The organism is Aeromonas sp. s6 (genome assembly GCF_040907815.1).
GTDB lineage: Bacteria > Pseudomonadota > Gammaproteobacteria > Enterobacterales > Aeromonadaceae > Aeromonas > Aeromonas caviae.
This window is the reverse complement of the sequence record NZ_JBFOCN010000083.1, coordinates 56572-106767: the sequence shown is the minus strand read 5'-3', so window position 1 is coordinate 106767 and position 50196 is coordinate 56572. Positions and strand designations below refer to the sequence as shown.

Annotated in this window: 42 protein-coding genes and 2 pseudogenes (1 of these 44 only partly in view); 16 read left to right on the top strand and 28 right to left on the bottom strand. The window is 64.0% G+C overall.

Features of this window, described 5'->3' with window-relative positions:
* Both AB5Y50_RS12980 and AB5Y50_RS12975 read left to right on the top strand, forming a co-directional pair.
* On the top strand, positions 1–494 hold a 494-nt coding region (locus AB5Y50_RS12980; protein ID WP_368162502.1), incomplete at its 5' end, for an IS4 family transposase.
* A gap of 225 nt (positions 495–719) precedes the next feature.
* Entirely contained in the window at positions 720–1100 is a 381-nt protein-coding gene (locus AB5Y50_RS12975; RefSeq protein WP_223930617.1) for a hypothetical protein, read from the top strand.
* Between the two features lie 159 nt (positions 1101–1259).
* Here the strand turns inward: AB5Y50_RS12975 and AB5Y50_RS12970 are convergent, their stop codons facing one another.
* Positions 1260–3284 carry a BCCT family transporter gene (locus AB5Y50_RS12970; protein WP_223930618.1) on the bottom strand — a complete coding sequence of 675 codons (2025 nt, stop codon included), beginning with the start codon at positions 3282–3284 and terminating at the stop codon, positions 1260–1262.
* 298 nt (positions 3285–3582) lie between these two features.
* On the opposite strand from AB5Y50_RS12970, the gene AB5Y50_RS12965 reads away from it, so the two are divergent.
* The 8 genes from AB5Y50_RS12965 (at position 3583) to AB5Y50_RS12930 (ending at position 10126) form a co-directional block, all read left to right on the top strand.
* Positions 3583–3846 (top strand): DUF2282 domain-containing protein, encoded by a 264-nt coding sequence (locus tag AB5Y50_RS12965; RefSeq protein ID WP_010673595.1) that lies wholly within the window; start codon positions 3583–3585, stop codon positions 3844–3846.
* Positions 3847–3905: 59 nt separating this feature from the next.
* Positions 3906–4748, top strand: a complete 843-nt coding sequence (locus tag AB5Y50_RS12960) for a DUF692 domain-containing protein (protein WP_223930619.1) — start codon at positions 3906–3908, stop codon at positions 4746–4748.
* Entirely contained in the window at positions 4741–5493 is a 753-nt protein-coding gene (locus AB5Y50_RS12955; protein WP_223930620.1) for a DNA-binding domain-containing protein, read from the top strand. The genes AB5Y50_RS12960 and AB5Y50_RS12955 overlap by 8 nt, the downstream gene beginning before the upstream one ends.
* Positions 5490–5945 (top strand): DoxX family protein, encoded by a 456-nt coding sequence (locus AB5Y50_RS12950; protein WP_041213281.1) that lies wholly within the window; start codon positions 5490–5492, stop codon positions 5943–5945. Before AB5Y50_RS12955 ends, AB5Y50_RS12950 begins: the two co-directional genes overlap by 4 nt.
* 60 nt (positions 5946–6005) lie before the next feature.
* A complete protein-coding gene (locus tag AB5Y50_RS12945; RefSeq protein ID WP_182957656.1) occupies positions 6006–6470 on the top strand; it encodes a GNAT family N-acetyltransferase in 465 nt (154 codons plus the stop codon).
* A gap of 200 nt (positions 6471–6670) precedes the next feature.
* Positions 6671–7966 carry a PAS domain-containing methyl-accepting chemotaxis protein gene (locus AB5Y50_RS12940; protein WP_202042205.1) on the top strand — a complete coding sequence of 432 codons (1296 nt, stop codon included), beginning with the start codon at positions 6671–6673 and terminating at the stop codon, positions 7964–7966.
* A gap of 144 nt (positions 7967–8110) precedes the next feature.
* Positions 8111–8668: a DUF3332 domain-containing protein gene (locus AB5Y50_RS12935; RefSeq protein ID WP_182936033.1), complete on the top strand. Its 558-nt coding sequence runs from the start codon at positions 8111–8113 to the stop codon at positions 8666–8668.
* 84 nt (positions 8669–8752) lie between these two features.
* Complete coding sequence (locus AB5Y50_RS12930; protein ID WP_201890202.1) at positions 8753–10126, top strand: HD-GYP domain-containing protein; 1374 nt, start codon at positions 8753–8755, stop codon at positions 10124–10126.
* Positions 10127–10195: 69 nt separating this feature from the next.
* On the opposite strand, the gene AB5Y50_RS12925 is transcribed toward AB5Y50_RS12930, so the two are convergent.
* From AB5Y50_RS12925 to mobA, 3 genes and pseudogenes are all read right to left on the bottom strand, one after another.
* Positions 10196–11272: an FUSC family protein gene (locus tag AB5Y50_RS12925; RefSeq protein ID WP_368162948.1), complete on the bottom strand. Its 1077-nt coding sequence runs from the start codon at positions 11270–11272 to the stop codon at positions 10196–10198.
* Between the two features lie 345 nt (positions 11273–11617).
* Positions 11618–12103 (bottom strand): annotated as a pseudogene (gene mobB / locus AB5Y50_RS12920) (molybdopterin-guanine dinucleotide biosynthesis protein B); the annotation flags it as partial.
* Positions 12100–12714, bottom strand: coding sequence for a molybdenum cofactor guanylyltransferase MobA (mobA, locus tag AB5Y50_RS12915; RefSeq protein WP_368162946.1), 615 nt, complete (start codon positions 12712–12714; stop codon positions 12100–12102). The gene mobA and the pseudogene mobB, both read right to left, overlap by 4 nt.
* A 220-nt stretch (positions 12715–12934) precedes the next feature.
* On the opposite strand from mobA, the gene AB5Y50_RS12910 reads away from it, so the two are divergent.
* Entirely contained in the window at positions 12935–14644 is a 1710-nt protein-coding gene (locus tag AB5Y50_RS12910) for an NAD-dependent malic enzyme (protein ID WP_216986802.1), read from the top strand.
* A 117-nt stretch (positions 14645–14761) separates the two neighbouring features.
* Here AB5Y50_RS12910 and AB5Y50_RS12905 read toward each other — a convergent pair whose 3' ends face one another.
* A complete protein-coding gene (locus tag AB5Y50_RS12905) occupies positions 14762–15955 on the bottom strand; it encodes a Hint domain-containing homing endonuclease (RefSeq protein ID WP_368162945.1) in 1194 nt (397 codons plus the stop codon).
* Between the two features lie 317 nt (positions 15956–16272).
* Between AB5Y50_RS12905 and AB5Y50_RS12900 the strand changes: the two genes are divergently transcribed.
* Together AB5Y50_RS12900 and AB5Y50_RS12895 are read left to right on the top strand one after the other, a co-directional pair.
* Positions 16273–17511, top strand: coding sequence for a uracil-xanthine permease family protein (locus AB5Y50_RS12900; RefSeq protein WP_041213272.1), 1239 nt, complete (start codon positions 16273–16275; stop codon positions 17509–17511).
* A gap of 144 nt (positions 17512–17655) precedes the next feature.
* Positions 17656–18396, top strand: coding sequence for a dienelactone hydrolase family protein (locus AB5Y50_RS12895; protein WP_160838012.1), 741 nt, complete (start codon positions 17656–17658; stop codon positions 18394–18396).
* A 63-nt stretch (positions 18397–18459) separates the two neighbouring features.
* On the opposite strand, the gene AB5Y50_RS12890 is transcribed toward AB5Y50_RS12895, so the two are convergent.
* The 16 genes and pseudogenes from AB5Y50_RS12890 to AB5Y50_RS12815 form a co-directional block, all read right to left on the bottom strand.
* On the bottom strand, positions 18460–19458 hold the full coding sequence (locus AB5Y50_RS12890; RefSeq protein ID WP_323579999.1) for a beta-propeller fold lactonase family protein: 999 nt from the start codon (positions 19456–19458) through the stop codon (positions 18460–18462).
* 57 nt (positions 19459–19515) lie between these two features.
* A complete protein-coding gene (locus AB5Y50_RS12885) occupies positions 19516–20124 on the bottom strand; it encodes a LysE family translocator (protein WP_010673613.1) in 609 nt (202 codons plus the stop codon).
* Positions 20125–20244: 120 nt separating this feature from the next.
* Positions 20245–23562 carry a mechanosensitive channel MscK gene (gene mscK / locus AB5Y50_RS12880; protein WP_223930651.1) on the bottom strand — a complete coding sequence of 1106 codons (3318 nt, stop codon included), beginning with the start codon at positions 23560–23562 and terminating at the stop codon, positions 20245–20247.
* Between the two features lie 149 nt (positions 23563–23711).
* The gene (gene pykF, locus AB5Y50_RS12875) at positions 23712–25124 is read right to left on the bottom strand and encodes a pyruvate kinase PykF (protein ID WP_010673615.1); all 1413 of its coding nucleotides are present in this window, start codon (positions 25122–25124) and stop codon (positions 23712–23714) included.
* Between the two features lie 404 nt (positions 25125–25528).
* Positions 25529–26659 (bottom strand): cupin domain-containing protein, encoded by a 1131-nt coding sequence (locus tag AB5Y50_RS12870; protein ID WP_010673616.1) that lies wholly within the window; start codon positions 26657–26659, stop codon positions 25529–25531.
* Between the two features lie 152 nt (positions 26660–26811).
* Positions 26812–28182: an adenylosuccinate lyase gene (gene purB, locus AB5Y50_RS12865; RefSeq protein ID WP_041214787.1), complete on the bottom strand. Its 1371-nt coding sequence runs from the start codon at positions 28180–28182 to the stop codon at positions 26812–26814.
* A 30-nt stretch (positions 28183–28212) separates the two neighbouring features.
* Entirely contained in the window at positions 28213–28824 is a 612-nt protein-coding gene (gene hflD, locus AB5Y50_RS12860; protein ID WP_010673618.1) for a high frequency lysogenization protein HflD, read from the bottom strand.
* Between the two features lie 347 nt (positions 28825–29171).
* Entirely contained in the window at positions 29172–30278 is a 1107-nt protein-coding gene (mnmA, locus tag AB5Y50_RS12855; RefSeq protein WP_010673619.1) for a tRNA 2-thiouridine(34) synthase MnmA, read from the bottom strand.
* Between the two features lie 158 nt (positions 30279–30436).
* The gene (locus AB5Y50_RS12850; RefSeq protein WP_039039255.1) at positions 30437–30904 is read right to left on the bottom strand and encodes an NUDIX hydrolase; all 468 of its coding nucleotides are present in this window, start codon (positions 30902–30904) and stop codon (positions 30437–30439) included.
* A 64-nt stretch (positions 30905–30968) separates the two neighbouring features.
* Positions 30969–31886: a pseudouridine synthase gene (locus AB5Y50_RS12845; RefSeq protein ID WP_223954324.1), complete on the bottom strand. Its 918-nt coding sequence runs from the start codon at positions 31884–31886 to the stop codon at positions 30969–30971.
* 73 nt (positions 31887–31959) lie between these two features.
* Positions 31960–32370 (bottom strand): GNAT family N-acetyltransferase, encoded by a 411-nt coding sequence (locus tag AB5Y50_RS12840; RefSeq protein WP_223930666.1) that lies wholly within the window; start codon positions 32368–32370, stop codon positions 31960–31962.
* On the bottom strand, positions 32367–32561 hold the full coding sequence (locus AB5Y50_RS12835; RefSeq protein ID WP_173418149.1) for a hypothetical protein: 195 nt from the start codon (positions 32559–32561) through the stop codon (positions 32367–32369). Before AB5Y50_RS12835 ends, AB5Y50_RS12840 begins: the two co-directional genes overlap by 4 nt.
* Before the next feature lie 7 nt (positions 32562–32568).
* Positions 32569–33330: a DUF3142 domain-containing protein gene (locus AB5Y50_RS12830; protein ID WP_113978181.1), complete on the bottom strand. Its 762-nt coding sequence runs from the start codon at positions 33328–33330 to the stop codon at positions 32569–32571.
* 3 nt (positions 33331–33333) lie between these two features.
* Entirely contained in the window at positions 33334–35454 is a 2121-nt protein-coding gene (locus tag AB5Y50_RS12825) for a hypothetical protein (protein ID WP_113978182.1), read from the bottom strand.
* Positions 35455–35700: 246 nt separating this feature from the next.
* A complete protein-coding gene (locus tag AB5Y50_RS12820; protein WP_368162941.1) occupies positions 35701–35994 on the bottom strand; it encodes a hypothetical protein in 294 nt (97 codons plus the stop codon).
* Positions 35995–36985: 991 nt separating this feature from the next.
* A pseudogene (locus AB5Y50_RS12815) lies at positions 36986–37537 on the bottom strand (alpha/beta hydrolase); the annotation flags it as partial.
* Positions 37538–38282: 745 nt separating this feature from the next.
* On the opposite strand from AB5Y50_RS12815, the gene icd reads away from it, so the two are divergent.
* On the top strand, positions 38283–39536 hold the full coding sequence (gene icd, locus AB5Y50_RS12810; RefSeq protein WP_010673630.1) for an NADP-dependent isocitrate dehydrogenase: 1254 nt from the start codon (positions 38283–38285) through the stop codon (positions 39534–39536).
* 66 nt (positions 39537–39602) lie between these two features.
* On the opposite strand, the gene AB5Y50_RS12805 is transcribed toward icd, so the two are convergent.
* Both AB5Y50_RS12805 and dsdA read right to left on the bottom strand, forming a co-directional pair.
* Positions 39603–39779, bottom strand: coding sequence for a hypothetical protein (locus AB5Y50_RS12805; protein ID WP_010673631.1), 177 nt, complete (start codon positions 39777–39779; stop codon positions 39603–39605).
* Between the two features lie 339 nt (positions 39780–40118).
* A complete protein-coding gene (gene dsdA / locus AB5Y50_RS12800; RefSeq protein WP_223930668.1) occupies positions 40119–41450 on the bottom strand; it encodes a D-serine ammonia-lyase in 1332 nt (443 codons plus the stop codon).
* Between the two features lie 215 nt (positions 41451–41665).
* On the opposite strand from dsdA, the gene dsdC reads away from it, so the two are divergent.
* Both dsdC and AB5Y50_RS12790 read left to right on the top strand, forming a co-directional pair.
* Entirely contained in the window at positions 41666–42610 is a 945-nt protein-coding gene (gene dsdC, locus AB5Y50_RS12795; protein WP_139737554.1) for a DNA-binding transcriptional regulator DsdC, read from the top strand.
* Between the two features lie 349 nt (positions 42611–42959).
* Entirely contained in the window at positions 42960–43367 is a 408-nt protein-coding gene (locus tag AB5Y50_RS12790; protein WP_010673634.1) for an H-NS family nucleoid-associated regulatory protein, read from the top strand.
* A 470-nt stretch (positions 43368–43837) separates the two neighbouring features.
* Here the strand turns inward: AB5Y50_RS12790 and AB5Y50_RS12785 are convergent, their stop codons facing one another.
* The 5 genes from AB5Y50_RS12785 to AB5Y50_RS12765 form a co-directional block, all read right to left on the bottom strand.
* Positions 43838–44944: a 3-deoxy-7-phosphoheptulonate synthase gene (locus tag AB5Y50_RS12785; RefSeq protein WP_368162939.1), complete on the bottom strand. Its 1107-nt coding sequence runs from the start codon at positions 44942–44944 to the stop codon at positions 43838–43840.
* A 250-nt stretch (positions 44945–45194) separates the two neighbouring features.
* Positions 45195–46001 (bottom strand): siderophore-interacting protein, encoded by an 807-nt coding sequence (locus AB5Y50_RS12780; RefSeq protein WP_042014253.1) that lies wholly within the window; start codon positions 45999–46001, stop codon positions 45195–45197.
* Between the two features lie 132 nt (positions 46002–46133).
* Positions 46134–47507 (bottom strand): efflux transporter outer membrane subunit, encoded by a 1374-nt coding sequence (locus AB5Y50_RS12775; RefSeq protein WP_223930612.1) that lies wholly within the window; start codon positions 47505–47507, stop codon positions 46134–46136.
* Entirely contained in the window at positions 47504–49522 is a 2019-nt protein-coding gene (locus AB5Y50_RS12770) for a MacB family efflux pump subunit (RefSeq protein WP_223930613.1), read from the bottom strand. Before AB5Y50_RS12770 ends, AB5Y50_RS12775 begins: the two co-directional genes overlap by 4 nt.
* On the bottom strand, positions 49519–50196 hold the 3' portion of the coding sequence (locus AB5Y50_RS12765) for an efflux RND transporter periplasmic adaptor subunit (RefSeq protein WP_223930614.1). 486 nt of this gene lie beyond the right edge of the window; only the last 678 of its 1164 coding nucleotides appear in the window; its start codon lies off the right edge, out of view; the stop codon is at positions 49519–49521. The genes AB5Y50_RS12770 and AB5Y50_RS12765 overlap by 4 nt, the downstream gene beginning before the upstream one ends.

The window sequence follows — 50196 nt, the reverse complement described above, 5'->3', positions numbered from 1 at the left end:
TGCGCGTCATCGACATTTATACCCATCGCTGGCGGATCGAGGAGTTCCATAAGGCATGGAAAACCGGAGCAGGAGCCGAGAGGCAACGCATGGAGGAGCCGGATAATCTGGAGCGCATGGTCTCGATCCTCTCGTTTGTTGCAGTCAGGCTGTTACAGCTCAGAGAAAGCTTCACCCTGCCGCAAGCGCTCAGGGCACAAGGGCTGCTAAAAGAAGCGGAGCACGTAGAAAGCCAGTCCGCAGAAACGGTGCTGACCCCGGATGAATGTCAGCTACTGGGCTATCTGGACAAGGGAAAACGCAAGCGCAAAGAGCGCGCCGGGAGCTTGCAGTGGGCCTACATGGCGATAGCCAGACTGGGGGGCTTTATGGACAGCAAGCGAACCGGAATTGCCAGCTGGGGCGCCCTCTGGGAAGGCTGGGAAGCCCTGCAAAGTAAACTGGATGGCTTTCTTGCCGCCAAGGATTTGATGGCACAGGGGATCAAGATCTGATCAAGAGACAGACCGTAGGGAAGCGCTGAATTTTTGCGCCAGCTCAACAATTGGAACTAAGGCCCGGGTGGGCGCAGGGAGGGCCTGGGAGGGGATTGTCGAGAAGGAAGGGGCATTTTGTTGTCACGGGGAGGGGCGACTATAGTGCAGCGAGGCAAGGGTGCCTCGTTTGGCCCGCGTGAGTGGGGGCCAACCACAATGGATAGAACAATGGGAGTGTGACATATGAAGCGGATCCTGATGGTGTTGAGTCTGTGTGTGACGGTCATGGGCATGGGAATGGGGGTGGCCCAGAGCGCGACCTCTGGCGCGCAGCAAGAGTGTGAGGCCCAGGCGGCGGTGAAGAAGCTGGCGGGCGCCGCCAAGACCAGCTTTGTGGGCAAGTGCGTCAAGGATGCCTCCGCCAGTGTCAAGGCAAGCCAGTGCGAGAAAGCGGCTGCCGACAAGAAGCTGGCTGGCGCGGCCAAGAACAGCTTCGTGCAAAAGTGCCTGAAGACGGACGGGGCCGCCGACAAGGCGACCCAGTGCGAGAAGGCGGCGGCGGACAAGAAGCTCGCCGGGGCGGCCAAGAACAGCTTTATCCAGAAGTGCGTGAAAACCGCCTGAGCCGGTGAGGCTCTGACACCAACGCAGGTTGAGGCAGTGACGAGAAAGGGGCCCTGGGGCCCCTTTCTCTGTTGTGATGGGTGGTGGGGGCAGCCCTCGCCGCCAGTGTGCCCGGCCATAAGCTGTGAGCGGGGAGCTGACTTGATCCCTGCCTGGTCATCACTCTCCCTGGGTTGGCTGGGTATGTTCGGGGGCGCTGCTCAGCAGATCCTGCCCCTCGTCCTGGCTCAGCACCAGATAGCGCTCGTACTGGCGCAAGACGTCGGCACTCAGCTCGTCCCGGGTCAGGTACTGGATGTCGTAACCGGCACGGCCATCGGCAAAATAGGTGATGGGCTCGAAGATGCGGGCCTCGGGATCGTGGTTGTGGGCCGCCTCCAGAGGGTTGAAGGCGGGGGCGGGGCGGGCCTCGATGCGCACCCCGTAGCAGAAGTCCCGGCGACCCTGCTGGGGCACCAGCAGATGGCACTGATCCGGCCCATCCTCTTCGACCCGGCTGGTGATGCCCCGGGCAGCGAACTCCTGACTCAGGGCCGTCAGGGCGGGCAGGGCGACCTTGTCCACAAAGGCGCGGGCCTCCTGCTCGGTGGAGGGGCGCAGCAGGTGATCCATCCGGGTGCGCCACTGCTTGCCGTTCCAGAAGTCAGTGGCGGGGGAGAGGCGCCTGGCCGAGTGCTCCTTGTCTGCGACAAGGCCGCGGCAGAGTCCGAGGCAGAGCAGCACCATGATGAAGGCAAACGGCAGGGCGGCGATGAGGGTCATGGACTGGAGTGCCGCCAGCCCCCCTGTGCTCATCAGGGTACCCGCGGTGACCCCGAGCAGCAGAGCCCAGAACAGGCGCTGCCAGACCGGTGAGCCCTCCTTGCCCTGGGTAGCGATGTTGTCGATGACGAAGGCGCCCGAGTCGGCGGAGGTGACGAAGAAGACGCTGATGAGGATCACCGCGAGGGCCGAGGTGATGTCCGCTCCCGGCAAGAGGTCAAAGAAGTTGAACAGCAGGGTGTCGATGTTGCCGACCGAGTCGATGAGGCTTGTGCCCCCCTCATGCTGGCTGGCCCAGATGGCGGCGTTGCCGAACACCGTCATCCAGAGCAGGTTGAAGGCGGTGGGCACGAACAGGACGCCGAGGATGAATTCGCGCAGGGTGCGTCCGCGGGAGATGCGGGCGATGAAGAGGCCGACGAAGGGGGACCAGGAGATCCACCAGGCCCAGTAGAGCAGGGTCCAGTTGCCGAACCAGCCCGCCTGGCGGGGCTCGCTGTAGGTGAAGGTGCGGAAGGTGAGCTGGCTTAAAGAGGAGACATAGTTGCCAATGTTCTCCGAGAGGGCTCCCAGCAGGTACTGGGTGGGGCCGGCCACCAGCACGAACAGCAGGAGCACGATGGCGAGAAAGAGGTTGAGCTCGGAGAGGCGCTTCACCCCCTTGTCGAGACCGGTGACCGCCGAGATGCCGGCGAGGGCGATGACGACCCCGATGAGGCCGAAGCGAAACAGCTCCCCCGAGGTGTCCATGCCGGTGAGGCGGGTGATCCCCGCCGAGAGTTGCATCACGCCATAGCCCAGGGTGGTGGCGATGCCGAAGATGGTGCCCACCAGGGCGAAGACGTCCACCGCGTGGCCGAGCGGCCCGTGGATCTTCTCCTTGAAGATGGGATAGAGGCCGGAGCGGATGGTCAGGGGCAGGTTGTAGCGAAAGCCGAAGTAGGCCAGCACCAGGCCGACGATGGCGTAGATGGCCCAGGCGTGAAAGCCCCAGTGGAAGAAGGTGGTGACCATGGCTTCGCGGGCGGCCACCTGGGTCAGGGGCGTCGCCTGGGGCGGGGAGACGAAGTGACTCATGGGCTCGCCCACCCCGAAATACATGAGCCCTATCCCCATCCCGGCGGCGAACAGCATGGCGAGCCAGGAGGTGAAGCTGAACTCCGGGCGGGCATCGTCCGGCCCGAGGCGAATGTTGCCAAAGTGGCTGAAGGCGATCACCAGCAGCAGGATCAGGAACATGCCGACCACCAGCACATAGAACCAGCTGAAGTGCTGGGCTATCCAGCTCTGGCCGCTGCCGAAGAAGCGGGCGGCGGCCTCCGGGGCCAGGGAGCAGATGGCCAGCAGCGCCAGGATGAAGAGCAGGCCCGGGATGAAGATGGGCAGCGACAGGGTGCATCTGGAGGGACGGGGAGCGTTCATGGGACACCTTTGGGTGGAAGGACTCAAGACACTATAGGCCCCTCGGGTGCAAAGCAGACAAGGGATGGACGGCGAGTGACGGGGTCAGCGGCCATGAGCACCGTGGGGGAGGCACTCGTCGTCCTGTTTTTTTTATCGTAACTTATTCCATTAAATCAGATGGTTACCGCTTTCTTGTTTGTTAATAGCGAGTTGATGCCGTTTTTTGGGAAATCTTTTCCCCCCTCGTCCGGTTCTATTGAACGTAGCCGGATGAGATGCGCCGGAGACATCACTCTCGACAACAAGGAATAGAGACATGAACGTGAAAAAAAGTACTGCCATCGCCTCTGCCATGACGGGTCTGCTGGCCCTGGGTGCCCAGTTCATCGCCGCGCCGGCCATGGCTGCGGATGACAAGGAGAAGTGCTACGGCGTGGTCAAGGCGGGCAAGAACGACTGCGCCACCAAGGGCGGATCCTGCGCCGGCACCGCCAAGATGGATGCCCAGGGGGATGCCTTCGTGGTGGTGCCCAAGGGGCTGTGCGAGAAGCTCGCTGGCGGGTCCCTGCAACCCAAGTAAGCCGCATGCCATGGTGTGGCGCCCGCCACATCATGGCCCTATCTATTGAGAGCCCAGCAATGAACCCCTTGATCGGTATCGGTTTACGCCCCCCGCACTACGACGAGATCCGCCACACCCTGCCCGGAGTGGGCTGGCTTGAGGTACACAGCGAAAACTACTTCGAGCGCCACAGCCAGGGCTTCGAGGTGCTGGGGGAGCTTGCGAGGCACTACCCCGTGAGCCTTCACGGAGTCGGCATGTCGCTGGGCTCCGCCGATCCTCTCGATGCCGGGCACCTGCGCCAGCTGGCAGCCCTGGTGGCGGCCATCTCGCCGGTGCGGGTGTCGGAGCACCTGAGCTGGGGCAGCATCGGCGGGCGTTATTTCAACGATCTGCTGCCCATGCCCTACACCCGGGCCGCTCTTTTGCACATGAGCGACAAGATAGATCGGGTGCAGCAGACACTGGGCAGACAACTGCTCATCGAGAATCCCTCCTCCTACCTGCAACTGGCGGGGGAGATGGGGGAGGCCGAGTTTCTGGCCGAGCTGGCTGGGCGCAGCGGTTGCGGCGTCCTGCTCGATCTCAACAACCTCCATGTGAGCGCGGTCAATCACGGCCTGGAGGTGGACGACTATCTGGCGACTATCGACCTCGACACGGTCGGCGAAATTCACCTGGCCGGTTTTACCGAGAAGCACCTGCCTCAGGGGCCCCTCTATATCGACACCCACAGCACCCCCGTGGCCGAGCCCGTCTGGGCGCTCTACGAGCAGGTCTGCCAGCAGCGCGCCATCCCCACCCTGATTGAATGGGATCTGGCGATCCCCCCGCTGCCGGTGCTGCTGGGAGAGGCGCAGCGTGCCAGCGAGATCCTGAGCGCGGCACAGCAAACATCCAGGGAGGCCGCCCATGTCTGAGCTTGCTTCCCTGCAACGCGCTTTTGCGAGCGGTCTGCTCGGCCAGGATGATGCCATCCTCGGGCACGTCCAGCCGGGGCGCTTTGCCCCCGACGCCCTGTTGCAGATCTATCGCAACAACTTCATCCTCGGCCTCACCGAGGTGCTCGCCAGCAGCTACCCCGCGGTACGCGCCATGGTTGGCGAGACCTTCTTTGAGGCGGCGGCACGAGGGTTCGTGCTGGCGGCACCTCTGGAGGAGGGGAGCGTCATGGACTACGGGGAGGGCTTTGGCGACTGGCTGGCACGCTTGCCCACCACGGCCGCGTTGCCCTGGCTCGGGGATCTGGCCCGCTTCGAGTGGGGGCTGGAGCGGGTCTCGCTGCTTGCACCAGAGACGCGGCGCTGGCCTGCCGAGCGGCTTGCCGCCATGACCCCTGAGCACTGGGAGCGGCTGGTGCTGCATCCTGCCTGCGATCTGCAACTCCTGGAGAGCCCCCATCCGGTGCTGGCGCTCTGGCAGATGGCCCTGCACGGCGGTGAGACGGTCAGGGAGCTGGATGCTGTCTGCTCCCTGGCACTCAAGAAACGCCCCGGACACCGGATCGACCCCATTCCCCTGGATGCCGCCGCCTGGCGTCTGCTGCAAGGCTGCCTGCAGGGCAGGCCGCTGGCCAGCCTGCTGGCTCAGGATCCCGCCATGGCCGAACACCTGGCCCCCCTCATCACCCTCGACCTGCTGGTCGATCTGGAGCTTGCCCCATGACAACGCAAACCCTTGCCAGGCCCCTTGGCCCCCTTGTTGAACGCATCTTGCCCTGGTGCAGCGGTGGCCTGTTGCTGCTTGCCAGGCTCTGGGTCGCCACCATTTTTCTGCGATCCGGCTGGCTCAAGTTAACGGCCTGGGACAGCACCCTCTATCTGTTCGAGTTCGAATATCAGGTGCCCCTGCTGCCCTGGCAGTGGGCGGCCTATGCGGGCACGGCGACCGAGCTGTTGCTGCCCCTCTTCCTGCTGGCGGGCCTCTTCACCCGTCCGGTCGCCTTGCTGCTGTTTGGCTTCAACGCCATGGCGGTCATCTCCTACCCGGCCCTCTGGGCGGGGGGCTTTCACGATCACCAGTTGTGGGGCTGGATGCTGCTGACCCTGGCCGTGTGGGGGGCGGGCCCCCTGGGGCTCGACAGCTGGCGCCTTGCCCGTCGCTCGCCTCCGGCGTAAGGTGGCCGCACACGAGCCCTGCCTGACTGACGGGTGGGAAAGGAATGCAAAGGAGAAGAGATGAAGGTTCGCGAGGCGCTGGCGGCCGATATTCCCGCCCTGACGACACTGCGCATGGCGCTCTTTTGTGAGGTGGGGGAACTTGCCCGCCCCGATGAGGATCCGGTCCTCAGGGAGGCGACGCAGGCCTACTTCATTCAGGCGCAGGAAGAGGGCTGCGCCCGTAGCTGGGTGGTGGAAGAGGAGGGCGAGGTGGTGGCGTGCGCCACCCTGGCACTCTTCGTGCGCCCGCCCTACCCGGGCAATCTGGCGGGGCGGGAAGGGTACCTGCTCAACATCTACACCCGGCCGGTCTGGCGCAGACGGGGAATGGCGAACGCCCTGCTGGTGGCCATGGTGGCGTATGCCCGCGAGCAGCAACTGGGCAAGCTGTGGCTCCATGCCAGCAGTGATGGGCGCGCTATCTACGAACGGTTCGGCTTTGCCGGCAATCCCGCCTGTCTTGAGTGCGTTCCCGCTCGTTAGCCGCCTTTTTCACCGCCGGGCTGATCCTCTTTCGCCTGGGCTGCGTATTGGGAGCCCTTGGCGGCATCGCCGCTTTTCTATACACTGCGCGCCCCATTCGTTTCAGTCGTCCGACCACTTATGTCGGCGCTGGCGGTGCCGATACCCTCTGTGGGTGAGGCCGTGGTGCCCATGGGGATGGTCAACGAGGAAGAAGTGTCATGTTCAATCAGAAGCTCAAAGCGCAGTTGCAGGCATGTCAGACCCGGCTCGACGAGGAGCAGGGCATCATAGAGGCGATCAAGGCGGGCGCCGCCACCGTCATCTTCAGCCCGGAGGGGATCATCCAGGAGGCGAGCACTCCTTTCCTGGCCCTGATGGGATATGGGGCCGCCGAACTGATTGGGCAGCCCCACAGCCAGCTCTGTCCGAGGGCCTGGGGGGAGTCCGGTGACTATCGCCAGTTCTGGCGGCGTCTCGCTCAGGGGGAGGTGCAGTCAGGCACCTTCGAGCGCGTGAACCGGCAGGGGGAGACGCGCTGGCTGGAGGCGACCTATTTCCCGGTGAAGCACCAGGGCCGGGTGACCCGGGTACTCAAGATTGCCAGCGACGTCACCGAACAGCACCAGCGACTTGGGCGGCTCGAGGCGCTGACCGAGGCACTGGACCGCTCCCGGGCCATGATCGAGTTCACCCCGAACGGCGACATCCTCCATGCCAATGCCAACTTCCTGAGCGTCATGGGTTACACCCTGAGTGAGATCGCGGGCAGGCACCACAGGATCTTCTGTGACGAGGCCTTTCTGCGCGAGCAGCCCCGTTTCTGGGAGGAGCTGGCCCGGGGCCAGTTCAAATCCGGCCTCTTCATGCGCCACAATAGCCGGGGGCAGGCCGTCTGGCTGGAGGCGACCTACAACCCCATCCGGGATGGCAGCGGCAAGGTGGTGCGGGTGGTGAAGTTCGCCAGCGACATCACCGCGCGCATCGAGCAGAACCACGCCACCCGGGAGGCTGCCCGCCTGGCCCACAGCACCGCCCAGGAGACCCTGCACAGCGCAGAGGAGGGGGCGGGCCTGCTGCGCGCCGTGGTGCAGACCTCTTCCCTCATCGCCTCCCAGGTGGATGAGGCCATCGCCCTCATCGGCCAACTCAACGAGCAGTCCAGAAGCATCGAGGCCATCGTCTCGACCATCAGCGCCATCGCCGATCAGACCAATCTGCTGGCCCTGAACGCCGCCATCGAGGCGGCGCGGGCAGGGGAGCAGGGGCGCGGGTTTGCGGTGGTGGCGGACGAGGTGCGCCAGCTGGCCGCCCGCACGTCGCTCTCTACCGACGAGATCGCCAGGGTGGTGCAGAAGAACCGCGAGCTGACCGCCAGGGTGACCGACGACATGGCCGGGGTGGCGGGCAGCGCCGAACTCGGCAAGCAGCAGATCGCCGGAGTGGACAAGCTGATGAGCGAGATCCACCAGGAGGCGGACAGGGTCTCCCAGACGGTGTCTGCCCTCTCCATCTGAGGGGCTGACCGCAAGATTGCCAACAGAGTGAGCGATCGGACGGCCAGGCTGAACCCTGGCTGTATGACGCCCCCCTTCGTCATTGTGCCGCCCGGCCCCCTTGTTTAGGCTGCCGCCTCCTTTTTATTGAGCAGGTAGACAACAATGGCAGTACGACAGAGAGGCAGGGCACTGGCCCTGCTGCTGGGAATGGGGGCGAGCCTAGGGCTCGGTGGTTGCATGGGCCAGATGGGCCTCTCTTCCATGGTGACCAAGGGCAACCTCAGCGTGGTGGACAACCGCTACGGTCGTGCCGGCGTCTTCGTGCTGCTCTCCCCCGTCTATGGCCTGGCGGCCACGGCGGATCTCTTCGTGTTCAACACCATCGAATTCTGGTCCGGCAAGAACCCCATTACCGGCAAGTCGCCCGCCCTGGTGGATCAGAAGAGCGATGCGATCATCAAGGTGAACCAGCACCTGGATCCTGCCCTCAACCAGGTGCCGCTGGCCCTGCTGCCCCAAGGGGTGCGCGAGGTACAGGTGAGCTACCCGGACGAGCGCACCGCCCAGATGGAGATCCACTACATCGACGGTCAGCGCAGCCTGATGCGGGGAGAGATGCGCGGGGAGCGACTGGATCTCTACCTGGACGACAAACTGGTCTCGACCCTGAGCCGCGAGCAGCGCGATGCGGCGGCAAGTCGGGGAGCGGTGCAGGCATAATTTGTCGCGCCCCTGATCCTTTACTCCCGACAAATGCTATACATGCCTGCGGGCAAGTACGCCCCGATGTAGAGGGAGTGGGCTATGACGGTAAACGGGTTGCGTTTGGCAGAGCTGATTGGTTCTCTCAGTCATGCCCTGGACATGACGGAAGGGCAGCCGAGAGGCCACTGCATCCGCTGCTGCTGGATAGGCTCTCGTCTGGGGGAGCAACTGGGACTGGATGCCCGGCAGCGCCACGACCTCTACTACACTCTGTTGCTCAAGGATCTGGGGTGCAGCAGCAATGCCGCCCGCATCTGCGAGCTCTATCTCACCGACGATCTTCACTTCAAGCGCGACTTCAAGCTGGTGGATGGCTCCCTCTCCGAGGTGGTCAACTTCGTGCTGGGCCACACCGGCTTGCAGGCGGATCTGCTGGGCCGCTTTCGCAGCCTGTTCCACATCTTTCGCAACGGGGATCAGATAGCCAACGAGCTGATCCTGACCCGCTGCCACCGGGGGGCGGACATCGCCCGCCAGTTGCGTTTCAGCGACGAGGTGGCCCAGGGGATCCTCTCCCTGGATGAGCACTGGAGCGGCAAAGGGCGACCGCAACAACTGGCGGGGGAGGCCATCCCGCTCTTCTCCCGCATCGCCCTGCTCTGTCAGGTGGTGGACGTGTTTCACGCCGCCGCCGGGCCGGACGCGGCGATGAGGGAGCTGCGCGAGCGCAGCGGCAACTGGTTTGATCCCGCCCTGGTCAGCGCCTTCGAGGCGCTGGCAGACGAGGCCTTCTGGCAAGGGCTGGCGGATCCCGCGTTGGCGGAGCGGGTCTTCGCCCACCCGGCGGGGCAGGGGGAGGTGGCGCTGGATGAGGATTATCTGGATGAGATAGCGGCGGCCTTCGGCCAGGTGGTGGACTCCAAGAGCCCCTATACCGCGGGGCACAGCGGCAGGGTAGCTCTCTATACCGACATCCTCGCCGCCCAGATGGGGCTGTCCGAGCCACGGCGACGCTGGCTCAAGCGGGGTGCCCTGCTTCACGATGTGGGCAAGCTCGGGGTGAGCAACGCCATCCTCGACAAGCCGGGCAAGCTTGACGAGCAGGAGTGGGCGGCGGTGCAGATGCATGCCGCCTACACCGAGGAGATCCTGGGCCGCATCGGCGCCTTCGAGGAGCTGGCCCTGGTGGCTGGTGCCCACCATGAGCGACTCGACGGCAAGGGCTACCCCAAGGGGCTCAAGGGGGAGGCGATCACCCTGGAGACGCGCATCATCACCACCGCCGACATCTTCGATGCCATCACCGCCAAGCGCCCCTATCGGGATGCCATCCCGGTGCCAAGGGCCCTGGAGATGATGGCGGAAAACCTGGGCACGGCAATCGACCCCGACTGCTTTGCCGCCCTGAAGGCGGGGATAGAGGACTTCTCCCTCTACCTCACTCCCGAGCAGCCCCTGGCTCGTGCAAGCTAAGGCGCGAGCCCGAGACAAACAAGCCCCGCAACGGCGGGGCTTGTTTGTGGGCGGTTGCAGGAGGCGCGATCAGGGGCGGGCCGAGGGTTTGGCATAGGGTTGCAGCACCAGCCCCAGCAGGCGATGGAGGTGGGCGAGCTGCTCGATGAGATGGAGATTGAGCCAGAGGTAGCCGCCAAGGGTGGGGTCGTGTCCCTGGCCTGGCGCCTGGCTTGCGTCCCCATCGAGCCGGGCAGCGGCCTCTTGCAGGCGGCCGATGGCCTGGTCGGCTGCCGTGGTATCGCCGCTCTTGAGCATGAGGGCGAGTTCGGTGAGCACCGACTCCGTCGCCTGCTGGCAGGCGCGAAGCCCCGGGTGGCTCTGCATCAGGAAGTGGCTCTGGCGATCCCGCCAATAGGTGTTGGCCAGCATCTCCAGGGTACAGACGCTGTTGCGAAGGGTGGTCTGGGTCGCCTCGAACAGCGGGCTGCCAAGGCGGGTCTCCTTGACCGCCGGGGCCAGCAGGGGGCGCAGGCTGACTATTTTGGCGAGCAGGCGGGCATGGCTTCGGGTGAGCTTGGGGCGCTCCAGCACGTTGGGGGAGAGGTGGGTGTGGTAGAGCCGCCCGGCCTGCTGCAGGGTGTCGTGCATCTGCAGACGCCAGTGGGTATAGGCCCGCTGGGGGTAGATGCTGCAAAACAGCAGGGCCAGCACCGACCCCAGGATGACGTCGCCGCTGCGCCAGATCGCGGTCTCGATGTCCCCGGGCACCCCGCCGACGATGACCCCCAGGGTGATGCCGATGAGCAGCCCCACATAGGGGCGCTTGCCGAGCGCCAGGTAGCCGCACAGGAACATGATGGCGCAGCACCAGGCCAGCATGAGAGGCAGGGAGTAGAGCTCCAGATAGAGGGCCACCACCCCGCAGGCGGCGCCAAAGACGGTGCCCACCACCCGTTGCAGGGCGCGCGACAGCACGTTGCCCCAGAACGAGATGGGGCCCATCACCACCAGGGTGATGAGGGGCCAGGTGCTCTCCGGCAGCTTGAGCTCCCGGGTCAGCAGGAAGGTGAGGGTGAAGGCCAGGGCGATGCGCAGGCCGTGGACCAGGCGGTAGCGGCCATAGATGAGCAGATCGAAGCGGGAGAGCGGGGCATTGAGGCGCAAGGGCGTTCTCTTATCTCGGGTCAGGGTGGTGAGGATAGCAAGGGGGACGGCATTCGCCTTGACCTGCGTCGTTTCTCCGGTTCATGCGGGCGCACCTGTCGGCAGGCGCACCATGACCCGCTCGCCGGGGGGAAGGGCCGCGCTACCCGGCGCCCGTTCGATGCGGCAGTTGGCACTGTCGTGGCCCCCATCCACCGGGCGCACCAGCAGGGTGCCCGCCTCGTCCTGACTGAGCAAGCCGGGCACAACGCCCTGCTCTGCCGATGGGGGCAGGGCCGCCAGCAGCCGGGCGCAGAGGCGAAGGGGCGGCGGGGACTGACGGGGGGCGTGCGGGGGCAACCGGGCGCAGATGAAGTCGGCGATGGCCTCCAGATCCTCGAAGGGGAATCGGGGCAGGGTCGTGGCCTGGGGAGCGTCGCTCACGAGGGCGACGATGTCAGGATCATCGGGGAAGAGCAGGGGCCGGCCGATGGCGGCGCGATACAGCTCCACCTTGGGAAAGCGCCTGTGCTTGAACCCCTCGACCAACAGCAGATCCAGGGCGCTCGCATCGAAGCGGGCCAGCAGCGCCTCGAAGGGGGGCTCCCCCTCCGGGGTCTCCCGGATCAGGGCGTGGCGCCGGTCGGAGGCCGCCATCACCTGGGTGGCGCCCGCCTGGCGCAGGCGGTGGCTGTCCTTGCCGGGTTGGTCCATGTCAAAGGCGTGATGGGTGTGCTTGAGCACCCCGAGGCGCAGACCGCGTGCCACCAGGCGCGGGATGAGGCGCTCCAGCAGGGTGGTCTTGCCGGTGCCGCTCCAGGCGACGAAGCCGAGCAGGGGCAGGGGGCTCATGGCGCGCCCCTTTCCCGCAGCCTCGCCTCCCAGGCGGCGAGTTCGGCCGGGCTGTTGAGGTTGACGAAGGCGTCGGGCAGATCGGCAAAGGGCACCACCGCCATCCGGTGGCGGGCAAACCAGGCCCCTGTCTTGCGCTCCCCGTCCGCCAGCGCCTGTTGCAGAGAGGGGCGCAGGGCGCGGCGCAGCAGGGCGACCACGGGCTGGAGGTGCTCCCCGTCGTGGGCCACCACCAGATCGGTGTCCGGGGTGATGGCGGCGCGAAAGCGGGTCATCAGATCAAGGGGCAGGGCGGGGCCGTCACAGGGGACGAACAGCACCCAGTCGTGACGGGCCGCCGTCAGCCCCGCCAGCATGCCGGCCAGCGGCCCCTGGAAGTCGGCCTGCGCGTCTCCGATGACGGGGGCAAGCTGCCGGTAGCGAGCCTGGCTGCGGTTGGCGTTGATCAGCACCTCGTCCACCTGGGGGCGCAGGCGGGTCAGCACGTGCTGGATCAGGGGAGTGCCCGCGAGGGGCACCCAGCCCTTGTCATCGCCCCCCATGCGGGTGGCGCGACCGCCCGCGAGGATGACGCCGCTGACGAGAAAAGCGGGGGAAGAGGAAGGGGTCATGGTGCTCCGTTGCTCGCAAAGGGATGCCCACAGGGGCGTGTCGGGATCTTGCGCCAAGGCGGGCGCGGGAGCAACCTCGGCTGCCCCGGCAAAGGCGCCTTTGGCCGCAGGGTTTGTCCAAGCTCACAAAACCGGATCGGCAAACGTCATATGATCCCCAGCATTCTGATTCTTGCTCTCCTGCCTGATGGCAACTTCATGTAAATCAAAGAGAATGACTATGGCTACCGGACAATATCTGCTGTGGAAAGATGCACAGGGTCACGATTTTCGCCCCGTTGCGCTGACGGGCACCAATCTGCTCAACGATCGCAACCTCAACAAGGGTACCGCCTTCACCGAACAGGAGCGGGCCGATTTTGAGCTGGGCGGCCTCTTGCCGCCTCAGGTGCAGACTTTCGAAGCCCAGCTGGAGCGGGTTTATGAGGCCTTCCTGAGCGCCTGCAGCGACATCGAGAAGTACCAGAACCTGCGAGCCTTGCAGGATCGCAACGAAACCCTGTTCTACGCCCTCCTGTCCCGCCACGTGGAGGAGATGACTCCCTACATCTACACCCCGACCGTGGGCAAGGCGTGCCAGGAGTTCAGCCACCGCTTCCAGAAGCCGCGCGGCCTCTACATCACCCCGAAGAACGTCGATGACATGGGCTCCCTCGCCCGCCACATGGATGCCAAGGCGGTGCGCATCATCGTCGTGACCGACAGCCAGGGGATCCTCGGCATCGGCGATCAGGGGGTGGGGGGTATGGGCATTCCCATCGGCAAGCTCGCCCTCTATACCCTGGGGGCGGGCATCCACCCCGCCTGCTGCCTGCCCATCGCGCTGGACGTGGGCACCGACAACCAGGCGCTGCTGGATGACCCCATGTACCTGGGGCAGCCCCACAGGCGCATTCGCGGCAAGGAGTACGACGACTTCATCGACAAGTTCGTGGCCGGGGTCAAGCGCCACTTCCCCAACGCCGTGCTGCAGTGGGAGGACTTCAGCAAGTCCAACGCCTTCAACAACCTGGCCCGCTACCAGCAGGCGCTGCCGTCGTTCAATGACGACATCCAGGGCACCGGGGCCGTGGTGCTGGCGGGCATCATTGGGGCCGTCAAATCCAAGGGGGAAACCCTGGGCCAGCAGCACTACCTGGTCTACGGGGCCGGAGCCGGCGGGGTCGGGGTGGCGGATCAGATCTGCGCGGGGATGATCCGCGAGGGGCTTGACCCGCAGGCGGCGCGGGATCGCATCTACATCCTGGATACCCAGGGGCTGGTGTGTGACAACCGCGAGGGGCTGGATGAGTACAAGCGCCGCTACGCCAAGCCGGGCCTCTTGCTGGCCCAGTGGGATCTGCAGGGCAAGGCGGGGCTGACCGAGGTGCTGCGCCACGTGCCCATCACAGTGCTGCTCGGCACCAGCGGCGCCGGTGGCGCCTTCCAGGAGGAGCACATCCAGCTGATGCTGGCCCACTGCGATCGCCCCATGGTGTTCCCCCTCTCCAACCCCACCGCCAACTGCGAGGCCCTGCCGGAAGACATCTTCCGCTGGAGCCAGGGGCGCGCCATCGTCGCCACCGGCAGCCCGTTCAAGGACGTGCATCATGAGGGGCAGGATTATCGCATCGGTCAGGGCAACAACGTCTTCATCTTCCCCGGGGTGGGGCTGGCGGCCATCGTCAGCCAGATCCGCGAGATAAGCCCGGACATCTTCACCACCGCCGCCTTTGCGCTCGCGGAGTGCGTGAGTGAGGCGGATCTCGCCCGGGGCACCGTCTACCCGAGGATCAGCGAGCTGCGCAACATCTCGGTGCACGTGGCGACCGCGGTGCTCAAGGATATCGTGCGCCGCGACCCCTCCCACCCGCTCATCGGTCAGGATCTGCAAGAGCACATCCTGAGCCATATGTGGGAGCCGGTCTACCTGCCCTATCGCCGGGTCTGAGGTGCGACCTGCCCGCACGTGTCGCGGGCATGACGATGCCATAGAAACAGAGAGGGTGGCCCAGGCCACCCTCTCTGTTTTCCGCCCTGCTGTGTGTGCGGGGCAGGACGCTGCCACTTATTGAGCGGGCGGGGGCACCAGGCGGTCATCGACGCTGCCGTCGCCCCGAAGCTTGTTGCCACTGGCATCGACGGCGTCCACACCGTTGTCATCGACGCTGCCGTCGCCTCGAAGCTTGTTGCCATTGGCGTCGACGGCGTCCACGCCGTTGTCATCGACGCTGCCATCGCCCCGAAGCTTGTTGCCATTGGCGTCGACGGCGTCCACGCCGTTGTCGTCCACGCTGCCATCGCCTCGAAGCTTGTTGCCATTGGCGTCGACGGCGTCCACGCCGTGGCGATCGCCGCCAGCGTGCTGGTCGCCACCGGCATGTTCGCCCTGACCACGGTCATCGCCGCCGTGGCCGCTGTCGTCCCCGCCATTGTTTCCGTTATGGCTACTATTGCCTCCATTTCCGCTATTGTTTCCACTGTGGCTACTATTGCCCCCACCGCTGCTGCTGCTGCCTCCGCCGCCGCTGTTGCTGCCTCCGCCGCCGCTGTTGCTGCCTCCGCCGCCGCTGTTGCTGCCTCCGCCGCCGCTGTTGCTGCCTCCGCCGCCGCTGTTGCCGCCTCCGCTACCACTGTTGCCGCCGCCATCCCCCCCTTTGTTGTGCACGATCAACCCATTGGCCACATAGCTGTGGCTGCCATCGAGGATCAGGTTGAACAGCGCCGTGGCGGGCGGGGCATCAACCCAGAAGAGGGAGGCCACCGGCAGTTCGACAGGGTGCGGCGCCAGCGCCAGGTTGCCCGCGCTGCCCCCCTCTGACCAACCCAGCAGGTGCATGCCGGTAAAGAGCGGCAGCACGGCGAGGGCCGGGTTTTCGGTGCGGGTCATGGCCGGTGCGATGGCCGCCCAGCCCTGGGTGGTGAGGAAGGGGTGCTCGGCGGTAAAGAAGGGGGGCAGATGATTGAGCCCGTAGAGCCTGCGCGCCCCCAGCGCCACCCGCTCGATGGCCTGGATGCGGTTGCTCTGCCCGTGCCTGTCCCGCACCCGATCGCCGACCCGCAGGGTCTCGATGGGGCGTTCGCTGCCATCGGCCATCAGGATGCGGGTACCGGCGATGAAGCAGGACTTGGCATGGGCCTGGTTTGCCTGCCACTGGTGGTGGTCGAAGTCATAGCTCAGCGGGGTGGCGAACAGGGCCAGGGCGATGGCCGAACCCAGCAGCAGTCGGCGCTGGCTGGGTTTGAACGAGGGCAGTGACATGGGGAACTCCTTGTCGGTGTGGGGTCACGCCTTCGAGTATAGAGAGGGGATTGGGGGGGCATCTGCGTCGACCAGTTGAAAGCCTTGTCATGTCAACTCGCCGGAAAAACGATTGGCGTTGGCCATAAAAGTGCGTAAAATCGCTTCCTCGATGCTTGTAGCAGCGAATCCCGCCTAAAAAGCCAGTTTCATGCCCTCCCCAAGCAGTAAAAGGCAACAAATGACGCCGTTTGGTCCGTTGGCTGCCTTGAAAACGTCTTGTGATGACTGAAAAGTGTCAAATATCCCTGTCAGTTATCAAAAAATTAAGGATACCCATGTTTTCCTTGGTCAAGCAAAGCGTCGCCGGGCTGCAAATTCTGTTTGTCGCCTTCGGTGCCATGGTGCTGGTGCCCCTGCTCACCGGTCTGAATCCCTCCATGGCCCTGCTTGGCGCCGGTGTAGGCACCCTGCTGTTCCAGCTCTGCACCCGTCGTCAGGTGCCGATCTTCCTCGGCTCCAGCTTCGCCTTCATCGCCCCCATCATCTATGCCACCCAGACCTGGGGTCTGCCCTCCACCATGTTCGGTCTGTTTGCCGCGGGCTTCATGTATTTCATCCTGGCTGCCATCATCCGCGCTCGTGGCATGGGCTTCGTGCACAAGCTGCTGCCCCCCGTGGTTATCGGTCCCGTCATCATGGTGATCGGCCTGTCGGTGGCCCAGGTAGCCTGCAACATGGCCATGGGCCGTGCCGGCGGTGAGCAGGTGGTGCCTGCCACCACGGCGCTGACCCTGGCGGGGATCTCGCTGGCGGTCACCCTGATTGCCGCCGTGTTCTGCAAGGGCTGGATCAAGCTCATCCCCATCCTGTGCGGTGTCATCGCCGGTTATGTCTCTGCCGTGCTGATGGGCCAGGTGAGTTTCGATGGGATGGTCAACGCCCCCTGGCTGGCGCTGCCCCACTTCGAGACCCCGGAGATCAACTGGGCCGCGGCCCTCTTCATGCTGCCGGTGGCCATCGCCCCCTGCATCGAGCACATCGGCGGCGTGTTGGCCATCGGCGGCGTGACCGGCAAGGACTACACCAAGGATCCGGGCCTGCACCGCACCCTGGCCGGTGACGGCATCGGCGTCTGCTTCGCCGGTTTCATCGGTGGTCCCCCCGTCACCACCTATGCAGAAGTGACCGGCGCCGTGATGATCACCCGCAACTTCAACCCGGTCACCATGACCTGGGCCGCGGTGTTCGCCATCATTCTGGCCTTCTTCGGCAAGTTCAACGCCCTGCTCACCTCCATCCCCATGCCGGTGATGGGCGGCATCATGCTGCTGCTGTTCGGATCCATCGCCGCCATCGGTCTCAAGACCCTGGTGGAGTCCAAGGTGGATCTGGGGCTGTCCCGCAACATCGCCATCGTGGCGGTGACCCTGACCGTGGGTGTCGGCGCCCTGGAGATGAAGATCGGTGACTTCGCCCTGGCGGGCGTGGGGCTGGCCTCGGTGGCGGCGATCCTGCTCAACCTCATCCTGCCCCAGCACTCCGAAACGGGTGCCATGGAGAGCGCCAAGGATTAAGCGCCTGGCTTGCTGTACGTTGAGATGATGAAAAAGAGGCCACCTTCGGGTGGCCTCTCTTTTTTTGCCTGCGTACCACTGAACCCGGGCTCCCATGTGAAGCGGCTACACTCAGGGGCACCATTGACGGGAGAGGATGAAAGGATGAAGAGGGCATGGATCCTGGCCCTGCTGGGGCTGATGGGGAGCGGCGCGGCCGAGGCCGGTGCGGTGCGCTACGAGGTCGAAGGCAAGCCGTTCGAGGGCTATTACCTGGCGGGTGCCGACAAGGAGGCCCCTCTGGTGGTGCTGGTGCACGACTGGGACGGGCTCAACGGTTACGAGATCAAGCGGGCCGAGATGCTGGTGGCCCTGGGCTACAGTGTCTTTGCCGTCGATTTGTTCGGTGCCGGGGTCAGGCCGGGCACGGTGGAAGACAAGAAACGCCTCACCGGGGCCCTCTATCAGGACAGGACCAGGATGCGCACCCTGCTGCAAGGGGGATTGGCGGAGGCGGGCAGGCAGGGGGGGCGGCTCGACAATGCGGTGGCCCTCGGTTACTGCTTTGGCGGCGCCGCCGTACTGGAGCTGGCCCGCAGCGGGGCGGATCTCAAGGGGGTGGTGAGCGTACACGGCGGGCTGGAGACCCCGGCCGGGCAGGACTACAAAGAGGTGAAGGGACAGTTGCTTGTCCAGCACGGCAGCGCCGACGAGGCGGTCTCTCTGGGTCAGTTTGCGGCGCTGGTGGCCGAGCTGGAGAGCGCCGGGGTGAAGCACGAGGCGACCAGCTACAGCGGCGCTCCCCACGCGTTCAGCGTCTTTGGCTCGGACAACTACCGCGCCGATGCCGATGCCAAGTCCTGGCAGCGTTTCACCGGTTTCCTGAAGGAGGTGACCGGCTCCTGATGGGGCCGGTTCACACAGGCCATGGCAGTGCCATGGCTTTTTTTATGCCCGTTTTTCGCCATCTCAGGGGAGGGCGAGCACCCTCACCCACATGGCCCCCTTGCCCACCTCGCTCCGTGGGCCCGGGGTGAGCTGGCCGCTTTCGGGGTCGATGGCATGCAGCGCCACCTCGTGTGATTGCTGCCCGGTCGCGATGAGCCAGTGGCCGCTGTGGTCGATGGCAAAGCCCCGGGGACAGGCCTCGGTCGGGAAGTGGCCGAGGGGGGTGAGGGCGCCATCCTGGGGGGAGACGCCGAACAGGGTTAGCAGGCTGCTGGCCCGTTCGCTGGTGTAGAGAAAACGTCCATCCGGGGTCAGGTGCAGGTCGGCGCCCCAGCGCTCCCCCTCATAGCCTGGGGGCAGCATGTCCAGGCTCTCGCGCGCCACTATCTGTCCGTCCGCCTCCCTGTGGTAGCGATTGAGGGTGGCGTCGAGTTCGTTGAGGCAATAGAGATCGCCGTTGTCCGGGTGCAGTGCCAGATGGCGGGGCCCGGCGCCGGGGGCGGTGTGAATGTCCCCCAAGGGATGGGGAACCAGCTTCTCGTCCACCAGGGCAAAGCGGCGCACCCTGTCCTCTTTCAGGCAGGCCACCAGCAGCTCCTGCTCCCCGTTTTGCCCCGGGAGCCAGGTGACCGAGTGGGCCGCCATCAGGTGGTCGAGACGCTGGTGAGGGGGCTGCATCCGGCCCGCCTGATCCTGGCGGGAGACGGTGACGTGGTTGAAGGCGTAGGAGGCGGCAAAGAAGAGGCGGCCGCTGTCGTCCGTGCAGGTGTGGGAGGCGCTGCCGAGCAGCGGCGCCGAGGTCGGGGCCCCGAGCCGCCCATCGGCGGCGATGGGGAAGCTCAGCACCCGAAAATCGGGGCGCACCCCCGCATGGAGCCAGCGCCGGTCCGGGCTGATGACCAGGGGCTGCACCTCGCCGCCGGTCTGCACTTCCTGCAGCGGGGCGAGGGTGCCTGCCTCGAGGCGAAACACATGGATCAACCCGCTCACCGGGTTGGCCACATAGACCACTTGTTGCATTGCATCTCCTTTGCGACGGCCATCCGTCGGGTCAAGGGAAAGGGGAGTCCCGGCGTCTCAGGCGGGGATCAGGATCTCGCGAATGACGGGCACCACTGACAGTACCAGCAGGGCTGCCATCACCTGGTTGAAGCGGCGACGGGCAAGATCGTTTGCCAGCCAGCGCTTGAGCAGGGAACCGCACAGGAGCCAGAGTCCGACGCAGGGGAAAGAGACGATGAAGAAGGTCAGGGCGATGACGAGGTGCTGCTCAAAGGGGTCGCTCCCCGCGCTGGTGAAGGCGGCGATGGCGCCGGTGGCGACCACCCAGGCCTTGGCATTGACCCACTGGAACAGGGCACCCTTGAAAAAGCCGAACGGGCGGGTCCCGTTGCTGTCAGCCATCCCGTCCGTCGGGCGGGCGATGAGCCAGGCAAGATAGAGCAGATAGAGGGTGCCCGCGCACTTGATGAACATGTGGAGTTCGGGGAAGCGGGTAAAGAGCTGGCCAAAGCCCAGCCCCACCAGCAACAGCATCAGGGTGAAGCCGACGCAGATCCCCATGAGCAGGGGCAGGCTCTTGCGTATCCCGACGCTGGCGCCGGCGCTCATCACCATGATGTTGTTGGGGCCGGGGGTGACCGATGCCGAGATGGCAAAGAGCACCACGGCGTAGAGCGAGTCCATTGGGTTCCTCGTGCAGACAGTCCGTTGTCTTCCCTATATTGGGGGCGATCTGCGCTTTCCAAGGCGGGGGGCGGGCAGAAAAAAACAGGCCCCGTGACGGGGCCTGTGAAGCGGGCGGGATCAGACGGGCTGGTTCCCCGCCGGCGGCAGCGCCGGGCGGGATTCCACCTTCTGTTCGTCTCCCTGCATGTTCTTGATGTAGACGTCCATCTGGTTGAACGCGATCTCGATGCCATGCTCGCGGAACAGCACGTCGATGCGGCGGTTCAGCTCGTCGATGGCCGGGTTGCGATCCCCCAGCTCGCTCACGAAGAAGCGCAGCTCGTGATCCAGGGTGCTGGGCCCGAAGGTGAGGAAGTAAACGATGGGGGCCGGGTCTTTCAGCACCCGGCTGTTCTCCATGGCGGCCTGCATCAACAGCTTGCGGGTCAGATCCAGATCCGAGCCATAGGCCACCCCGACCCGGGCGATGACCCGGGTGACGGTGTCGGACAGGGACCAGTTGATGAGCCGCTCTATCATCAGCTGCTGGTTCGGGATGATCACCTCCTTGCGGTCGAAGTCGGTGAGGGTGGTGGAGCGGATCCTGATCTTGTTGACCGTGCCCGAGATGGTGCCGATGGTGACGGTGTCGCCGATCCGCACCGGGCGCTCGAACAGGATGATGATGCCCGAGATGAAGTTGGAGACGATCTGCTGCATGCCGAAACCGATACCGACCGAGAGACCGGCGGCCAGCCACTGCAGCTTCTCCCACTGGACCCCGAGCATGGCCAGCGCCGTCAGGCTGCCCACCCCGATCAGGAGGTAGTTGAGCATGGTGGTGAAGGCGTAGGCCGTGCCCTGGGCGAGGCGCAGCTTGGAGAGCACCAGCACCTCCAGCAGGCCCGGCAGGTTGCGGGCCAGCGACAGAGCCGCACCAAACACGAAGAGGCCGGTCAACACATCGCTCAGGCTGATGGGATAGAGCACGGCGTTGGCTCCGGTCCCCTCGCTCTTGTGCCACAGCACCACGCTGTCGAGGTAGGTGAAGACCGCCACCAGATCAGACCAGAGCCAGTAGAAGGCGACGCCGAACACCAGCAGCAGCATGATGCGGGTCAGACGCAGGGACTGCTGGCTGACCTCTTCCAGATCCATGGGCTGCTCTTCGATGGCTTCGCCTCCTTCCGCATCCTCCTGGGTCTTGTGTTCCCGTTTGGCGACCGCGCGGCGATAGGCCAGACGACGGGCCGCCAGTTCAAGACCGCGCAGGGCGGTGCGATAGACCAGACCCCAGATGATGATGAGGTAGAAGGACTCGATGAGCCTGCCGGTGAGTTTCAGGGCCGTGTAGTAGTAGCCAAGGGCTGCCAGCACCATCAGGGCCACCGGCGCCAGCGCCAGGGCGACGGCGGTCAGGGTCTGCAACATGCTCGCCTCGCCCTTGATGCGGGCGCGGGAGATGGGCAGCACCAGGTAGGCGGTCAGCCCCAGCAGCAGCATGGTCATGCCCTGGCCGATGACGTCGTTGCCAAGGGAGGAGGGCTCCACCACCGCCTTGGTCGACAGCATGATGAGGGGCAGCAGGGGCAGCCAGAGGTAGCGCATGCTGTTGCGCTTGGCCTGCAGCTCGTCCCGCGGCATGCGGAAGTGGGTCTCGCCGATGCCCCCCGGTCGCATCACAGACAGGTAGACGCTGAACACCAGGTAGCCGAGGGCCAGGTTCAGGGTGATCTGGAAGATGAGCCTCGGGCTCAGCAGACCGCAATAGGCGAGCAGCAGGCCGGCGGCCAGGATGAAGAGGGTGCCCGGCAGGCGTTGCAGCACGGTGAACAGCAGAGCACGGGGGGTGTGCCACTGGCTGTCCTGACGAAAACGTCCCAGATCCTTGACGATCTTCTTCTGGCGCTCGAGCAGGGTGCCGCGCTTCCACAGCAGCAGGCCGCCCACCAGCAGCAGCGGCAGGGAGAGCAGGGAGACCGCCAGCAGCATGTCGCCCCAGCCGCTCCAGTCCGGTTTCAGCACCCAGTCGGAGGCCTGCTTGAAGGCCTGGGCCGGCCAGGTGATGAACCACTTGGCATCGATGGGCTTGTTGCTGCTCACCCAGAAGATGTGCTGTTGCAGGGTGAACTCGATGGAGGCATAGACCCGGGTCAGCTGCTGCTGGGTCAGTTGCAGGCTGATGGCGTTGGTGAGCTGGGCATCCATCTGGCGGTTGAGCTGATCCAGCAGGCCGATGCGGGTGTCGATGAGCTTGGCAAGGCTGGCCCTGTCTTCGTCGCTCACCGTCTCGCCGCTGCTGGCGATGAGGTTGTCCAGATACTGGTTCTTCTGGAACAGCTGGTCACGCTGCTGGCTCAGTTCGAACTGGGCCAGGTGCAGGTCGGCGATCTGCTCCTCCAGGTTCTTCACCAGGGTGGAGGGGGCCGCTTCCAGCTGCTGGTAGAGCTGATAGAGGATGCGCGAGAGCAGCAGGTTGCCCTTGAGCATCTGCACCTGTTCGTTGAGGTTGCGCTCGGTCTGGGTGCCGCGCTCCAGCATGCTCTTCGCCTGCAGGTTCTTCTGGGCCAGGGTGTTGAGGCTGTTGGTGGAGCTGATGAGCTGCTGGCTGAGCTGGTAGTTGAGCTCCTGCTCTTTTTGCACCAGGGGGTTGTCTTCGGCGGCCACCAGTTCGCCGGTCTCTTCGGCGGTCTTCTCGGTATCCCCCAGGCGCTTGGCGCTGCTCTGCTCCTGCAATGCCTGCAGTTTCTGCTCTTCACTGGCGAGACGGGCACTCTGGTAGTCCCGTTGCTTGACCACCAGATCCTGCATGCTGGTGCGGTTGTCCAGCTCCTTTTGCAGGTTGGCCAGTTGCAGATCCAGCAGGGCCAGCTCGGCATTAAGCTTCATTTTCTCGGCGCTGCTCACCCCGTCCCCGGCGTTGAGGCGGGTGCGGATCTCCTGGCTGCGCTGATAGGCGCGGCTCATGCTGGCTTGGGCCCGCTCCGGCAGGGTCTGCAGGTTGGTGATCTGGCTGCCGATGGTGCCAAGGGCCTCCTGGGCCGCCTGCATGTTGGCCATGATCTCGGGTTGGCGGGCATCGAGCTCCGCCAGGCTCATGGTGGCGTATTCGCTCTTGAGCTGCTCCGGGCTTTTGCCCTGGGTCAGGGCGTCGAGCTTGGCGCCGATCTCCTTGAGCTCTGCCGGCAGGGTGCGCAGGCGTTCGCTCTGGGTTTTGGCCTTGGTCTTCTCCTTGTCGATGCTGTCGAGGAGGGAGAGGGTGTCAGTCAGGAACTTCTGGTCCGCCTGCTGGCTGGCCGTGGGGGTGTCCGATTTGCCGAGGGCGTCGAGCGCCCGCTGCACGGTGGCGCGCTGGGGCAGATCCTGCGCCAGGGTGCTCGGGGTCCAGAAGGTGATGAGTAAACAGAGCAGCGGCAGCAGGGTGGCCGAGGCTCTTTTGAAGCGTGTTGAGAGCATAAAGCGTCCGGGTGATTATGCGATGTTCGGGGGATTTTCCACCAGGGTAAAATCCGCGTGGATTCTAGCACCGGCGCAAGAGGGGCAGCAGGGGGAGAGATAAAAAAAAACGGCGCCCGCAGGCGCCGCTTTCATCGGTTCAGGACTGATTACAGTACGTGAACGGAGGCGGTGTTGGTGGTACCGCTCGGTACCAGGGCACCGGAGACCATGACAACCACGTCACCCTTCACGCCCATGCCGATTTCCAGCGCAGCTTCTTTGCCGATGCGATAGAAGTCGTCGGTGGAGGCGATGGAGTCAACCACGTGAGCAACCACACCCTTGGTCAGCACCAGCTGGGCAGCGGTCTTCTTGTTGGTGGTGATGGCCAGGATCCAGGCTTTCGGGAAGTACTTGCGGATGGCCTTGGCAGACTTGCCGCCTTCGGTGGCAACCACGATCAGCGGGGCGTCCAGCTTCTCGGAGGTCTCTACCGCGCCTTTGCAGACCGCTTCGGTGATGCGCAGCTTGTTGCTGTCGTTGGCAGCAGACAGGTTGGACGGCATCACGGCATCGGTACGCTCGCAGATGGTGGCCATGATGGTCACGGCTTCCAGCGGGTACTTGCCCTTGGCGGACTCACCGGACAGCATGACTGCGTCGGTACCGTCCAGGATGGCGTTGGCCACGTCGCCAGCTTCGGCGCGTGTCGGACGCGGGTTCTTGATCATGGAGTCCAGCATCTGGGTGGCGGTGATGACCACTTTGCGGGCTTTGTTGCACTTCTCGATGATCATCTTCTGGGCAAAGATCACTTCTTCTACCGGGATCTCGACACCCATGTCGCCACGGGCAACCATGATGCCGTCGGAGACAGCCAGGATCTCGTCGAAGTTGTCCAGGCCTTCCTGGTTTTCGATCTTGGAGATGATCTGGATGTTCTCGCCGCCGTGGGCTTTCAGGTGCTCACGGATTTCCAGCACGTCTTCTTTCTTGCGAATGAAGGAGGCGGCAACGAAATCAACGCCTTGCTCGCAACCGAAGATGAGGTCGCGCTTGTCTTTCTCGGCCAGGGCCGGCAGCTTGATGGAGACGCCCGGCAGGTTGATGCCCTTGTTCTCGCCCAGGTCACCGTTGTTGAGCACTTTACAGATCACTTCGCGCTCGGTGATTTCGATGACGTCCAGGCCAATCAGGCCGTCGTCAACCAGGATGCGGTTGCCGACGCGCAGGTCGCTGGCAAAACCGGCATAGGTGACGGCGACTTTGTCTTTGTTGCCCACCACGGTCTGGTCGGTGGTGAAGGTGAAGGTCTGGCCGGCGACCAGGGAGACGTCGTTGCCGCCTTCGAGCTTGATGGTGCGGATTTCCGGACCCTTGGTGTCCAGCAGGATGGCTGCGTGCTTGCCGGTTTCGGCCATGACAGCGCGCAGGTTGCTGATGCGACCACCGTGTTCGGCGTAGTCGCCGTGGGAGAAGTTCAGGCGCATGACGTTCATGCCGGCATCCAGCATCTTGCCCAGCATTTCTTTGGATTCGGTCTTGGGACCGATGGTGCAGACGATTTTGGTCTTTTTCATGTCAGTCTTCATGGTTAAGGAATTTCCGCCGTGCAATATACACCAGTTTTTGGATACTTTTTATGATCCAGAAACAACGTTTTGAGCGAAAACGGCCTCAATTTGAAAGATAACGTTTTCGATCACAGCTCATTTTAGGGGCTAAAATAATTGATTTTCCGCAACTGAGGCCATTTGGTTCCCATTTCTGGCCCCGCATCCTGCCCGATCCCATGTTGTTAAATGACAAACAACAGGGCCCCATTGCGGGGGCGATCCGGCCCGATGCCGTTGGCCGTCACCCAGTGTAGTCACTCCCTCCCGCGGCGTCAGGACGAAGCAACGCAAGGCTGGAGCCGGTAGGCCTACAGCGGAAAAAAACGCCGCCCCTCCCGGCACGCCGGGAGGGGCGGCAGCCCTCTGGATCAGCCGAAGAACCAGTAGCCGCGGTTGACCAGCCGGGTCAGCAGTTGCAGGAAGCCCGCCTGATCGGCCAGTTCCACCAGCGCGTCCTGGGTGATGATGTCCTTGTCGCACAGGAGTGCGATGGCGGCCGGATCCTCGCTTGGCAGGGTCCAGGCTTCGCCGTCGATGTAGCAGGTGCGGCTCTCGCCGCTGAACCAGACGCTGCGCAACCCCGGCACCTTGATGGCGGGCTCCCCCTGGCTCAGCAGGTCGGCCACCTCGTCGGCGCTGTAGTCCGGCTCCACCGGATTGACGTCCAGATCGTGCTTGGCCTCGGAGATCATGGTGCCGAACCACTCCTTGAACAGGGTCTCGTCGTCGAGGGCCTGTTGCATCAGCTCCCGCAGGCGGTGCAGCTCATGGGGCTGGATCTCCCCGTGGCGGGCGCGGGGCTGGAGGTCCGGGTCGCCGTAACGTTCGGTGCGGATCTCGTTGTCGATCAGGTGATCGGCAAAGGAGGAGACAAGGGCCTTGGCGTCCGGTGCGCGGAAACCCACCGAGAAGTTCAGGGAGGGCTCGATGGCGTAGCCCTCGTGGGGGAATCCGGGCGGGATGTAGAGGATGTCGCCCGGCTCCATGATGACGTCGATGATCGCCTCGAACGGCTCGCAGTGCAGCAGGGCCGCGTGGGCGGCGAACTCGTTCAAGGGCTTGGCATCGCCGACCCGCCAGTGGCGCTTGCCCTGACCCTGGGTGATGAAGACATCGTAGTTGTCGATGTGGGGGCCGACACCGCCGTGAGGGGTGGAGAAGCTCACCATCACATCGTCAAAGCGCCAGCCCGGGATGAACTGGAAGGGCACCGCCAGCTCGTGCACCTCGGGTACCCAGTGGTTGCACGCCTGCACCAACACGGTCCAGTTCTCTTCCCCCAGGTGATCGTAGGATTCGAAGGGGCCGTGGGCCGCCTCCCACTTGTTGTTGAAGCGGGTGACCAGGCGCGACTCAATCACCTCTTCCATGGCCAGACCTGCCAGCTCGTCCGGGCTGATGGGATCCTGAAAGTCGGTGAAACCGCCCTTGATGAGGAGCGGGCGCTTCTGCCAGTAGTGCTCGAGGAAGTGAGCGATATCCAGATTGAGTTGGTACATGGTGCTTCTCGTATCTTGTGAGAGGGCTTGCCCAAGGCGGGCTTGGGCAAGGGCTCTGAAATGGCCCGATAGAGGGTGATCATATCAAATGGGCCAAAATCAACGGGGGCCCTGCCGTCATGACAGAGCCCCCGCCGGTTCGGTTACATCACTTATTTCAGCAGATCGACCAGACGCTGGGCGTCGCCGATGTAGTTGGCCGGGGTCAGCTTCTTCAGCTCGACCTTGACTGCTTCCGGCAACTCCAGGGTGTCGATGAAGGTGCGCATCCCTTCGGCGTCGACGCGGCGACCACGGGTCAGCTCTTTGAGCTTCTCGTAGGGCTTCTCGATGCCGTAGCGGCGCATCACGGTCTGGATGGGTTCCGCCAGCACTTCCCAGTTTGCGTCCAGATCGGCGGCCATGGCGTCCGCGTTGGCTTCCAGCTTGGAGATGCCCTTGAGGGTCGCCTGATAGGCAATCAGGGAGTAACCCACCGCCACACCCAGGTTGCGCAGCACGGTCGAGTCGGTGAGATCACGCTGCCAGCGGGAGATGGGCAGTTTGCTCGCCAGGTGCTGGAACACGGCGTTGGCCAGACCCAGATTGCCTTCGGAGTTCTCGAAGTCGATGGGGTTGACCTTGTGGGGCATGGTGGAGGAGCCGATTTCGCCGGCGATGGTGCGCTGCTTGAAGTGACCCAGGGAGATGTAACCCCAGACGTCACGGTCAAAGTCGATCAGGATGGTGTTGAAGCGGGCCAGGGCGTCGAACAGCTCGGCGATATAGTCGTGGGGCTCGATCTGGGTGGTGTAGGGGTTCCAGGTCAGGCCGAGAGAGGTGACGAACTCCTCGGAGAACTGGTGCCAGTCCACATCCGGGTAGGCGCTGATGTGGGCGTTGTAGTTGCCCACGGCACCGTTGATCTTGCCCAGCAGCTCCACCGCCATGATTTGCTTGAGCTGGCGCTCCAGACGGTAGGCGACGTTGGCCATCTCCTTGCCCATGGTGCTCGGGGTCGCCGGCTGACCGTGGGTGCGTGACAGCAGCGGCATGTCGCGGTACTCGACGGCCAGGCGCTTGATCTCGCCGATGAGCTTTTCGCAATAAGGCTTGATCACCTCTTCCCGGGCGGTCTTCAGCATCAGGCCGTGGGAGTTGTTGTTGATGTCTTCCGAGGTGCAGGCGAAGTGAATGAATTCGCTGACGGCGGCCAGCTCCGGGTTCACTTCCACCTTCTCTTTCAGGAAGTACTCCACCGCTTTCACATCATGGTTGGTGGTGCGCTCGATCTGTTTGATGCGGGCGGCATCCTGCTCGTTGAAGTTGCTGACGATGCCGTCAAGCACGGCATTGGCTGCCTCGCTCAGGGCAGGGACTTCCGGGATCCCGGCGTGGCTGGCCAGTTTTTGCAACCAGCGCACCTCGACTTCGACGCGAAAACGCAGCAGACCGAATTCGGAGAAGATAGGGCGCAGGGCATCGGCCTTGTCGCCATAACGACCGTCAATCGGGGAAACGGCAGTCAGCGCGGACAGCTCCATGGGGTGAACTCCTGATGATTGGTGTGGGGGTTAAAATCGTTTGGCCAGTTCCACCATCTTCTTGCGGGCGAAGATGATCTGGGTACGGCTGCCGCCGAGCTGGCGCCACAGCACCACGGCGCGGATGCCTGCGAGCAGCAGGGCGCGCACCTTGTGCTGCACCAGGGGCTGCTGCAGGAAGAGCGGGGTGCCCGCCACCTGGATGCGCGGCCCGATGGGGCTGATAAGGTCGCTGTAGATGCTCGCCATGTTGGCCAGGATCTGCTCGTCGAGCAGATCGAAATGCTGTTGCTGGCGGCCGATCTGGCTGATCCGCTCCCCCAGCATGTTGAGGATGTCCTTGCGCTTGGCGAGCTTGCGCTCCAGCGCGATCAGGCTCACCACGTAGCGGGTCAGCTCGGCATTCTTCTGGCTGCCGTCGGCCCCCAGCTGTTCCACCAGGGCGCGATAGCCATCGCGAATGGCCAGGTGGCTGCCGAACACTTCCAGCGGCTGCGTGGGGTTGGTGACCAGAATGCTTTGCAGGCTCTCGCGCAGGGAGGCTTCGTCGCAGGAGCCGTCACGGGCCACTTTCTGCACCAGATAGGCGGCTTGGCAGATGCCTGCGAAGGCCATGGTTCTGTCTTGGAATTTGTCGCTCATATCTTCACAGCCCTGTTCTGTTCTTTCACCGGCCGATGCCATTATCCGGCCTGGAATGTGTCGGCCATGTCTTCACAGCCCTGTTCTGTTCTTTCACCGGCCGATGCCATGATCCGGCCTGGAATGTGTCGGCCATGTCTTCACGGCCCTGTTCTGTTCTTTCACCGGCCGATGCCATGATCCGGCCTGGACGTTGCCAATCATGTATCGCTGCCTGGTACTGTTTTTCTTTGTCCCCTCTCCCTCAGGGAGAGGGTCAGGGTGAGGGTGGTTACCCCCTCATCCCCAACCCTTCTCCCGCGAGGGGAGAAGGGAGTACAGCGCGGACGCTCGTGAGCGCCCAGCCCTTAGACCGGATGGCTGAAACGCTGTTCGATGATGCCGCCGCCCAGACACACTTCCCCGTCGTAGAAGACGGCGGACTGGCCCGGGGTCACCGCAGCCTGCTTCTCGTCGAAGATGACCCGGATGGTCTCATCGTCGATGGGCTGGATCAGGCAGGGGATATCTTCCTGCCGATAGCGGGTCTTGACGGTGCAGCGGCGCGGCGCGCGAATGGGGGTGCGATCCACCCAGTGCAGCTGGCTCGCGACCAGGCCGTCGGAGTAGAGGCGGGGGTGTTCCCCTTGCGCCACCACGAGGGTGTTGCGCTCCACCTCTTTGTCCACCACGTACCAGGCCTCTTCGGTGGCATCTTTGCGACCGCCAATGCCAAGCCCCTTGCGCTGGCCTAGGGTGTGGTACATCAGCCCCTGATGCTCGCCGATGATCTTGCCGTCCACGGTTTCGATGGGACCGGGCTGGGCGGGCAGGAACTTGGCCAGGAAGTCCTTGAACTTGCGCTCACCGATGAAGCAGATGCCGGTGGAGTCTTTCTTCTTGGCGGTGATGAGATCCAGCTGCTCGGCGATGCGGCGCACCTCGGGTTTTTCCAGATCCCCGACCGGGAACAGGCTCTGACCCACCTGGGCTTCGCTCAGGGTATAGAGGAAGTAGCTCTGATCCTTGTTGGTATCCAGACCGCGCAGCAGGCGCGGGCGGCCGGTGCTGTCGTCACGGCGCACATAGTGGCCGGTGGCGATGTAGGTGGCCCCCAGCTCTTCGGCGGCGAATTCCAGGAACGCCTTGAACTTGATCTCCTTGTTGCACAGGATGTCCGGGTTCGGGGTGCGACCCGCCTTGTACTCTTCCAGGAAGTGCTCGAACACGTTGTCCCAGTATTCGGCGGCGAAGTTGATGGTGTGGAGTTTCATCCCCAGCTTGTCGCAGACGGCCTTGGCATCAGCCAAATCCTGGGCGGCAGAGCAGTACTCGTCCGTGTCGTCTTCTTCCCAGTTCTTCATGAACAAGCCTTCGACCTGATAGCCCTGCTGCTGGAGCAGGTAGGCCGAGACGGAAGAATCCACGCCGCCGGACATGCCGACGATCACCTTGATTTGGCTGTTGTCTGTCATTAGTCGAAGTTACCAGTTCGTTTAAACGGGGCGTATTCTACCAGAGTTTTGCGCCCCCGGTCACATCTCCCTGCCGCCGTTCTCCTTGGAAGCCCGGCGGCGGGAAATCGTTTTTCTTGTCTCGGCCCCATAGCGTCAAAAAGAGCGTCCAATGGCGCTTAGATGAAGGCCTTGAGTGCCGACAGCGGCAGGCGGGTGCCTGCCAGATAGTCCTGGATACACTGCCACACCAGGGGGCTTCGCAGGGCGGGCTTGCACTCGGCAATCTCCTCCAGGCTGAGCCAGTGACAGGCCAGTACGTCACCGTCGGGATCCTCTGGATGGTGCTGACCGGGCGACTTTTCAAGGTCGAAGATGACGGCGGTGCGCACAAAGGTGGCCTCGCTGTCCGCCGGTTTGAAGAGGTAGACCCCGAGCCAGCCGGTGGGCGCGGCGGTGAGTCCGGTCTCCTCCTTCAGCTCGCGGCAGGCCGCCTGGATGAGATCTTCTCCCGGCTCCACGTGGCCGGCGGGCTGGTTGAAGCGGCGCTGGCCCGCAATCTCCTCTTCCACCAGCAAGAAACGCCCTTGCCAGTGCACCAGGGCGGCCACGGTGAGGCGGGTGGGCAGCGGTGGGTGATCGCTCATAAGGACTCCTTGTCTTGTTGACTGTGCCCCGGCAGGGGCGTTCGATGCAGATCCGCTGTCGCCTTCATTCAGAGGGCTTGGTGCGAGCCGGACGGCGGGCGGTGGTGCGCCCGCCGCTGCGATTGCCGGGGCGCGGGTCTGTCCTGCGGCGGTCCCGCCCCTGGGGTGGATCCTGATCTGTTGGCCGGGCGGTGCGGGGGGCACTGCGGCCAGTGCCCCCGGCTGCGGCGGATGCCCGTGGTTTGCCTTGCGTGGCGGCTGGTCGTGGCGCGGTTGCCAGCTCGGGGGCGGGCAGGGCGCGGCTCTCTCCCGGCGCCAGACCATCGAGGGTCCACTCCCCGATGGCGTAGCGGATGAGGCGCAAGGTGGGGTGGCCAATGTGGGCGGTCATGCGCCGCACCTGGCGGTTGCGCCCCTCCACTATTTTGATCTCCAGCCAGCAGGTGGGGATCTCCCTGCGCTCGCGTATGGGCGGATTGCGTGGCCACACCGCAGGGTCATCCATGATGCGCGCCCCGGCGGGCAGGGTCATGCCGTCGTTGAGTTCCACTCCGGCGCGAAGGGCGGCCAGTTTCTCCTCGCTCGGGATGCCTTCCACCTGCACCCAGTAGGTCTTGGGGGTCTTCTCTCCCGGCTGGGTGAGGCGTGCCTGCAACTTGCCGTCGTTGGTGAGCAGCAAGAGCCCTTCGCTGTCTCGATCCAGCCTGCCCGCGGCATAGATGCCGGGCTCTTTGATGTAATCCTTGAGGGTCTCGCGGCCCGCCTCGTCGGTGAACTGGCAGAGCACCATGTAAGGCTTGTTCAGGAGCAGCAGCTTGCGAGCCGCCGGGGCGGGGGCCGGTTTGCGCTCGTTGACGCTCCCTGGGTGCCGGGCCTCCCGGCGTTGGGATGGGCGCGCCGTGGTAGGCCCGCTGGCCGTGCGGCCTGCGTCAGGGCGGGCGGAGAGGGAGAGACGGGGGCGGGCTGATTTCATCGCATGCATACCAAAAACAGGGGATGGCGGAGTGTACCACAGGGGGCGGCCGTCAGGGGGAGGGCGGGGCTTCCCTCTCGGGTCAGGGGGAGGCGGTGTCCGGCGCCAGTGCGAGGGAGAGGCGCAGCATGTCCTTGTGCTGGATGCCGTGCTCCATCAGGGGCTCGGGATAGTGGATGAGGAAGTGATCCTTCACGACGGCATGGACGCGAAAGCCGTGGCGCTGGTAATAGGTGAGCTGGTGGCCGAAGCTGCCGGTACCGAGCTCGACGCGGCCTATCCCCTTCCCGGCCAGGTTCTCCAGCACGAAGCGCAGCAGGCCGGAGCCGATGCCCTGCTGCTGGCGGTTGGGGGCAACGGCGATGTTGAAGATCTCGGCGGTTTGCTCCCCCACCAGGCCCGCCACGCAGGCCCCCACGACCTCGTTGTCCGCCAGGGCGGCAAAGCCCCAGGCCCCGGGCAGGTAGGCGGGGTTCATCTCGACAAACGTCATCCTTGTTTCTCTCCCTGTTTGTGACGGCGCGCGCCGCGCAGCACGATGGCGGGCTTGACCGATGTGGTGGCCCGGACGGCGTTCCTCTCGCACGGCATCTCGCCCGGTGTGGATGCCACCAGCCGGATCAGGGTCTGCCACGGCTGCTTGCCGTGGGCACGCCCTTGCCCCTGTGTCCCGATGGGGTTCACCCGCGTCTCAGTGGGCGTCATGCCGGGGAACAGGGGGACTGGTCCCCGGGATCGGCGCCGGGCGGTTGAGCAGGAAGACCACCTCGCCACGGTAATGGGGGGAGGCGGCCAGTGTTGTCTGCCAGGCGGGATCCCACTCCCCATCCTGCACCAGCCCTACCTTGAACGGGATGGTCAGGTGCGCCATGGCGGGCAGATAGGCCTGATAGCCCGGCACCGTGCGCGTGCCCTGATAGGTCTGGATCACCAGCTCGTCCACGGGCAGGCGATTGAGCTCTGCCACGTCCCCCGTTTTCGCCCAGTCGAGCAGCCCCGTCACGCTGAGCTTGCACCCGGGAGGCAGGGCGCGCCGCAGTTGTTGCAGGGCGTTGCCATAGCGATCGAGCTGGCGGGTCGCCGCATCGAAGTCGATCTGGATGCCCGCCACCCTGGCCCCGGCCGCGCGCCACCCCTCGTAGAGGCGCACCAGCACCTGCTCGTGGGCGGGGGAGAGGGGGAGGGCGTTGACACGCACCACCAGCCAGACCTGCCCGGCCTTGAGGGGGGAGGGAACCCGCCCCAGCTTGACGAAGCGGGAGCCGCCGGGCCTGTCCAGGATCTCCCCCTGATGCAGATAGAGGGTGCTGGCCTGTTCCAGTACCGGCTGGTGGCGGGTGGCGGACCAGAGCCAGAAGGCGTCATAGGCGCTGGCATCGACACTGGCCTCAAGGGGGGTGGCCAGGGCCGTCAGCAGCAGCGCCAGAAGGGCGCGTTCAGGGGGGCTGCTCATGGCTCACCAGTAGTATTTGAGGGATCTGGCCCACACCGAGTTGCCATAGCGCTGCTTGAGGGTGTTGAACCAGGCCTGCCGGGTGCGTTTGGGGATCTCCTGGCTGTCGCAGCTGTTGTAGCCGGAGGGGGCATAGCACTGGATGGCGCGATAGAGGGCATAGCTCTTGTCTTCGGGCTCCGCCTTGGGGTTGGCCATCACGGCCTGATAGAGGGCGAGGCGGCTCGGGAACGTGGGACGCTCGTCTTGCGCCAGCCCCCAGATCATCTCGCGATCCTGCCACAGGTCGATATGGGGATCCCGGCTGCGCAGGTACTCCCCGAAGCAGTTGAGGGCATGACCATCGTCGGGGCGCTGCATCAGGGTGCCAAGGGTCTGGGCCAGATCCCGGCAGTGGTAGCCCTGGGGCGTCCCCTCTCCGCGCCACTGGAACGCCGAGAGGCGCACATCCCCGTTGGGCACGGGCTCCCAGGGCGCGTCGGCGGGAGGGGTCGCCTCCTTGTAATCGGCGGGGACGAGGGCCACATCCTGCAAGAAGGTGGCCGGGTCGCTGGCGATGAGATCCCGCACCAGCAGGGTATGGAGCGCAATCTGCCGCTCCGCCGCGCTCGGGCCCTGACTGGCTTGCTGGCGCAACAGGGCGGGTTCGGCCTCCTGCTTGAGCACGGCCGCGCGGATGCGCAGCTGGGTGATGGGGCTGCCCGGCTGGAAGATGGCGGCCGTGTTGCCGGTGCGCACCCAGTGATCCGCCAGCACGTTCTCCACGAACGCCTGCTGGGCCTGACCCAGGGGGGAGGCCACCAGCGCCATCAGGGCCTGCTCGGCCTTGTCGAAGGCCTTCATGCCCTGCCAGGCCCAGATGCGCAGCATCTGGTGGCTGAATGCCAGGGTGGCGTCCTCCTGCCCGGGGGAGGGCAGGGCCAGCACCTGCTCGAACTGCTTGTCCAAAAAGAGGGCGTAGGCCTTGAGATAGGCCGCCTGCGCCTGGTGACCGGTTTTTTGCAGGTGCGCGATGGCGTCGTCCAGCTGGGCATCTTGCCAGTCCCGCGGCCGCTCATAGGTCGGTCTGAGACCCCGCAGGGCATTGACGAACAGCAGCGCCGGCTGGGCCGAGTCCTGATAGGCCGCCTGATGGCGATAGGCATCGCCACTGAGCAGGGTGAGATCGATCTCGTTGACCAGGGCCTCCAGCGCCGGCAAGGGCTGGCGGGTTGCCATGGCCTCGTCATAGGCATCCCGCAGGGCGCCGAGATCACCGGCCATCCACTGGATGCGTCTGAACAGTCCTCTGGTCGAGCTGGCGTAGCGCCCTTGCGGGTAGGCCGCCAGATAGGCCTGACCCTGGGCCATGGCGCGGCGAAGGGCCTCCTTGTCGCTCCTGGTCACGTCCTGATCGCCGTATTCGTCCTTCGCCTCCTTCATCGCGAGGTTGATCTCCGTGCGCATCACCATGTAGGTCGCGCTCTCGGCCACCCAGGGGGCCTTGGCCTGCTGCAAGGCGGCAAAGCCTGCGCGGGCCTCCTCGAAGCGGCTCTCGTAGAAGTGCCGGGCGGCCTGCAGATACCCCTGCCACTCCAGGGCAGCATCGCTCATTTCGGTAGCGGGGGCCGGGCTCTCCTGTTGTCCCAGGATCAGCAGACGGCTTCGCAGCAGCGACGTGCGCTCCGGGGCGGGCACCTCGCTCTGCTCGAGGGCGTCCAGAAACGCGCTGACCGAGGAGAGGGAGTTGGAGATGGCGTGGCCGTAGAGGGAGTCGTGGCCCGCGTAGTGCTCGAGCAGCGGTGGGAGGGACGGGTCGTAGGCGGCCAGCCGGCTGCCGAGCTGCTCGCGCAGCGCCGGGTCCTCCACCTCCTCCGGCTGGGGGAGGCGGGTGAGGTAGAACAGCGGCTGGCTGCGCTCGTTCAGCGGATCCGCCGGCAGGGTGAAGGGGAGGGGGTGATGCTGTGCATCCCCCAGCAGCATCAGCAGGTTGCCCCGGGTGTCGTTCTCGTTGAGATAGAGCGGATAGGTAGGGAGAGGGCAGTCGGTGAGCCAGAAGCCGCACCCGTCACCGTCACCGGAGGCGAGGGCGGGCAGTGCAACCAGCGTCATCGCCAGCACCGAGCAGTGGGTCAGAGATGTCATGGGATCGCTATCCGTTTGTGGGCCCGCGCCGTGCATGACGCCCGGGCCGGAAAAGGGGGTTTGCAGTGGCGGGCAATAGTACGAAAGAGGGTCACAAACGACAACCCATTCTGGCCTGGTAGGCGCTCTCCCTGTCAAGACGCCTGCGCCATCTCCCTGTCCCGAGCATGTGCTCTTTGCTGCTTTGCGGGTGTCAGCATCTGCCATCGCCATACATCGCCATACAAAAAGGGCGAATGTGGATACTTATATAGGGGGCTCTTCGGTGCGAAAGAGCGCCTTGCCGCAGGCGAGGCAGGTGTGGCGAAAGCGATGATCAGGCCAGCCGGTCTGGGGGGGGCCCAGCACCTTGTCGGAGCCGCAGGCGCAGCAGCGCGCCCCCAGTTCATCGTCGATGGCGCATTCGGGATGCTGGTGCAGGTAGTCGGCGCGGGTAGGCAGACGCAGCCAGTCGGGCTGGGCATGGCGCTGGTTCCAGAAATAGCACCCATAGAAGGTGCCTGCGGCGACGGGCAGGGCAAACCACCAGAAGAGATCCATGTCATGACTCCGACGAGAGGGGATGAGGGCGGCAACAACCCGCTCAGCAGGCGCGGTGCGGCCCCATTTTATCGGGGCGGGAGTGGGGCGGGATATGCCCGGATGGGTAACAAGCGAACCTGCTGGTGGTCGGGCTGGCAAGCCGCAGGGCCGGGGTTGGGGATTATCTATCCATTAAAGAGATGGGTTGCGTCATAACCTATCGCATTTTTGGATGGACAAGGGGGCCTTTCCGGTCGCAAAGCCCGGAGAGCGGGGAGTTTTTGTGAAAAAAAATGTGCATATCCTCGTCATGCCGATCTCAAGGGAGTCATTGAGCAAGTTATAAATATCAAGGTATTGATATCAATGGCAAAAACAGTGCTTTTATCAGGCGTTTTCAGGGTGGCTTATGGGGTTTCATAAGGAGCTTTAACCCATTTTCTAGATTGGTTTTTGCATAATCAATCGTTTATTTTGTTGGACAATTGGGGAAAACCTGGTGTCCAATCGGGTGAGCAGGTTGGCCAAACAGTGCCGTCAGCCAGTGTGTAACCCGAGATGTAAGGAGACATCCTGATGGAAAAACTTGACCAAAAAATCGACACCATGCGCCAGGAATTCGAGTCCCAGGGGCAAAAACAGGCCCAGGACAGATGGCAGGCCAGGGTCGATGAACTGCAACGGGAGCGCAGCGAAGCGCCCCAGCCGGAAGCGGCAGAACACTAGCCCCTGGCGGCCTTGTGGCCACCAAGTGAGCGCATAATGAAAAACCACCGCCCTGTTCGGGGCGGTGGTTTTTTTGCGCAGTGGCTAGAGGCGATAGAGGGGCCGCATCGAACAGCTCCGCGCTCTCGCCGGTGCCGCCGTTGAAGACGGTGTGGAAGAAGCGCAGCACCTTCTCGTTGGCGAGGGCATCCCCTTCGAAGTAGGCGTGAGAGTCCCCCACATGGGGCTGATTGGTCACGTCCACGTAGGTGGCCGTTCTGGCATCCAGCCGCCGGGTGTAGTGGCCGAGCCTCGCCTTTTGCTGCTCCCCCATCTTCATGCGCGATGCCATCAGGGCACCATCGCGCTCATTGATGGTGATGTAGAGGCGGTTGCGACACTGGATGCGATCGACCCACTGGGCGTGAAGCTCGTTGTTGGTGTCGGCGGCGGCCATGATGATGTTGTCGAACAGCAGCTGGTTGGCGTGGTAGGTGGTGCTGCCCAGCAGGTGCTTGAACAGGTAGTTGCCCATGCTGTGCAGCAGCAGGTTGATGGTGAAGGGGCATCGCTTGTTTACCTCCTTGGCAAAGTAGCGATCCCAGGCCTCGCCGTTGTCTGCGAACTTCTTCTGGGCCTTCTCTTCCAGCTGCGTCACATACTGGCCGTTGAACTCGTCGAGCAGCCCCTTCATCTTCTCCAGCACCCGGTCAAGGGCCCCGGCCGAGGCCAGGGCATCGCGCTTGTCGCTCTTGTAGCTCAGCACGCCCCGGGCGCCGCCGCCATTGGCGGGCCAGCTGAAGCAGAGCACCTCGACGCCGTACCGGGCCTCGAGCCCCGCGGCTCGCTCCAGCACATCGTCAAGATCGTTGTTGAAGCCGTGTACGAACAGCAGCAGGTGTTTGCCGGTCTTGAGCTTCTGTTTGGCCGTGCTGCCGGTCCCGGCGCAGCGCTCCAGCAGCTTGCGCGACACATAGGCGCTGGCCGGGTGGGGGAGGTGGGGTCAAGGCCGGCGCTGGCGGCCATCTCGGCGGTGATCTGATCCGGCAGCAGGTCCAGCTGCCACTGCTTGCCCTGACGCCGGGCCTCGGCGAGGCGCAGTTCGTTGGGGCCCTCTGCGGGTTTTTCGCCAAAGATCTCGCTGGGGGTCTTGCCCTGCTCGTTGACCATCCGGTTGGTGACGATAAACATGGTGTTCTCCTTGTTGTCGTGCTCTCTTCATGATCGGCCACGCCCCGGGCGCCCCGAGCACTGGCAAAGAGCCTAGTCCGGATCCGGCAGCCTGTCCCCCGGCGCGCCTTGCCTCGCCAAAGGGGTTACGACGATGTAAAGGCGAACGGGATTTGGGGGAATGGCGCCTTTGGGGCGGCGAGGGCAGGGAGACGCTGTCATCACTAGAGGAAGAGGCCTGGATGGACGGGGCCTGCGCCTCGTCAGGACCAGAGGGCGGCGAGGGAGGAGGGGATCCTCAGGCGCACTGTGATCCACTCCCCGACTATGGTCTGACATGCACGCCCGCTATTTGATTATGCAAATGGATGGGCTTAAGATGGCCGCGCGCAACGATCAGATTGATAACAAACGGAAGTTAGGAGATGCCGATGGAAAGCAAAGTAGTTATCCCGACCCAGGGCCAGAAAATCACAGTCGATGCCAGCGGCAAGCTGCAGGTTCCCCACAACCCCATCATTCCGTTTATCGAAGGGGATGGTATCGGTGTGGACGTGACCCCGGCCATGTTGAATGTGGTGAATGCTGCGGTCGAGAAAGCCTACAAAGGCGAGCGCAAGATCGCCTGGATGGAGATCTATACCGGCGAGAAGTCGACTCATGTCTATGGCGAAGGTGCCTGGCTGCCGGCCGAAACCCTGGATTTCATTCGTGAATACTGCGTGGCCATCAAGGGCCCGCTGACCACCCCGGTCGGCGGCGGTATTCGCTCCCTCAACGTGGCCCTGCGCCAGGAGCTGGACCTCTACGTCTGCCTGCGCCCGGTCCGTTACTACGAAGGGACCCCGAGCCCGGTCAAGCACCCCGAGCTGACCGACATGGTGATCTTCCGCGAGAACGCCGAAGACATCTACGCCGGCATCGAGTGGAAGGCAGACAGCGATGAAGCCAAGAAGGTGATCGCTTTCCTGCAAAACGAGATGGGCGTGAAGAAAATTCGCTTCCCCGAGTCCTGCGGCATCGGCATCAAGCCCATGTCCAAGGCCGGTACCGAGCGTCTGGTCCGTGCCGCCATCGAGTACGCCATCGACAACGATCGCGACTCCGTGACCCTGGTGCACAAGGGCAACATCATGAAGTTCACCGAGGGTGCCTTCAAGGATTGGGGCTATGCCCTGGCCCAGAAAGAGTACGATGCCCAGCTCATCGACGGCGGCCCCTGGTGCTCCTTCAAGAACCCGAAAACCGGCAAGACCATCGTGGTCAAGGACGTCATCGCCGATGCCTTCCTGCAACAGATCCTGCTGCGTCCGGCCGAGTATGACGTCATTGCCTGTATGAACCTCAACGGCGACTACATCTCCGACGCGCTGGCTGCCCAGGTCGGCGGCATCGGCATCGCCCCGGGCGCCAACATCGGCGATGGCGTCGCCCTGTTCGAAGCCACCCACGGCACCGCGCCGAAATATGCCGGTCAGGACAAGGTCAACCCGGGCTCCCTCATCCTCTCTGCCGAGATGATGCTGCGCCACCTGGGCTGGACCGAGGCGGCTGACCTCATCGTCAAGGGGATGGAAGCGGCCATCGCCAACAAGACCGTCACCTATGACTTCGAGCGTCTGATGGAAGGGGCCACCCTGCGTTCCTGCTCCCAGTTCGCCCAGGACATGATCGACCAGATGTGATCCGGGTCGTTGAAATGCAAAACCGGCGCCATGAGCGCCGGTTTTTTTATGGAGGAGAGCAGGTCGTCAGGTGGTTTTTTCCACGTGCTGCTCGTAGATCTGCTGCCATTTGCTGGTCTCGGCCTCATCTCCACGGGCCTGCCAGAATTCGCAGATGGAGCTGGCGAGCTCGGATGCCATGGCGTGGTCTCCGTCACGGCGGCTCATCAGATATTGTCCCAACCAGCTTTGATATTGTTTCATCGCCCGATCTCCTTATCTAAGGTGCCCAGAGGGGAGTGCTCCTGGCGTCAAGGTCGCGCAGGAGCGATTCGAACTGGGCACATGTTGTGCTGCGCCCGGCAGGTGTTGGTCGCCGGATCCGGTGGTTATCTCACCGGAAAAAGGGGACAACGGGGCGCAGATGTCAAAAAACGGTCTCTATCGTATCACAAAATAACCAGTCAGTGGGGCTGGATGACAAATCAGGCTGTCCAGCAGTCTGGCCGTCTGTGTCATGGTGGCGAGGACTGAGGCGCCATCTTGCTGATCTCGCAGCAGAAAAACCCGCCAGGTCGGCGGGTCATGGGGGCGAAAAAAAGATCAGATCCGGGCGCAGGCCAGGTATTTTTCCATCTCCTCGGCGGGCACCATGCCGCCGCCGGTGGCCCACACCAGGTGGGTGGCCCCGGCCATCTTGGCTGCATCCAGTCCCTGCCCACTCTGCCACTCAAGGTTGGCGGCCACTCGCCAGGGGCCTGCCATGCCCGCCAGTGCCGAGGGCTCGAGCCGGATCTCTTCATCCCGGGCCAGGAGCCCCAGCAGGTCGTACATCTCCTGATCCCTCAGGGTGTAGAAGCCCGCAAGCAGGCGTTCCATGGCGCGGCCGACAAAACCGGAGGCGCGTCCCACCGCGAGGCCGTCGGCGGCGGTGAGGTTGTCGATGCCAAGGTCTTGCACCGCAATGGCATCGTGCAACCCGGTGTAGACCCCGAGCAGCATGCAGGGGGAGTGGGTGGGCTCGGCGAAGAAGCAGTGCACGTTGTCCCCGAACGCCAGCTTGAGGCCAAAGGCCACCCCGCCCGGGCCGCCGCCGACGCCGCAAGGCAGGTAGACGAAGAGCGGATGGTCGGCGTCCACCCTGATGCCCATCTCGTCGAACTGCTTTTTCACCCGCTCGCCCGCCACCGCATAGCCGAGGAACAGGGTGCGAGAGTGCTCGTCATCGATGAAGAAGCAGGCGGGATCGCGTTCGGTCTCCTTGCGTCCCTGCTCCACCGCCACCCCGTAATCCTCGGCGTATTCCACGACGATGGCGCCATGTTGGCGCAACTTTTTCTTCTTCCACTCCCGCGCATCGGCGGACATGTGGACGGTGACGCGAAAGCCGAGGCGGGCGCTCATGATGCCGATGGAGAGGCCGAGGTTGCCGGTCGACCCCACCGCGATGCTGTATTGGCTGAAGAAGTGGCGGAACTCGTCCGAGAACAACGTGCGATAGTCATCCGTCTCGCGCAGCAGCCCAGCCTGGATGGCCAGGTGTTCGGCATGGGCCAGCACCTCGTGGATGCCGCCGCGCGCCTTGATGGAGCCGGAGATGGGCAGATGGCTGTCTTGTTTGAGCAGCAACCTGCCGGTGAGTTCGACGCCATAGCGCCCATTGAGGGTCCCCTGCAGGGTCGGGATGGTGGCGATCCCGGACTCGATGATGCCGTGGCTGGCGCGGGTTTCGGGGAAGGCCTCGCACAGGTAGGGGGCGAAGCGGGCGAGCCGGGCGGAGGCGGCGGCCACATCGTGCCGGGTGAGCCCCACATGGGGCAATCCTTCCGCGAGGGAGGTGGCCCCCGGATTGAACCAGGTCACAGGGGTGAGGGCGATCAGCGGTTCGAGCAGGGGAAAGCGGGCGATGAGCCCGGCAATGTCGGTGTGTGTCATGAAAGCCTCGCGGGGTGGTGACGGAATCATCCCATTGAACGGCGCCAGCGTTGCCGTGACAAATGATAAAACGCGTGGCTTGGATGAGCTCAGTTGATGCAAATGGCCATTTACCCTGCTGTGTCTTCGAACATGGGTGACTTGAGTCTTCCTGGTGAATGCAAACCTCGCCCTTCTGGTATCATCCGCCAGATAAAAGAGAGGGAGGCCCAACCATGCAACGCGATGAGCACCCGGGGGTGAGGAGCAAGCTGCTCAGCAGTCATCAGCTCGCCAGGCTCCACACCTTCGAGGCGGCGGCCCGCCACGGCTCCTTTGCGCTCGCCGCCGACGAGCTCTCCTTGAGCCCAAGCGCGGTGAGCCACCGCATCTCGGCCTTGGAAGAGGCGCTCGGTTTTTTGCTGTTCCAGCGCTTTCACCGCAAGGTGGCCTTGACCACGGAGGGGCAGCGCATCTTCTGGGCCCTCACCTCCTCCCTGGAGTTCATCAATCAGGAGGTGCTGGAGATCAGGGAGCAGGCGCTGTCGGGCTCCCTGACGCTGCACTCGCGCCCCTCCATCGCCCAGTGCTGGCTGGTGCCAAGGCTCGCCGATTTTTCCCGTCTGCATCCTCACATCGAGCTCAACCTGCTGACGGGCAACGAGCACATCAACCTGCACGGCTACGGCATCGATCTGACCCTCAACTTCGATGCCAGAACCCCGACGGGCCTGGCCATCCACCCCCTGATGGATGAATACATGGTGCCGGTGTGCAGCCCGCAATACGCCAGCGACCACGGTCTGATGGGGGAGGTGAGGAATCTGCAGCAGTGCCGCCTGCTCCATGACAGGCAGGCCTGGGGCCTGGACACCGACAGCGACGAGTGGCGCACCTGGGGGAGTCACTGGCATCTCTCCCTGGAGGCTTGCGCGTCGCACATGGGATTTGATCGAGCGGATCTGGCGATCCTTGCCGCCACCCACCACGCCGGTGTCGCCATGGGGCGCAGGCAACTGGCAAGCCAGGCGCTGGCGAGCGGAGCGCTGGTGATGCCCTTCCCGGATATGGCGGTGCGCTGCGAGCCGCGTTATTACTTGGCGACCCTCCCTCACCGCCAGTGTCCCAAGATCCAGGCATTCATCCGCTGGATACAGGATCAGGCGCAAGGGGCATCCTGAAACGGGACCTGGTTTATTGTCCGCGAAGGTCATGGCCATGAGCGCACTATTTGTACAATAGGGGTCGGCACGGCTGCTAAATGACCTGGCGCAGAACGACGCGGGTAAGAGATAACACCGTGTGCAACGGATGAGGTGAACCAGAGATTAACCGGGGAAAATAGAAAATAAAGTCCGTGAGGGTATTCCCAATAAGTATCAGGCAGGGAATTAACCACGGTGAATAATGTCCATATGGTGTCAGTGCTCTGCCGGATGGTATAAAAACATTATGTTGTTATCCAATGGGCATGCTATTCTCAAATCGTGTTATCCCTGTGACATACAAAAATAATTCTGTGAGGAAGTAATGAACGAGTTTCTGAAGGTTCTGCTGAACATTCGCAGCTTGCGCGCTGCCATTCGTGAACTGCCGTTTGAGCAACTGCAAGAAGCGAAAGAAAAGTTTGACCTGGTATATAACGAGCGTGCCGAGTCCGTTGAACAGGAACGCGCCGAACAGGAAGAGCGTCAGCGCAAACTGAATGAATTCACCGAAATGCTGCAACAGGCTGGTATCGATCCCCGTGAGCTGATCGGCAGCGTGGCGGCTCCGGCTGCGGCGGGCACCACCAAGAGCAAGCGTGCTCCCCGTCCTGCGAAATACAAGTATCAGGAAGACGGTCAGGAGAAGACCTGGACCGGTCAGGGTCGTATGCCCAAGGCCATCGCCGAGCAAGTTGCGCTTGGCAAGGATCTGAACGATTTCCTGATCTGATCGCCGGATCCGATTCTCGATAATGCCGCCTGCAGGGCGGCATTATTATTTTCAGGGTTCAGATGATGTCGCAGTAAAACCCAATTGCGCAGGTTACTCCGGTTAATTGGAGAGCCTCGTCTGGAATAGCCATGACCATCATGTGCCCAATAAAGGTGGCGCATCATCTTCCACGCCACCTCGCCACTTATACGCACTGAGGACTCATACAGCCCGTGTATCTTCGTCCCTTGTGAGAAACGATCATGGATACCTGCTGTGACAGAATGAAATAGCGGCGGTGGATCCTCATCTGTACGCCTGAGCGGCCCGTCTCTTTTTCATGCTGATGCATGACGCCCACCGCCTATTAATTTATCCCCTCTATTTATGGTCTGTTTGACACCGCTCTTCTGCGATATATCCGCACGATGCCGGACAACGTGCGGATGAGGCAGACACCGATTGGTGGCAAACAAATAAACCGAATGCTAGATGACGGGTTGTCCGAGTTCAGACTGAACGGCGTGTGTGTATTTTCTCCGGGTGCGGCGACGGGCCTGGACCGCCTCTGCCAGCATGGCAAGCAGGTGTTCACTCTCTTCCCAGCAGAGGCAGGCATCGGTCACTGACAGACCGTATTGCAGCTCACCCAGAGGAGCCGGTTTCTGGTTACCTCCCAGCAAGAAGCTCTCGACCATGACGGCGGCGACGGCTTGGCTCCCTTCGCTCAGCTGGCGACAGAGATCTTTGGCGACCTTCAGCTGGTTCGTGTGCAGCTTCTGGCTGTTGCCATGGCTGCAATCCACCATCAGGCGAGGGGGGAGTCCCTGACGGGTGAGGCGGTCTGCTGCCTCCGCCACATCGCTCTGGTGGTAGTTGGGCAGGGTGCCGCCACGCAGAATGATATGGCCGTCGGGATTGCCTTCGCTCTTGATCACCACCATGCCGCCCTGGCTGCCGGGGGCGGTGAAGAGATGGGAGGCGGTACTGGCCTGGATGGCATCGATGGCGACCCGGATATTGCCGTCCGTACCGTTCTTGAATCCCACGGGGCAGGGCAGTGCGGAGGCCAATTGCCGGTGAACCTGAGACTCCGTGGTGCGTGCCCCGATGGCGCCCCAGCTGACGAGATCGGCGAGATAGAGAAAGCTGGTGGTGTCGAGGAATTCGGTGGCGGTGGCGAGCCCCAGTCCATTGATGTCGAGCAGCACCTGGCGTGCCAGATGCAATCCCCGATTGATGTCGTTGCTGCCGTCCAGGTGCGGATCGAAGACCAGCCCCTTCCAGCCCACCGTGGTGCGCGGCTTTTCAAAATAGGCGCGCATGACTATCTGAAGGCTGTCTTCATAGGCGGTGGCGAGCCGTGCCAGCCGTCCGGCATAGTCCAGGGCCGCGACGGGATCATGGATGGAGCAGGGGCCAATCACGACCAGCAGGCGATCGTCTTCACCTGCCAGGATCCGGCGTGCCTGATGGCGCTGGCTGTCGATGTGCCGGGCCATGTCGGCCGGACAGGGGTGCTGCGCCAGCAGCTCGGCAGGGGTGGGGAGCGCCTCTATGGCGAAGGCGCGCATGACCGAATTCAAAACTGCCATCTGGAGTTACCTTGCTGTGCATGTGTGCGATGGGGAACCCGTATGCGCCATCCCGTTGGGAGCAGACAGGTTCACGGCTCATCGCAGTTGTTGAGAATGATTGTCATTATCTTGGTGTTTGTCTCAAATGCAAGCGCAATGAAATCGCCAGGCGAAGATGGGGGGAGAGAGAACGATGGCGGGGGAACCGCAGCAAAAGCAGGCCGCTCCCCGAGGGAAGAAGCCCGCCAGTCACAAGATAAAGAGGGGGTCAGCTGTCCATCACGGCGTGCCTGTCCTGGTGGTAGGCGTCTTCATCCTTGCCGCTGCGCCAGTAGGGGACTGCGTAGACCCGCTGGCGCTCGGCATCCAGGGTGCGTCTGACGTGGCGGCGCAGCGGCACGACCAGGCTCTCTTCCCCGCCAAACCAGAAATAGCTCCCCTCTGCGACCATGGGCTGGGCGGTGAAATGTGCCACCAGGGTCGCGGCCTGTTCCGGATTGCCCACGAACCAGCGCAGGTCGACGCCGGCCGGCAGCGACAGATCCTGCACGTCGTCCTGATGGGGGACCAGCAGGGCGATATGGCCGAGGGCATGGGCTGGCATCACTTCCACCATGGCGCTGATGGCGGGCAGGGCGGTGAGATCCCCCGCCATGTAATAGTGCTCGGCCATTTGCAGCATGGGGTCGGGGCCGCCCGGGCCCGAGATGGCGAGCCTGTCACCCGGTTTGGCGTGCAGGGCGAAACGACTGGCGGGGCCGGCCTCGCCGTGCAGGGCGAAGTCGATGTCGAGCTCCAGCGCCTCCCGACGAAACGCACGTATGGTGAAGGTGCGAATGACGGGTTTCTGGGCGGGATCGAGCCAGCGAGGCCCCTTGTCGGTGGGGGTGGGCAACACTATCTCGCGCTGATCCGGTCGGGGCAGCATGATCTTGACATGAGCACCGCCACAGCTGAAGGGGTAGTCCACAAGCTCGGGGCTGGTCAGGCAGATTCGGCGCAGGTGCGGGCTCACATCCTGAACATGCTTGACGGTGAGCAGGCGGGGGCGATTGGCCGGGGCGGGTTGAGACATGGGCATACTCCTGGCTGATGATGGCGCCCATTCTTGATGAAATGAAAATTATTATCAATTGGTTTGTGGGCAGAATGGGTCGCGATTGACCTCCTCTGGATGTCCATCGCGATACCACACTCTCTGCCTGGGTCAGGTTCGATCGCTTCCCCCCAGCGCCCGATAGATGCCTGCCATGTTGTTGAGCTGGGTCTGCTGCTGTGCCAGCAGGGCGAGCTCGGCATCCCACAGGCGGTTCTGCTCATCCAGCCAGGGTTGTACCCCGGTGGCTCCGGCCAGGAAACGGGCGCCTGCCAGCCTCTCGGCCTCCCGGGCATAGGCCCTCTGCTGCTCCAGATAGCGCAGCCGCAGATCCCCTTGCTGACGGGCGGCCAGGCCATCCTCCACTTCCAGCAGCGCGGTATAGAGCTGCTTGCGAAATTCGGTTTCGGCAATCTGGTAGTCGATGTCGGCGCTGGCGATGGAGAGCTGGGTCTTGTTGTACTCGAGGAAAGGGAGCGCCAGCGTGGCGCCCAGGGTGCCAACCGGATTTTGCAGCACCTGGGTCAGGGTATCCGAGGTGGTGCTGGCACCGCCGGTCAGGCTCAGGGTGGGATAAAAGCCGGTGCGGATCTCGTCTCCCCTCGCAAGGGTCTTGCGAAGGCGCAGCTCGGCGGCCCGTACGTCGGGGCGCCGTGCCAGCACATCGGCGGGGATGCCGGCCGCCACGGACGGGATCGGGCCCATGATCAGGGCGTCGGGAGCGTCAGCGAGCGGCCCGCTGCTGCGGCCCAGCAGCAGGCGAAGAGCATTGCCCGCCTGTGCCCGCTGCTGGGTGAGGGTGGCGAGCTCCGCCTGCTTGCCCGCCTTCTGCTGGCTGGCCTGTACCAGATCGAGTCGGGTCACGGCGCCCGCCTCGTATTTGGCGCGGGTCAGGCGTTCAATGCGCTCCAGATTGGCCAGTTGCTGGGTGCCCAGGGTAATGGCCGAACCGAGGTAGGCCAGTTGCCAGTATTGCTCCAGGGTCTTGCCGATGAGCAGCAACCGGGTGGCGGCCAGATCCTGTTCGCTGGCCTGTGCCTCCCAGCTCGCCTGATCCCTTGCCGCGGCCAGTCTGCCCCAGAGATCCACTTCGTAGCTGAGGTTGAGGGAAGGGCCCAGGTTGCTGCTGGCGCTGCCATCTTTCATGTTCTTGGTGCCGCTGGCCCCGAGATTGGCGCTGACCGAGGGGGTGAGGTTGGTGTCAGCCAGATCGGCGCCGAGCAGGGCATTCTTGAGCTTGAGCCCGGCCACCCGCATGTCCGGGTTGGCGGCCAGCACCGCCTCGACCAGGCGATCGAGCGCAGGATCCTGGAATCCCTGCCACCAGGGGCCTGCCTGTTGAGCGGTGAGACCCCGGCTCTCCTGCTGCCATGCTGGCGCCACGTCGAGATCGGGTCTGTGATAGGTGCTCTGCTGGCTGCAGGCACCGAGGCTGGCGGTGAGCATCAGGCTTAGCCCGAGCCTTGATAGGTTGTGCATCGTCATTCCCTCGCCAGTGCCTCCACCGGATCGAGCCTGGCCGCATTGCGGGCGGGCAGGTAACCAAACAGGATCCCGATGAGGGAGGAGCACCCGAAGGCCATCAGGATGGAGAAGAGCGAGAAGCGCATCTGGAAGCTTTCCACGAGCAGGGAGAAGAGAGCGCCGATGAGCAGGGCGAGGCCGATACCGAGCAGCCCCCCCAGCAGGCTGACCATCACCGCCTCGATGAGGAACTGTTGCAGTATGTCGGACTGGCGGGCGCCGACGGCGATGCGGATCCCTATCTCCCGGGTGCGCTCCACCACCGAGACCAGCATGATGTTCATCACCCCGACGCCCCCGACGATGAGGGAGATCACCGCGATGGCGGAGACCAGCAGTGTCAGGGTGGCGGTGGTCTTCTCCACCGATTTGACGATGCTGTCGCTGCTGAAGGTGAAGAAGTCCTTCACGCCGTGGCGCTGGGTCAGCAGGGCGACTGCCGCCTGCTCGGCCAGGGCGGGCTGGACGCCGTCTTTGACCCGGATGGTGATCTGGGTGAAGTGCTGCTGGGAGAGGAGACGGCTCATGACGGCGCTGTAGGGGAGCCAGACATTGACCGACTGGCTGCTGCGGCCAAAGCCGGTCTCCTGGGTGACCACCCCCACGATGCGTACCGGCAGGGTGCCGACCAGCACCACCTGGCCGACCGGGTCCACCTTGCCGAGCAGGCTCTCTATGGTCTTGCCATCCACCACGGCGACTGCGGTCCGGTTGCGAATGTCACGCTCATCGAGCAGGCGCCCCTGGGTGAGCGTCATCCCCTTGACCCGGAAAAAGTCGTTGCCGACCCCGATCACGCTGCCGCTGCTGGTCTTGTTGCGATAGCGAAGCTGGCCCGACGTCGCTATCTGGGGGCTGGCCCCCTCCAGATAGGGCTGGCCGAGCAGCGCGTCGAGATCCCGCTCGTTCAGGGTCTGGATACTGGCGGCCTTCTCGTCTCCCCAGTCCTTGCCGGGGAAGATGTCGATGGTGTTGGTGCCCATGGCGTTGATGTCGTCGATCACCTTGGCGCGCGCCCCCTGACCCAGCGCCACCACGCTGACCACGGCGGCGATGCCGATGATGATGCCGAGCATGGTGAGGAAGGTGCGCATGCGATGGGCCAGCATGGCGTGCAGGGCCATGCGCCCCGCCTCCCGGTAGCGATCCCAGCCCCGGCTTGCGGTGCGGACGGCGGCGCCTGTTCCCTGTGCATCTTGCCCGACAGGGGGAGGGGGCAGCTGGCTGCCATCACCTGGCAGCGGGTGGGCCCGCGCCCTGGATGGGGAGGCTGCGTTGTCATCGGCCGCCCGATGGCCGCTGTCCTCCACTACCCGCCCGTCACGCAGGGTGATGATGCGATCCGCATGGCTTGCCACCGCCATGTCGTGGGTCACCAGAATGATGGTGTGGCCCTGGGCGTGCAGCTCCTTGAGGATGGCCATCACCTCTTTGCCGCTCTGGCTGTCGAGAGCGCCGGTGGGTTCGTCCGCCAGGATCACCTCGCCGCCGTTGGCGAGCGCCCGGGCAATACTGACCCGCTGCTGCTGACCGCCGGAGAGCTGGCCGGGTCTGTGGTGGCTGCGATCCTGCAGTCCCAGGCGGGTCAGCAAGGTGCGGGCTCGGGCCTGGCGATCAAGGCGGGCAGTGCCGGCATAGATGGCGGGGATCTCCACGTTGGCGGCCGCGTCCAGATGGGGCAGCAGGTGATAGCGCTGGAAGATGAAGCCGAAGTGGTGGCAGCGCAGCCGTGCCAGGGAGAGGGCATCCAGGGTCGCGGTATCCTGGCCGCGAAACAGATACTGGCCGCCGCTCGGGCGATCGAGGCAGCCCAGCAGGTTCATCAGGGTCGATTTGCCGGAGCCGGAGGCGCCGACGATGGCCACCATCTCCCCGGCATCGATGGCGAGATCCAGCGGGTGCAGCACGGTCACTTCGTGCTCTCCGCTCTGGTAGCGCCGCTCGATGCCCTTGAGACGGATCAGGGGCTCGCTCACGGCTCCATCTCCCCTTCATCGTGCAGGGCCGGCTTGCCTTGCTCCAGGATCACCTTCTCATGCTCGATCAGGCCGCTCACCACCTCAATCTTGATGTCATCCTTCATGCCGGTCTTGATGCGGCGGGTCTCTCTCTGATCCCCCTCCTTGAGCAGGCTGACCTCGTACTCGTTGTCGCCAGTCTTCTTGCCGAGGGCGGTCTGGGGAATGGCCAGTACCTGCTTGCGCTCGCCGAGCACGATGGTGACCTGGGTCGTCATGGCGACCCTCAACTGATGGCCGGGGTTGGGCACATCGAACAGGGCATAGTAGTAGATGGCCGCATTGCTGGTGGCCGTGGTGCTGGCCGTCTGCTCATTGATGTTGGTGGGTGCCAGCTCGACCGTGCGAAGGGTACCGTGGTAGCGAGTATCCGGATCCCCTATCAGGGTGAAATAGACCGGCATGCCCGCCTTGACACGGGTGACGTCCGCTTCGGAGATCTGGGCCTTGACCGTCATGGTGTCGAGATTGGCGAGCTTGAGCAGGGTCGGTACCGTCTGGCTGGCGGCCAGGGTCTGCCCCTGCCGGGTGACGATGGAGACGACGGTACCATCCATGGGGGCCTGAATGCGGTTGTAGCCGAGCTCTGTCTTGGCGCGCTCCACCTTGATGATGGCGTTGTCGATGTCGGC

What these genes read in the sequence shown, in the direction of transcription:
- mscK (WP_223930651.1), bottom strand. Translation starts at nt 23,562, where the DNA reads ATGCTCTCAACACGCTTCAAAAGAGCCTCGGCCACCCTGCTGCCGCTG.
- hflD (WP_010673618.1), bottom strand. Translation starts at nt 28,824, where the DNA reads ATGAGCGACAAATTCCAAGACAGAACCATGGCCTTCGCAGGCATCTGC.
- AB5Y50_RS12885 (WP_010673613.1), bottom strand. Translation starts at nt 20,124, where the DNA reads ATGGACTCGCTCTACGCCGTGGTGCTCTTTGCCATCTCGGCATCGGTC.
- AB5Y50_RS12785 (WP_368162939.1), bottom strand. Translation starts at nt 44,944, where the DNA reads ATGGCAGTTTTGAATTCGGTCATGCGCGCCTTCGCCATAGAGGCGCTC.
- AB5Y50_RS12820 (WP_368162941.1), bottom strand. Translation starts at nt 35,994, where the DNA reads ATGGATCTCTTCTGGTGGTTTGCCCTGCCCGTCGCCGCAGGCACCTTC.
- AB5Y50_RS12840 (WP_223930666.1), bottom strand. Translation starts at nt 32,370, where the DNA reads ATGACGTTTGTCGAGATGAACCCCGCCTACCTGCCCGGGGCCTGGGGC.
- AB5Y50_RS12825 (WP_113978182.1), bottom strand. Translation starts at nt 35,454, where the DNA reads ATGACATCTCTGACCCACTGCTCGGTGCTGGCGATGACGCTGGTTGCA.
- AB5Y50_RS12905 (WP_368162945.1), bottom strand. Translation starts at nt 15,955, where the DNA reads ATGTCACTGCCCTCGTTCAAACCCAGCCAGCGCCGACTGCTGCTGGGT.
- AB5Y50_RS12850 (WP_039039255.1), bottom strand. Translation starts at nt 30,904, where the DNA reads ATGAGCGATCACCCACCGCTGCCCACCCGCCTCACCGTGGCCGCCCTG.
- AB5Y50_RS12930 (WP_201890202.1), top strand. Translation starts at nt 8,753, where the DNA reads ATGACGGTAAACGGGTTGCGTTTGGCAGAGCTGATTGGTTCTCTCAGT.
- AB5Y50_RS12945 (WP_182957656.1), top strand. Translation starts at nt 6,006, where the DNA reads ATGAAGGTTCGCGAGGCGCTGGCGGCCGATATTCCCGCCCTGACGACA.
- AB5Y50_RS12870 (WP_010673616.1), bottom strand. Translation starts at nt 26,659, where the DNA reads ATGTACCAACTCAATCTGGATATCGCTCACTTCCTCGAGCACTACTGG.
- AB5Y50_RS12960 (WP_223930619.1), top strand. Translation starts at nt 3,906, where the DNA reads ATGAACCCCTTGATCGGTATCGGTTTACGCCCCCCGCACTACGACGAG.
- AB5Y50_RS12845 (WP_223954324.1), bottom strand. Translation starts at nt 31,886, where the DNA reads ATGCATGCGATGAAATCAGCCCGCCCCCGTCTCTCCCTCTCCGCCCGC.
- AB5Y50_RS12955 (WP_223930620.1), top strand. Translation starts at nt 4,741, where the DNA reads ATGTCTGAGCTTGCTTCCCTGCAACGCGCTTTTGCGAGCGGTCTGCTC.
- AB5Y50_RS12780 (WP_042014253.1), bottom strand. Translation starts at nt 46,001, where the DNA reads ATGTCTCAACCCGCCCCGGCCAATCGCCCCCGCCTGCTCACCGTCAAG.
- AB5Y50_RS12910 (WP_216986802.1), top strand. Translation starts at nt 12,935, where the DNA reads ATGGCTACCGGACAATATCTGCTGTGGAAAGATGCACAGGGTCACGAT.
- mnmA (WP_010673619.1), bottom strand. Translation starts at nt 30,278, where the DNA reads ATGACAGACAACAGCCAAATCAAGGTGATCGTCGGCATGTCCGGCGGC.
- mobA (WP_368162946.1), bottom strand. Translation starts at nt 12,714, where the DNA reads ATGACCCCTTCCTCTTCCCCCGCTTTTCTCGTCAGCGGCGTCATCCTC.
- icd (WP_010673630.1), top strand. Translation starts at nt 38,283, where the DNA reads ATGGAAAGCAAAGTAGTTATCCCGACCCAGGGCCAGAAAATCACAGTC.
- purB (WP_041214787.1), bottom strand. Translation starts at nt 28,182, where the DNA reads ATGGAGCTGTCCGCGCTGACTGCCGTTTCCCCGATTGACGGTCGTTAT.
- AB5Y50_RS12775 (WP_223930612.1), bottom strand. Translation starts at nt 47,507, where the DNA reads ATGACGATGCACAACCTATCAAGGCTCGGGCTAAGCCTGATGCTCACC.
- AB5Y50_RS12975 (WP_223930617.1), top strand. Translation starts at nt 720, where the DNA reads ATGAAGCGGATCCTGATGGTGTTGAGTCTGTGTGTGACGGTCATGGGC.
- AB5Y50_RS12950 (WP_041213281.1), top strand. Translation starts at nt 5,490, where the DNA reads ATGACAACGCAAACCCTTGCCAGGCCCCTTGGCCCCCTTGTTGAACGC.
- dsdA (WP_223930668.1), bottom strand. Translation starts at nt 41,450, where the DNA reads ATGACACACACCGACATTGCCGGGCTCATCGCCCGCTTTCCCCTGCTC.
- AB5Y50_RS12790 (WP_010673634.1), top strand. Translation starts at nt 42,960, where the DNA reads ATGAACGAGTTTCTGAAGGTTCTGCTGAACATTCGCAGCTTGCGCGCT.
- AB5Y50_RS12935 (WP_182936033.1), top strand. Translation starts at nt 8,111, where the DNA reads ATGGCAGTACGACAGAGAGGCAGGGCACTGGCCCTGCTGCTGGGAATG.
- AB5Y50_RS12830 (WP_113978181.1), bottom strand. Translation starts at nt 33,330, where the DNA reads ATGAGCAGCCCCCCTGAACGCGCCCTTCTGGCGCTGCTGCTGACGGCC.
- dsdC (WP_139737554.1), top strand. Translation starts at nt 41,666, where the DNA reads ATGCAACGCGATGAGCACCCGGGGGTGAGGAGCAAGCTGCTCAGCAGT.
- AB5Y50_RS12940 (WP_202042205.1), top strand. Translation starts at nt 6,671, where the DNA reads ATGTTCAATCAGAAGCTCAAAGCGCAGTTGCAGGCATGTCAGACCCGG.
- AB5Y50_RS12895 (WP_160838012.1), top strand. Translation starts at nt 17,656, where the DNA reads ATGAAGAGGGCATGGATCCTGGCCCTGCTGGGGCTGATGGGGAGCGGC.
- AB5Y50_RS12900 (WP_041213272.1), top strand. Translation starts at nt 16,273, where the DNA reads ATGTTTTCCTTGGTCAAGCAAAGCGTCGCCGGGCTGCAAATTCTGTTT.
- AB5Y50_RS12890 (WP_323579999.1), bottom strand. Translation starts at nt 19,458, where the DNA reads ATGCAACAAGTGGTCTATGTGGCCAACCCGGTGAGCGGGTTGATCCAT.
- AB5Y50_RS12805 (WP_010673631.1), bottom strand. Translation starts at nt 39,779, where the DNA reads ATGAAACAATATCAAAGCTGGTTGGGACAATATCTGATGAGCCGCCGT.
- pykF (WP_010673615.1), bottom strand. Translation starts at nt 25,124, where the DNA reads ATGAAAAAGACCAAAATCGTCTGCACCATCGGTCCCAAGACCGAATCC.
- AB5Y50_RS12965 (WP_010673595.1), top strand. Translation starts at nt 3,583, where the DNA reads ATGAACGTGAAAAAAAGTACTGCCATCGCCTCTGCCATGACGGGTCTG.
- AB5Y50_RS12970 (WP_223930618.1), bottom strand. Translation starts at nt 3,284, where the DNA reads ATGAACGCTCCCCGTCCCTCCAGATGCACCCTGTCGCTGCCCATCTTC.